Below are 55,721 nucleotides of genomic sequence, written 5' to 3'. Positions count from 1 at the left end.
GAGCCATGAAGTCATCCCGCGCGAGCGCACCACCGAGCACGCGCCCGGCTCGCTCGAGGCGATCGTCGAGGACCTGGTGAAGGTCTTCGAGATGGAGGTCTCGCACAAGGGCGATCCGGCCACCTGGCTGTCGGTGGTCGCCGAGCAATACCGCGGCCGGGTCAACGGCGGCGAATGGCAGGACGCCGAGGAATTCGCGCGGATCGGCAGCTACAACATCCTGATCGGCGACAACCCCTACTACGAGGCGGCGAACGAGACCTTCGAGTCCTCGCACCACGTCTTCCACACCGCGTTTCCCGGCGGCTTCTTCTGGGAGGTCATCGAGGTACTGTCCGGTCCCCCGACCGTGAGCTTCCGCTGGCGGCACTGGGGCAGGTACGAGGGCGAGTACAAGGGCCACCAGCCCACCGGTGAGCAGATCGAGATGTTCGGCGTCACCATCGCCCGGGTCAGCGAAGACCTGCGCATACTCGAGCTCGAGCACTTCTACGACAACAACAAGCTGCTCGGCCCGCTGGCGCACGGCTGCCCCGTGCAGCACGGCACCGCCGACTAGTCAGCTCCGGTCGCTGCCGTTCGGTCCGTCGTCCGGGCCGAACGGCAGCCCGGCTTGCAAGAAGCTCAGGGCGTGGCCGACATTCTCGGCATTGACCGGCGTGGCGGTCACGATGGCCAGCATGGTGCCGATCATCGCGCCCGCGGCCACCCGCACCTCGAAGTCGTCGGCGGGCCTGCCGGTGTATTCGGCCATCAGTTGCGCCGCCAATTCGATGCTGCGCTGGAATTCCAAACCGATCGCCGGACGCAGTTCCGGGACGTGGTACAGCAGGGCGTGCCGTTCCTGCTCGAAGGCCATATCGGCGGCCGACATAGCCGAGAACACCGCCGTGGTGGCGTTGCGGAAGGCGGTCAGCGGGTGCTGACCGCGCGGCTGCGCGGCCAGGGCCTCGATCATCAGCGCGTCCTGATCGTCGGCGATGACCAGCTGTTCCTTGGTCGGGAAGTAGCGGAAGAAGGTGCTGGGCGAGACCTCGGCGGCCGCCGCGATCTGTTCCACCGTCGTCTCGGTGTAGCCCTGCTCCCGGAACAGCCGGAACGCCTCGACCCGGAGGGTGCGACGGGTCCGCTCCTTCTTCCGCTCACGCAGCGACATCTCAACCGACATGCATCGATTCTGCCGCATCCGGCGCGGCGACCGACGCCGCCGCTCGCCCACGCAGTACCCAGGCCGCCACGACGGCCGCCCCGAGGCACAGCAGGGCGCACACCCCGAGCATGGTGTCCATCCCCGCGACGAAGGCGTGCCGCACCTGCCCGAGCATCGCCGGATCGCCCGCCCGGTGCGCGACGGCGACGCCCGCGGTGACCCCGTCGGCGATCGGCTCCCGGTTCAGCGCGCCGAGCTCGGTCCGGTACGTGGTGGCCAGCACCGTGCCGAGGACCGCGACGCCGATGGTGCCGCCCGCCTGCCGAAGTGCTTGCAGCAGGGCCGAACCCGAGCCGGAGCGGGCGGCGGTGAGCTCGCCCATCGCCAGGCCCATGGCCGCGGGCATGACCAGACCCATGCCTGCGCCGAGCACCGTCGTCCACAGCGCGGTCAGCCCGTAGCCGCTGTCCACCCTGGTCAGCGCGCCGAGCCCGATCCCGCCCGCCAGCACCAGGAAGCCCGCGGTGAGCACCACCCGCACCCCGAGGCGCGGGAGCAGTACGTCGACCAGTCTGCTGCCGAGCACCAGCCCACCGATCATCGGCAGCAGCCGCAGCCCGCTGCCCAGCGCGTCGACCTCGAGCACCGCCTGGAAGTACTGCGGAACGGTGAAGAACATGCCGAACATGGCGAAGCTGACGAGAATGGAGAACGCGGTGCCCCAGCGGAATCCGGGCGCGGCGAACAGGCCGACATCGATGAGCGGGTGGGCGCAGCGACGCTGCCACCACAGGAACGCGCCGAGCAGCGCGACGCCACCGGCCACCGCGAGCCAGCCGACGGCGTCGGCCCAGTCGCGTTCACCGATCCGGATGAAGCCGTAGGTCAGCCCGAGCATGCCCGCGGCCGAGAGCGCCGCACCGGCCGGATCGATGCGAGAACCGGTGTCGCCGCGCGATTCCGGCACCAGCGTCGCGACCGCCAACGCACCGGCGACCACCAGCGGCACATTGATCAGGAACACCGAGCCCCACCAGAAGTGCTGGAGCAGCCAGCCGCCGAGGATCGGGCCGAGCGGCAGGCCGACGGCGGTCGAGGTGACCCAGATCGTCAGCGCGCGCTGACGCTGCGCCGGCTCGGTGAACAGCACCGGCAGCACGGCCATCGACAGCGGCATCATCGCCGCGGCCGCGACACCGAGCGCGACCCTGGCGGCGATCAGCTGACCGGCCGTACCGGCGAACGCGCAGGCGAGCGAGGCCACCCCGAAGACGAGGAGCGCGCCGAGCAGCACCTTCTTGCGCCCGTAGCGGTCGCCCAGCGCACCGGCGGGCAGCATCAGCGCGGCCAGCGCGAGGGTGTAGGCGCTGCTGAACCATTGCAGCGCAGCGGTATTCGCGTCCAAGTCGACCGCGAGGGTCGGCAGGGCCACCGTCAGCACGGTGACGTCGAGTCCGATCGTGAGCATCGCCAGGGCGAGGGCGCCGAGGGCGAGCCAGCGGCGGGTGGCTTCCGTCCGCATATCTCCTCCAAAATGATAGTTACAGTCATTTGCTAGTAACTCTCATTTAGTAGATTCTGTCAAGAGTTGCGCCCGGCCGCCGCACCTCGCCTCGATCGGCTCGCTACGCTCTGTGGCGATGAAGATCCGCGAACTCGGCGTGCGCGCCGCCAGCACCCTCGGCGCCGCCGCGATCGCCGCCACCCTGGTCTGCGCCCCCGCCGCCACCGCCGTCCCCGGCTCCGACACACCGCCGGGCAACGGCGCGAGCACGACGACGACACCCCCGTTCACCACGCCGAACACCGACAGCTGCCCGCAGAAGTCGCAGCCGCCCGCCCCCATCGACACCTCCGAGGTGCCCGCGCCGGGCGAACCGACGCCGAGCGCGCTCCCGGTGCCCGACGCCCCGATCGGCGGCGACCGGATGAGCGAATGCGGCGTCGTGCTGCCCAAGGGCGCGCCGCCGCTGCCCGCCGACCTCTCGGCGACCGCGTGGATGGTCTCCGACCTCGACACCGGCCGGGTGCTCGCGGCCAAGGACCCGCACGGGCGCTACCGGCCCGCCAGCACGATCAAGGTGGCGCTGGCGATCGTCGCGCTGCGCACCCTCGACCTGGACAAGGTGGTGACCGGCACCCAGGCCGACGCCGACGTCGACGGCACCAGGGTCGGCATCGGTCCCGGCGGGCAGTACACCAACCGTCAGCTCATGCAGGCGCTGATCATGTGCTCGGGCAACGACGCCGCGCACGCGATCGCCACCCAGCTCGGCGGCGACAAGGCCACCGTCGCGAAGATGAACGACGTGGCGAAGTCGTTGCGCGCGTTGGACACTCGGGCCGCGACCCCGTCCGGCCTGGACGGGCCAGGGATGAGCACCTCGGCCTACGACCTGTCGGTGCTGTTCCGCGAGGCGATGAGCATTCCGCTGTTCGCCGAACTCATCCACACCGAGCAGGCCGATTTCCCCGGCTACCCGGCCGATCCGAAGATCCCCGACGACAAGGACCATCCCGGCTTCCCCATCGCCAACGACAACCAGCTGCTCTACAACTACGACGGCGCGATCGGCGGCAAGACCGGTTTCACCGACGACGCCAGGCAGACCTTCGTCGCCGCCGCCGAGCGCGACGGGCACCGGCTGGTCGTCACGCTGCTCAAGGCCGATGTGCGCCCGATCCGGCCGTGGGAGCAGGCCGCCCGGCTGCTCGACTACGGTTTCGCCCTCGACGCCGACGCCCGGATCGGCAAGCTACCCGAATCGGGCAGTGCGGCAGTGCATCCCAGCGTGCCGCTGGCCACCCCGCCGCCGCGCGCCGACGGGACGCAGGCCCAGCCGCAACAGCAGCCGCATCACGCCGCACGGGTGGCGACCCTGATCGGCGGGCCGATCGTGGTCATGGTGCTGCTGCTGTGGGCGCGGCGGTCCTACCGGCGCAGGCGCTGACTCAGCGGCGCCTGCCGAACAGCAACAGCGCCAGCGCCGCGACCGCGCCGGCGCCGAAGTAGGCGGCGCCGGTGCCGGTCGCGATGCTGTGGTCGACCACGCGCGGCCGGATGACGACCGCGTTCGGCGGCGCGATCTCGGCGGCGCGGTCGTTGTCGGACGAGGTCGCCGCCCAGGCGGTGGCGAACAGCAGGATGCGGTAGGTCGTGTAGCTGAACACCATCAGACCGATGATGGAGCCGAAGGTCGCGCCCGCCGGACTCCGCAGCACGATCTGCAGGTAGATGGCGGCGATCTGCTTGAAGATCTCGAAGGCGATCGCCGCCAGCGCCGCCGCGCGCGCCGCGCTGCGCAGCGAGACCGGCTCACGCGGCAGGCGGGCGATCATCCAGGCGAACACCGCCCACGTGGCGAGCAGGCCGAGCGCGATCGAGACCACGGTGAGCACCACGGTCGCACCGGGCAGGTGATCGGCCCCGAGCGCGGCGAGCACCTGGGCGCCGAGCCCGCTCGACGCGATCGCGGACAACCCGAGCGAGACCACGAACGCCAGGCCGAGGCCGACCAGCGCGCCCAGATCCGACAGCTTGCTCCGCCACCACGGACTCTCGGGGCTCTGCACCTCCCACTGCTCGGTCAGCGCCGCGCGCAGATTCGCGATCCAGCCGAGCCCGGTGTACAAGCCGACGAGCAGACCGAGCAGACCGACCGTGCCGCGCGAGCTGATCGCCTGATCGATGAGGTCGTTGATCTGGGTGCCGAAGGACCCGGGGATGTTCTCCACGACGCTGTCCTGGAGCCGGGTGAGCAGCTCGGGCTGCCCGGCCAGGATGAAACCGGCCACCGAGAACGCCACCATCAACAGCGGAAACAGCGACAGCACAGTGAAGTATGTGATGCCCGCGGCGTAGTAGTCACCGCGCTGCCGCTGGAATCGACCGCCCGCCCTGACCAGATGATCCAGCCAGGGCCTGCGCCCGATCTGCCGCTCGACCGCGGCCGAGATGTTGTCGACGAGCTGCATGGCACGCGCCCCTTCAGCCGAAAGCCGCAGGCGCACACCGGGTCAGCGAGCCAGGAAGCCCACCCGGTCGTACACCTGCGCCAGTGTGTTGCCTGCGATCTCGCGCGCCCGCTCGGCACCCGAGGCGAGGATCCGGTCCAGTTCGGCCTGATCCGACAGGTATTCCTGCACCTTCTGCTGGACGGGGGTGACGAATTCGACCAGCGCGTCGGCCACGTCGGCCTTGAGATCACCGTAGCCCTTGCCCGCGAAATTCTCTTCGAGGGTGACGATCGGGGTTTCGGTGAGCGAGCTCAGGATCACCAGCAGGTTGCTCACGCCCGCCTTGTGCTCGGGGTCGTAGCGGATCTCGCGCTCGGTGTCGGTGACCGCCGACTTGACCTTCTTCGCGGTGACCTTGGGATCGTCGAGCAGGTTGATCAAGCCGGCGTCGGTGCTGGCCGACTTGCTCATCTTCGCGGTCGGATCCTGCAGGTCGAAGATCTTCGCCGTGCCCTTGACGATGTGCGGCTCCGGCACGACGAAGGTCTTCTTGAAGCGGGTGTTGAAGCGCTGGGCCAGGTTTCGGGTCAGCTCCAGGTGCTGGCGCTGATCCTCGCCGACCGGCACCTGGTGCGGGCGGTAGAGCAGGATGTCGGCGGCCATCAGCACCGGGTAGGTGAACAGGCCGACGGTCGCGTTGTCCGCGCCCTGCTTGACCGACTTGTCCTTGAACTGGGTCATCCGGCTGGCCTCACCGAAACCGGTGATGCAGCTCAGGACCCAGGACAGCTCGGCGTGCTCGGGCACCTGGCTCTGCACGAACAGGGTCGACTTCTTCGGGTCGATGCCGAGCGCCAGCAGCTGCGCGGCCGCGGCCTTGGTGCGGGCCCGCAGCGCCTTGGGCTCCTGGCTGACGGTGATCGCGTGCATGTCCGGGATGAAGTACAGCGCGTCGTACTCGTCCTGCATGGTCACCCAGTACTGCAGCGCACCCAGGTAGTTGCCGAGGTGGAAGGAGTCGCTGGTGGGCTGGATGCCCGACAGCACCCGCTGCTTGCGTTCGGCCGTCGCGGCCGGGGCAGGACTGGACATGCCCCCGATCTTTCCATGTACCTCAAACTGTTTTGTCGGGCGGTGCGCCCCGAGGGCCCTGCGTGGTTACACTGCGCTACCGCCTCCGGGCCCGCCGGTCACACCGCGAGATTTCGCTCCACCCAGTTACGCGGATCGACCCCCGGCATGCTCGGCTTGCCCGCCTTGACCATTCGCTGTTCGCGGCGGGCCAGCAGCTGATAGGAGGGTGTGCTCGGTCCGGCCAGCGCGCCGGCCAGCACCCGGGGCGCCAGCGGCGGGGCGACGTGCGCGGTCCGCAGGCTGCGGCACAGCGCGCGGTAGGCCACCTGATCGGCGATGCCCCACTCGATGCCGTACATGGCCCGGATCCGGGCAGGCAGGCTGCCCTGCACCAGCAGGTACAGCGCCGAGCCGACCTGCTCGGCGGGCGGGCGCAGACGATAGGCCTTGCGGTGGCCCGCCAGATACGAGCCGACCAGATCGGCCTCCTCGGTGAGGAACAGGTCGGCCGAGTTCAGGTAGTCGTCGAAGTAGCGGCGGAAGGCCGGGTAGTCGGCGGGCGCGGCGTCGCGCGGCATGCCGAACAGCTCGCCCCAGCGGACGTAGTCCTGGTAGAGGTCCTCGCGCTCGGTGGCGGTGAGTTCGCGCACCAGCCGGTCGTACATCGCCTCGGCGGAGTCGAAGGTGAAGGCCATGGTCATGAACATCAGGTGCGGGTCGTGGGCCGCGTAGGCGGTGCCCGCCGGATAGTGCTCGCCCGCGTCCTCGGGCAGGGTGCCGACCACCTTCTCGTGCTTGCGCCGGGTGAAGGCCAGGGCCCGGTCGGCCTCGGTCTTGCTGCCGAGGAAGACCGCCTCGAACAGCGCCCCGGTGATGGCCAGCCGCGTGTACGGGGTCGCGCGGTGGGCGGTGTGCTCACTGGTGCCGACGAACAGCAGCGGGTGCACCGCGCCGATCACCAGTGCCCGGACACCGTAGGTCAGCCCTACCGCCCGCTTGCTCATCACCCGTCGGATCATCGAATCGTCGGCGAAATATCCGGGTTCGCCCTGCCGTGCGGCCATGCTGCGCCTCCTCGTCGAGTGCATCTGGCAATAGAATCCACCAGATTTGGTAATCTGGCAAGAGTCTCTACCAGAAAACCTCCCCGCGACGGCAGGACGCAGAATGGGAGCTGTGGCAGCACAACGCACCTACGGTGGCGTCTCGGCCGAACAACGACAGGCCCAACGCCGGACCGCCCTCCTCGACGCGGCGCTCGACATCGTCGCCGAAGACGGGCAGGCCAAGCTCACCGTCGCCGGGCTCTGCGCCCGCGCCGGACTCAACGAGCGCTACTACTACGAGAATTTCGAGCATCGCGAGAGCGTGCTGGAGGCCCTGCTCGATCGGATCGCCGAGGAGTTGACCGCCGCGATCGTGACGGCGCTGACCACCGCCGCCCCCGACAGCCGGTCCCAGTCCCGCGCCGCGATCGACGCGGGCATCTCGGTGCTCATCGACGATCCGCGCAAGGCGAAGGCCGCGCTGATCGCGGGCATGGCGACGCCGGAACTGCGCGCCCGCACGGCCCGCACGGTCCGGGCGTTCTCCCGGCTGGTCGCCGCCGAGGGCTCTGGTTTCTACGGGGTCGAGGTGCCGCAGAAGCTCGTCGACTTCCGCGCGATCTACCTCATCGGCGGCTTGACCCAGACCCTCACCACCTGGCTCGCGGGCGATCTCGATCTCACCCGCGAGGAACTGATCGACCAGGTCACCGAGGTGTTCGTCCTCCTCGGCGACGACCTGGCCGAACGCCACCGCTGACGACCTACGTCACCGCGGCGGGCAGAGACCGGCGGGCGCGGTGCAGGGTTCCGACGATCCGTTGGCCAGCCAGAGGATGGCCTGATTGATCGTCACCACCAGCTCGGGCGACAGCACCGACGACCCGCTGTCGGCGATGGGCTGGGACGCGCGGCTCGGCTGCGCGTCGGCCGTGGCCGGACCCGCCGCGGTGGTCAGGAACGCGGCGAGGATGCTCGCGCTCACCAGAACTCGCTTCATCGTGTTCTCCTCATCGGCGGCCTCGGCAGCCGCTCGGCGAGAACGCTAAGCGGACCGGCACAGTGGTGGCAGCCGCCAATTCCGGTGGCAATGGATCAGTCGGTCAGCGCCACCGCGCCGAAGGTGTCCGGTTCGCCCTGGAGGACGACGCGGAAGACGACGTCGCGGCGCGACCAGTAGGCGGCGCAGTCGCGCATGGCGCTGTCGAACCAGGCGCGCTCGGTGGGGTCGTCGGCGAGCAGGTCGGCGGCGGTGCGCACCACGACGACGTAGCCGGGCGCGTCGCCGACGAAATCGTCGAGGTCACGGAGGCATTCGTCGAAGGCGTCCTTGTTCGCGCCGAAGTAGTACGGGAACTGGAAGGCCGCGGCGAACTCGTCGAAGAGCTCGGCGGTGGTGCGCATCTTGGGGCCGCGCAGTTCGCGCACGCGGTAGTCCGCGGGCGCGTCGTAGCGCACGCCGCTGAACGCGGCGGGGTCGACGGGCAGGGCGCCGAGCACCGGTCGCGGGGCGGCGGGCGCCTCGAGGGTGGGACGAGCAAGGAACTGCGACAGCGTCATTCGCGTCGTCATCAGCGCATCCTCGTGAAGGTCTCGTAGTGGTCGCCGGTGTACCAGGCGGTGCCGTCGCTGCCGGTGACGATGCGTTCGGCGTCCCGGCCCCGGTTGCGCTGCTTGGGGTTGACGTCCCACTCCTGGTAGGTCACGGCTTTGCCCGCCGAGTCCTTCGGCGGCAGTTTGGTTCCCCGGTTCATCCACTGCTCACCGCCCTTGGTGCCGGGCGCGTTCGCCGAATCCGGCCAGCGTCCCGCGTCGATCTCCACGAGCGTGACGTAGGCCCGATCGGGCACGCCCGCCGCCTTGGTGACCGGCGCCGCATTGGCAGTGCCCGCGGGCGGGCCGGGTTTCGGCGCGGCCTTGGTGGTGGTGATCCCGGCGGCCGCGCGGGTGCTGGTGGCCGCGGTGGTGTCGTTGCCGCCGCGCCCGGTGAGCAGCGTGAAGCCCACCGCGAGCACGATGAGGACGAGCCCGCCGAGCAGGCCGAGGGTCTTGCGCGAGAGATTCACCGGTACTGCACCGTCACCGGAGCATGGTCGGACCAGCGCTGATCGTAGGCGTCGGCGCGCTCGACGACGGCCTGCTTGGCGCGCCCCGGCAGCTCGCCGAGGGCCAGCTGGTAATCGATGCGCCAGCCGGAGTCGTTGTCGAAGGCGCGGCCGCGGTAGGACCACCAGCTGTAGGGGCCCGCGACGCCGGGGTGCAGCGCGCGCACCACGTCGACGTAGCCCGCCGCCAGCAGGTCGGCGATCCAGGCGCGTTCCTCGGGCAGGAAGCCCGCCGACTTCTGGTTGCCCTTCCAGTTCTTCAGGTCGACCTCGGCGGGCGCGATGTTCCAGTCACCGCTGACGACGAAATCGCCGGTGCGCGCCTTCAGGTACGCGCCGAACTCGGCCATGAACCGGTACTTCTCGTCCTGCTTGGGGGTGTTCTCCTCCCCCGAGTGCACATACACGCTGGCCACGGTGACCTCGCCGAAGTCGGCCTCGAGATAGCGTCCCGACTCGGCGAACTCGCTGCTGCCGAAGCCGATCCGCACCGCGTCGGGCGTCCGGCGCGACAGGATGCCGACCCCGGCGCGCCCCTTCGACTCCGGTTCGGCGTGCGAGAGCACCCACCCCGCGTCGAGCGCGGGCGCCAGCGCGGCGGCGACCTGGGCATCGGTCGCCCTGGTCTCCTGCAAGCACACGATGTCGGCCTCGGTCGCGGCGAGCCAGGGCAGCATGCCCTTGGTCGCCGCGGCGCGCACGCCGTTGACGTTCACTGTTGAAAGGATGAGAGCCACCGGTCGACCGTACAATGACAGGTCAGGAATGCTCCCCCGGACACCGTCGTCCAGGAAGGGGTGATTGACGATGACGTCACGCACCGCCAAGTCCACTGCCCGGCCGTCGCCCGTCGCGGCGCTGCATCTCGGGTCCGGTGACCCGGTTCTGCTGTTGCACGGGTTCATGTTGTCGCCGCACTGCTGGGAGCAGGTGGCGCGGCGGATGTCGGCCCACTGTGAGGTGTACGCGCCCGCGTTCGCCGGGCACTGGGGCGGGCCGAAGGTCGAGGGCTGGTCCCTGGACGTGTACGCGCTGGCCGATCAGATCGAAGATCAGCTCGACGAACTGGGCTGGCGGACCTGCCATATCGCGGGGAACTCGCTGGGCGGCTGGGTCGGCCTGGAACTGGCGCGGCGCGGGCGGGCCCGCACGCTCACCGCGATCGCGCCGGCGGGCGGCTGGAGTACGCCCTCGTTCACCCAGCTGCGGGTCGGCGCGAAGTTCGCCTCGATGGTCCCGTTCGTCGAGGTCGGCAAGCGGCTCGGCGGCCTGGTGATCAACAACCCGGTGGTGCAGCAGGTCGCCGCGCTGATGCTGAGCAAGCACACCGGCGCGGTGGCCCGGCGCGACCTCGCGACGATCATCGCGGCCGTCCTGCACTGCGACGCGATCATCCCGATGCTGCTCGGCGGCCTGCGCGCGCCCGCGATGGACGACCTGAACGAGCTGTCCACCCCGGTCCGCATGCTGCTCGCCGAGTACGACCGGATCATCCCCAACCACGTCTACGCCACCCGCTACCTGCGCGAACTCCCCGAATCCGCGGACCGCATCCTGGTCAACGGCGTGGGTCATGTGCCGATGCTGGAGGCACCGGACCGGATCGCCACCCTGATCGCCGAGCACATCTACGCCAGCCGCGGTCACCTGCGCGCGGTCTGAACACGCGCGAACCCGGCCGCGCGACACGCGCGCGGCCGGGTTCGGCTTCGTCTACTTGCCGAGCAGACCCTTGGCGATGTGGGTCACCTGGATCTCGTTGCTGCCCGCGTAGATCATCAGCGACTTCGCGTCGCGCGCCAGCTGCTCCACCCGGTACTCGCTCATGTACCCGTTGCCGCCGAACAGCTGCACCGCCTCCATCGCGACCTCGGTGGCCGCCTCGGAGCAGTAGAGCTTCATCGCCGACGCCTCGGCCAGGCTCGGCGGCTTGCCCGCCTTGCCCCGCTCGAGCACGTTGAACACCATGTTCTGCACATTGATCCGGGCGACCTCCATCTTGGCCAGCTTGAGCTGGATCAGCTGGAACCTGCCGATCTCCTGTCCCCACAGCGTGCGGGTGCGCGCGTAGTCGACGCAGAGCCGGTGGCACTCCTCGATGATGCCCAGCGCCATGAAGCCGACGCCGATCCGCTCGGCGGTGAAACTGGCTCTGGCGCTGTCGCGTCCGTCGCCGCCGCGATGGTCCTCGGTCTCGCCGAGCAGCCGGTCGCGGCCGAGCCGGACATTGTCGAAGAACAGTTCCCCGGTGGGCGAGGAGTGCAGGCCCATCTTCTTGAACGGCTTGCCCTGGGTGAGTCCTTCCATGCCCTTGTCCAGCACGAAGGTCAGCACCTTGCGGTCGCGCTTGTCGGCGCCGTCGCCCTCGTCGAGCTTGGCGTAAACGATCATCACGTCGGCGCACGGGCCGTTGGTGATGAAGGTCTTCTGGCCGTTGAGGAGGTAGTCCTCGCCGTCGCGCTCGACCCGGGTCTTCATGCCGCCGAAGGCATCCGAGCCGGAATCGGGCTCGGTGATCGCCCACGACGCCACCTTGCGCAGGGTGACGATGTCGGCGAGCCAGCGCTCCTTCTGCGCCAGGGTGCCCCGCGACATGATGGTGGTGGCGCCCAGGCCGATGCTGACACCCAGCGCGGACACCAATCCCATACAGACCCCGGACAGTTCGCTGATCAGCACCGCCATCATCGACTGCTGCCCGGCGAACGGCGATCCACCGCCGCCGCCGGACTTCTCGCCGGGACCGGCCGCCTCCTTGGCCAGCATCTTGGTGACCGCGTCCTCGCCCATGGCGTCGATCCCGAACTGGCTGAACAGTTTCCGCAGGATCGGGTAGGGCAGCAGCTCACCGCTGTCGAGGGCGTCCAGATGCGGACGGACCTCCTTGTCGATGAAGGTCCGCACGGCGTCGCGGATCATCAGATCGGTTTCGGACCATTCGATCATCGTCGTCTCCCGCGCTCAGGGCAGCCGCACGGCGATGTCGTCGATCGCCCACGGCCCTTCGGTCTCGATCGTCTTCACATCGTGCCAGCCGGCCAGCTCGGAGATGGCGCCTCCTTGCACGGCGAACACCTTGCCGGTGATCGGGCACTTGTCCGAGGCCAGATAGGCGACCAGCGGCGAGATATTGGCCGGGCTGAACGCGTCGAACCCACCGGATTCCTCGGCCGCGGCGGCCTCGGCGGCGAACATCGCGCCCATGCCGGGCGTGGCCAGGGTGAGCCGGGTGCGGGCGATCGGCGCGATCGCGTTGACCCGCACGCCGTAGCGGCCCAGTTCCTCGGCGGCGACCTGGGTGAGGGCGGCGATGCCCGCCTTGGCCGCGCCGTAGTTGGCCTGGCCCGCGTTGGGCAGCGTGACACCCGAGGCCGACGCGGTGTTCACCACGGCGGCGTTGGGCTGATTGCCCGCCTTGCTCTGTGCCTTCCAGTAGGCGGCGGCGTGGTGCAGCACGGCGGCGTGACCCTTGAGGTGCACCGCGATCACCGCGTCCCACTGGGCCTCGTCCATCGCGGCGACGAAGACATCGCGCAGGATGCCCGCGTTGTTGATGACGATGTCGAGCCCGCCGAGCTCGCCGACCGCCTGGGCGATCAGGTTCCGCGCACCGTCCCAGGACGCGACGTTGTCGGTATTGGCGACGGCGACACCACCCGCCGCGACGATCTCGTCGACGACCTGCTGCGCCGGACCGGAGTCGGCGCCCTCGCCGGCATTGCTGCCGCCGAGATCGTTGACCACCACCTTCGCGCCCTCGCGCGCGAACAGCAGCGCGTGCTCGCGGCCGATGCCGCGGCCCGCGCCGGTGATCACGGCGACCTTGCCCGCCAGGGAACTCATGACTGACTCCTTATCTCGGCGAGGCCGTCACTGAGGACGACGTCCTCGCCGCGCACTGTCTCGAAGGCGTAGGTGGTGATGCCGTCGGCGCTGGTCACCGGCCAGATCCGGGTCCGCAGGTCGTCACCGGGGAAGACGAGCTTGGCGAAGCGCACCGCGAAGCGCCGCAGCCGGTGCACATCCGAGCCCGCCGTCGCGGTGAGCACGCCCCACGACGCCATCGCCATGGTGCACAGCCCGTGCGCGATGATGCCGGGCAATCCGGCGTCCTTGGCGACCTGCTCGTCCAGGTGCAGCGGCATCGGATCGCCCGAGGCGGGCGAGTACCGGAAGGTCTGGTCGTCGTCGACGTGATGCTCGACGACCGCGAACGGTTCGCTCGCGCGCAGGCTTTCGTCGAAGCGATGCGCCGGCGCCTGCTCCCCCACCGACTTGCCCGCGTCGATATTGCGGAAGAAGGCGGTGAGGTACTGCTCGTTCACCAGTTCGCCTGCCGCGTCCCGGCATTCGACCAGGATGGTGACGGTCGTGCCGGTCGACTTGCTGGTGTAGCCGACCGCCTTGGCCCGCGACACCAGCTGCTCACCGGGCCGGATCGGCCGGTGGAAGTGGAAGTCTTGCTCGCCGTGCACCACCCGGCCGAAGATGTCCATCGGCGCCACGTCGATGATCGGCATCATCATGGACTCGAACACCGGGACGATGGCGAAGACCGGCGGTGCGACGGTGCCGTCGCGGTGCGCCTGGATCGGATCGTTGGTCGCGGCCGCGTAGTCCGCGATCCGGTCCGCGGTGACCGCGAATTCCTCGGCGTCACCCCATTTTTCCAGGCCGGCGTCGTCGAACTCGACGATGCGGCCGGATGCGTGCGCTGTCATTCGAAGCCCCCTACGCCGAGGCCAGCGCGTCGAGCTGGTCGAGCGATTTGTCCAGCTGGGTGCGGCCGTCCTTCTCCACCGCCTTGCCCAGCGCGCCCTTGATCAGCGCGCCTTCGAAGTCGCCGGAGACCAGGATGGTGCTGCCCGCTCCCGATGGCTGGATGTCGAAGGTGAATTCGGTACGGACTCCGGCCATTCCGGCGCCGGTGAGGGTCAGCCGGTTCGGCACCTCGACCGCCTTGACCGTCCATTCCATCTTGTTGGCCATGCCGAGCATGACGATCTTGGCGACCAGCGCGGCGCCCTCGGCCAGCACGGCGGGGGGTTCCTCCATGAACTTCTCGTGGATGGTGAACCACTTGTCCCAGGTCTGCGGGTCGGAGACGACCGCCCACAGCGCCTCCGGGGTGGCGGTGACGGTCTTGGTGGCTTCGATGTGTCCCATTGCGGTACTCCTCGTGCTGGTCAGCGCACCGCGCGCTGGTAGGCGGTGACCACGGCGGCGCCGCCGAGGCCGATGTTGTGCTGCAGGGCGGCGGTGACGTCGCCGACCTGGCGTTTGCCCGCGGTGCCGCGCAGCTGCCAGGTGAGCTCGGAGCACTGGGCCAGGCCGGTCGCGCCGAGCGGGTGCCCCTTGGAGATCAGGCCGCCGGAGGGGTTCACCACCCACTTGCCGCCGTAGGTGGTCTGGCCCGCGTCGATCAGCTTCCCGGCCTCGCCCTCGCCGCAGAGTCCGAGGGCCTCGTAGAGCAGCAGCTCGTTGGCGGAGAAGCAGTCGTGCAGCTCGATCACCTGGAAGTCGTCGGCGCCCAGGCCCGCCTGCTCGTAGACCTTCCGCGCGGCGGCGACATTCATGTCGTAGCCGATGAGGTTCTTGGCGGTGCCGTCGAAGGTCGAGGCGTAGTCGGTGGTCATCGCCTGCCCGACGATCTCGACCGCCCGCTCCGACAGATCGTGCCGGTCGACGAACGCCTCGCTCGCCAGGATCGCCGCGCCGGATCCGTCCGAGGTCGGCGAGCACTGGAGCTTGGTGAGCGGGTCGTAGATCATCCGCGAGGCCAGGATGTCGTCGAGCGAATACTCGTCCTGGAACTGCGAATACGGGTTGTTCACCGAGTGCTTGTGGTTCTTGTGACCGATCTTGGCGAAGTGCTCGGCGGTGGTGCCGTAGCGCTTCATGTGCTCGCGCCCGGCCGCGCCGAACATCCACGGAGCCACCGGGAACAGCACCTCGGAGATCTCCGCCAGCGCCAGCACGTGCTTGGCCATCGGCTGTTCGCGGTCGTCCCAGGTGGAGCCGAGGGAACCGGGCTGCATCTTCTCGAAGCCCAGCGCCAGCGTGCACTCGGCCAGCCCGCCCCGGATCGCCTGCGCCGCCAGGTAGAGCGCGGTGGAGCCGGTCGAACAGTTGTTGTTGACATTGACCACCGGGATGCCGGTCATCCCGAGCTCGTAGACCGCGCGCTGCCCGGAGGTCGACTCGCCGTAGACATAGCCGACATAGGCCTGCTCGACCTCGCGGTAGTCGATGCCCGCGTCGGCCAGGGCCTTGGTGCCCGACTCCCGCGCCATGTCCGGATAGTCCCAGGCCCGGGTGGTTCCGTCGGCCTCCTCGACCAGCTTGCGGCCCGGCTTCTCGAACTTCGTCATCCCTACGCCGACCACATAGACCTTGTTCGTCATCGAACTCCCATCCTCAGGCTTGCGCACAAACATACAGCTCTGCATGTATCTTCACAACGGTTTCCGTGACCCCGGTCACCATCCGCCCGCGTAACAGCGGCGTAACGGTTCGGAAAATTGGTGTCTACATCCATCGAGCACCGTCGGTGAGCCGCCGAATTCGACGGCCGCGTGGATGAGGGAGAGGGAAAATGGCCGGAGCGGACACCGCTGCCAAAGAAACACTCGAGGACTACACGCTGCGTTTCGCCCCGCGGAGCTACCGCAAATGGAGCCCCGCGGTGGTCGGCATCTCCGCCCTCGGCGGCATCGCCTATCTCGCCGATTTCGCGATCGGCGCCAATATCGGAATCGCGCACGGCACCGGAAACGCGCTGATCGGCATCGGTATCTTCGCCGTCGTCGTGATGCTGACCGGATTTCCGCTCGCCTATTACGCGGCGCGCTACAACATCGATCTGGATTTGATCACGCGCGGTAGCGGATTCGGCTACTACGGCTCGGTGATCACCAATATCGTGTTCGCCTCGTTCACCTTCATCTTCTTCGCGCTGGAAGGTTCGATCATGGCCCAGGGCCTGGAATTGGGCCTCGGAATTCCGCTCTGGATGGGCTATCTGGCGTCGACGGTGATCATCTTCCCGCTGGTCATCTACGGCATGAACACCCTGGCCAAGCTGCAGGTGTGGACCACTCCGCTGTGGCTGCTGCTGATGGTGGCGCCGTTCGGCTTCCTGCTGGTGCGCCACCCCGATTCGGTGGGCTCGTTCTTCGCCTACGGCGGCGAGAACGGGGGCGGCGTGAGCGTGTCCGGCGCGCTGCTGGCCGCGGGTGTCTGCCTGTCGCTGATCGCCCAGATCGCCGAGCAGATCGACTACCTGCGGTTCATGCCGCCGCGCACGCCGGAGAACCGGGCCAAGTGGTGGGGCTGGATGCTGCTCGCGGGTCCCGGCTGGGTGCTCTTCGGCGCGGCCAAGCAGGTCGTCGGCCTGTTCCTCGCGGTCTACCTGATCGCCAATCTGCCCGCCGCGCAGGGGATCGCGAACCAGCCGGTGCACCAGTTCCTGGAGATCTACCGCGATATGGTGCCGGGCTGGCTGGCCATGACGCTGGCGGTGGTGCTGGTGGTCATCAGCCAGATCAAGATCAATGTCACCAACGCGTACTCCGGCTCGCTGGCCTGGACCAACTCCTACACCCGGGTGACCAAGACCTACCCCGGTCGCCTGGTGTTCCTGGTGGTGAACCTCGGTGTGGCGCTGGTGCTGATGGAAGCGAACATGTTCGACTTCCTCAACAACATCCTGGGCTTCTACGCCAACTGCGGCATCGCCTGGATCGTCACCGTGGCCACCGACATCGCGGTGAACAAGTACCTGCTGAAGATCTCGCCGAAGGTGCCGGAGTTCCGGCGCGGCATGCTCTACGACTTCAACCCGGTCGGCCTCGTCGGCTTCGGCCTGTCCGCGGTGCTGTCGATCATGACCTTCTTCGGCCTCTTCGGTGAGCTGCTGAAGCCGTACTCGCCGCTGGTCGCGGTGCTGGTGGCCTTCGTGGCGACCCCGCTCACCGCGATCGCCACCAAGGGCAAGTACTACCTGCGCCGCGCCGACGACGGCATCGAGCTGCCGATGTTCGACGAGCACGGCAACCCGTCGGGCGACCTGCTGCCGTGCCACGTCACCGGCATGGAGTTCGAGCGCCCGGACATGATCGCCTCGGCGATCCCCGGCCCCGAGGGCGAGATCCAGTACATCAGCTCGCTGGCCCTGTCCACCGACCGCGAGGGCAAGCACCTACTGCCCCGCCAGCACTGAGCGAACGAAGGCCGTGCTCAGAGCAGTTTGCGGACCACCGGCAGCGGCAGGGTGCGCAGGGCGAAGGCGATGGGGATCCAGGGCCAGTCGGGGACGTAGGCCTTGGCGCGGCGCTTCTCGATGGCGGCGACCATGGCGCGGACGCCGGTCGCGGTGTCCACCATGAACTTCGGCTCGTGTTTGATGCGGTCGTTCATCTCCGAGCGGATGTAGCCGGGGTAGATCACCGAGATGTCCACGCCGGGGACGGCTTCGGCGCGCAGGCCCTCGGCCAGGGCAGCGACGCCCGCCTTGGTCGCGGCGTAGGTGGTCAGGGTCTTGGGCATGCCGCGCAGGCCGGAGATCGAGGAGATCATCACCAGGTGGCCGCGGCCCTGGGCGCGGAAGATCCCCATCGCGGCCTCGGTCTGGGCCAGGGCGGCGAGGAAGTTCACCACAGCGGTCTCGCGATTGGCGGCGTGCCTGCCGGTACCCAGCGGCGCGCCCTTGCCGAGTCCCGCGTTGACGACGACGCGGTCTATCGCGCCGAATTCCGCGGCGAACTCGTCGAAGACGGTGAACACGGCGGCGTCGTCGGTGACGTCGAGCTGCTTCACCGAGACGGCGCGGTCGGGATGCGCGGCCAGGATCTCGGCGCGCAGTTCGTCGAGGCGTTCGGTGCGCCGGGCGCACAGGCCCAGGTCGTAGCCGAGGGCGGCGAACTGGCGGGCCATCTCCGCGCCGAGGCCGGAGCTGGCGCCGGTGATCACGATGGTGCCCCGGCTCACGGCGCTACCGCCGGTGCCGGTAGGGGCTCGATGTGCGATTCCATGTGCTCACGCTAGTCATCCGGTGCCCACCGACGGAACCTCTCGCCGTGCCCCGGGGTCAGCGGGACCCGGCGGCGATCACGGCGGCCGCCGCGGCGCGCAGGTCGACCATGGCGCGACGCCAGCGGCGGTGTGCGCGTTCCGGGTCGGGGACGACGAAATTGGCGACGAGGATGCCGCGCAGTGCGTCCATCGCGGTGTAGGCGAAATCGCGGGCGCCCTTGCGGCGCAGGTCGTCCGGGATCACTTCCGCGACCGCCCGCAGCACCGCGGCGTTGACCAGCGGTTCGACCTCTTCCATCGCCGCGGCCAGCACCGGATCGGTCCGGCCCGCCACCCACAGTTCCACCGTGGCGATGAACAGCGGGCCCTGATGCAGGTCCCACAGGAACTCGAGGGCGGCGCCGACCGGGTCGTCGCCCACCCTGACCTGTGCCATCTCGCTCATGGCCGCGGCCACCCGGAGCTCGGCCAGGTGCTTGATCGCGGCGACGACCAGGTCGTGCTTGGAGCCGAAGTGGTGCACCTGCGCGCCCCGGGTGACCCCGGCGCGCTCGGCGACCCGGGGCGTGGTGGTGCCCGCGTAGCCGTACTCGACCAGGCAGTCGATGGTCGCGTCGAGCAGGCGGACGCGCATCTCGGTGCTGCGCTGCTCCTGCGTCCGGCGCGGCGGCTTGTCGGCTGCGGTGCTGGTCATCGGCCGATCCTACCGCTTACATACAGACCTGTTGGTAAGCGGCAGTCCGCGGGTGCACCGGAATACCGCCGTGGCGACGCCGCGCGTGTGCGGCATCGGCACGAGCGGCACCCCGCGCGTCACCGCACAGCGACCAAGCGCGCGGTGTTCGCAGCGATGTCGTCGCCCGCCTGGTTGGCGGCCAGCTCGGCGTGCACCCGGTCGAAGTAGCGGTTGATCTCGGCATTGGCCGTCTCGTCGTCCCAGCCGAGCAGCGGTGCGATCAGCCGCGCGATCTCCGGCGCGGCCGCGAGCCCGCGATCCGGAACCTCGATGGAGATGCGGGTGCGGCGGGTGAGCAGGTCGTCGAGGTGCAGCGCGCCCTCGTGGGTCACCGCGTAGACGACCTCGGCGGCCAGGTAGTCGGGCGCGCCCGGCAGCGGCTGACGCAGCGCGGGATCGCCGGCGACGAGGTCGAAGATGTCGGTGGCGAGCGAGCCGTAGCGGCCGAGCAGGTGCTCGACGACCTCGACCGGCAGTCCGACTGTGGCCGCCAGTTCGGCTGTCTCGGTGAGCATGTCGCGGTAGCCCTGCGCGCCGACGATCGGCAGCCGCGCGGTCGCCGAGGCGGGGATGTCACCGCCGAGGCGCGCGGTGACGGCGTCGACGACGTCGGCGGCCATCACCCGGTAGGTGGTGTACTTGCCGCCCGCGATCACGAACAGGCCGGGTGCGGGCTCGGCGACGGCGTGCTCGCGCGAGAGCTTGGCCGTCTCCTTCGACGCGCCGGTCATCAGCGGCCGCAGCCCGGCGTAGGTGCCGACGATGTCGGCCCTGGTCAGCGGCTCGCGCAGCAGCGCGTTGACGTGGTCGAGGATGTACTGCACGTCGGCGGCGGTGGCGGTGGGGTGGTTCTTGTCCAGCGACCACGCGGTGTCGGTGGTGCCGATGATCCAGTGCTCGGCCCACGGGATCACGAACAGCACGGACTTCTCGGTGCGCATGATCAGACCGGTGTGCAGGTCCAGCCGGTCGCGCGGGACCAGGATGTGCACGCCCTTGGACATCCGCACGTGGAACGGGAAGTCGACGCCGGTCATCTTGATCATGTCGTCGGTCCACACGCCGGTCGCGCTGATCACGCTGCGGGCCCGGATCGTGTGGGCGACACCGGTTTCCAGGTCGACCACGTGCGCGCCGACGACCTGCTCGCCGTCGCGCACGAGGCCGGTGACCCTGGTGCGGGTCAGCACGGTCGCGCCGTGGTCGGCGGCCGTCCTGGCGATCATCATCGTGTGCCTGGCGTCGTCGACCTGGGCGTCGTAGTAGCGGATCGCGCCGGTCATCGCGTCCGGGCGCAGCGCGGGCGCGAGTTCCAGTGCGCCGGAGCGGGTCAGGTGCTTGTGCATGGGGACGGCCCGCGCGCCTCCGAGGGTGTCGTAGAGGGCGACGCCGGCGCCGATGTAGGCGCGCTCCCAGACCCGGTGCTGGAGCGGGAACAGGAACGGCACCGGACGCACCAGGTGGGGCGCGAGCGAGTTCAGCAGCAGCCCACGCTCTTTGAGTGCCTCGCGGACCAGCGCGAAGTCCAGCTGCTCCAGGTAGCGCAGGCCGCCGTGGATGAGCTTGGACGACCGGCTCGAGGTGCCCGCGGCGAAGTCGCGGGCCTCCACGAGGGTGACCGAGAGACCGCGCGAGGCGGCGTCGAGCGCGGCACCGGCACCGGTCACGCCACCGCCGATCACCAGCACGTCGACCTCGTGGTCGCCGAGTGCCGCGATCGCCTTGTCGCGGTAGAGGGAGTCCAGGGGAACGGACACGGCTTGCTCCTTGTCGAGGTGATCGTTCATCAGTCGAGTTCGGCCCAGTCGAGGGTGCGTTCGACGGCCTTGAGCCAGCGGCGGTAGCCGCGCTCGCGCTGCTCGTCGGACCAGGAGGGGAACCAGCGGACGTCTTCGTGCCAGTTCGCGAGCAGTTCGTCGGTGGAGTCCCAGACGCCGACCGCGAGACCGGCCGCGTAGGCGGCGCCGAGCGCGGTGGTCTCGGCGACGACCGGCCGCGAGACCGGGACACCGAGCAGGTCGGCCTGGATCTGCATGGCCAGCTTGTTCATGGTCACGCCGCCGTCGACGCGCAGCGTCGCCAGCCGCACGCCGGAATCGCGCTGCATCGCCTCGACCACGTCGCGGGTCTGGTAGGCGATGGATTCCAGGGTCGCCCTGGCCAGGTGGGCGTTGTTGCTGTAGCGCGAGAGGCCGACCACCGCGCCGCGGGCGTCGGGTCGCCAGTACGGCGCGAACAGCCCGGAGAACGCGGGCACGAAGTACACCCCGCCCGCGTCCTCGACCTGGCCCGCCAGGTCTTCGATCTGCGCGGCGCCCGCGATGATGCCGAGCTGGTCGCGCAGCCACTGCACGGCCGAGCCGGTGACCGCGATCGAACCCTCCAGCGCGTAGACGGGTTTGTCGTCGCCGAACCGGTAGGCGACGGTGGTGAGCAGGCCGTGCGCCGAGCGCACGATGTCGGTGCCGGTGTTGAGCATCAGGAAATTGCCGGTGCCGTAGGTGTTCTTGGCCTCGCCCGGCTGGAAACACACCTGCCCGACGCTCGCGGCCTGCTGGTCGCCGAGCACCCCGGCGATCGGGACCGCGCCCTGGAACGGTCCGTCGGGGTCGGTGGTGCCGAAGCCCGCCGGGTTCGACGACGGCGCGATGGCGGGCAGCATCCCGCGCGGGATGTCGAAGACGCGCAGCAGTTCGTCGTCCCAGGCCAGCGTCTCGAGGTCCATCAGCATGGTGCGCGAGGCGTTGGTGGGATCGGTGACGTGCACGCCACCGCGAACACCGCCGGTGAGGTTCCAGATCAGCCAGGTGTCGAGGGTGCCGAACAGGGCGTCGCCGCGTTCGGCGTCGGCGCGCACGTCCTCGACATTGTCGAGGATCCAGCGCAGCTTGCCGCCGGAGAAGTAGGGCGCGGGCGGGAGTCCGGTGCGCCGGCGGATCAGGTCGGTGTGACCGGCGGCGTCGAGCGCGGTGATGATCCGGTCGGTGCGGGTGTCCTGCCAGACGATGGCGTTGTAGTACGGGCGGCCGGTGTGGCGGTTCCACACGACGGTGGTCTCGCGCTGGTTGGTGACGCCGATCGCGGCCAGGTCGGCGGCGGTGAGGTCGGCCGCGGCGAGCGCGGTCTTGACGACGGTGCGGGTGCGTTCCCAGATCTCGTCGGGGTTGTGTTCGACCCAGCCGGGTCGCGGCATGATCTGCTCGTGTTCGAGCTGATGCCGGGCGACGACGGCGCCGCCGTGGTCGAAAACCATGAAACGCGTCGAGGTCGTGCCCTGGTCGATCGCGCCCACATACCGATTCATCGTGGTCCTTTCGCGCGGGCTCACCGTCGAGCCCGACACCACGCTAGGAACGGCCCGACCGCGCCGCCACGGCTGCCGTTCGACAATGCTGAACACTCGGGCTGATAGGTTCGGGCGGTGCCGGGTCCGATCCAGTCGATCGAGCGAGCCGCCGCTGTGCTGCGGCTGCTCGCGCGCGGATCGGGACCGATGGCGGTCGGCGAGGTCGCCGCCGCCCTCGACCTGGCCAAACCCACCGCGCACGGCATTCTGCGGACCCTGCTCGGGGTGGGGTTCGTCGACCAGGATCCGGCGACGGGGCGGTATCTGCTCGGGCCCGCGCTGGGTGAGCTCGGGACCGATCACCTCGATGTCAACGAACTGCGCTCGCGGGCGATCCACCGCGCCGACGCGCTCGCGTCGCGGACCGGCGAGTCGGTGCGGATGGCGGTGGCGCGCCCCGCCGGGGTGACGGTGGTGCACCACGTGTTCCGGCCGGACAACACCGAGCAGGTGCTCGCGGTCGGCGAGGTGCTGCCCGCGCACGCCACCGCACTGGGCAAGGTACTGCTCGCCTACGACGCCGCGACGAATCCCGGTGCGCTGCAATCATTCACGCACCGCACTATCGTCGACCCGACAGCGCTGGACCGCGCGATCGGCGAGGTCAGGCGGACCGGCTGGGCCGGCGAGGTCGAGGAATACCGCTCCGGCGAGGCGGGCATCGCCGCACCGATCCGGGCCAGAGGAGGACTGGTGGTCGCGGCCATCGGGATCTCGGGGCCGACGGATCGGTTGTGCGACAACCGGTTGCGGATCCGGCCCGCCGCCGTGGAGCTGGTGCGCGCCGCCGCTCAGGCCGTGCACCGCGATCTCGGCGCGGCGCGATGAACGGGAGGCTCCGGTGACGCAACGGTATGTGCTCGCCCTCGACCAGGGCACCACCTCCACCCGCTGCATCGTCTTCGATCGGCACGCCAGGCTGGCCGGGCTGGCCCAGCGGACCCACCGTCAGCGCTATCCGCGCTCGGGGTGGGTCGAGCAGGACGCGCTGGAGATCTGGCGGACGGTCGAGAAGATCGTGCCCGCGGCGCTGCGCGATGCCGGGATCACCGTCGAGCAGGTGGCGGCGATCGGGATCGCCAATCAGCGCGAGACCACCGTGGTGTGGGATCGCGCGACCGGGGTGCCGGTGCGGCCCGCCATCGTCTGGCAGGACATCCGCACCGAGGAACTCGTCGAGCGGTTCCGGGAAACGCCCGGCGCGCACCGGATCACGGAGCTGAGCGGGCTGCCGCTGGCCACCTACTTCGCCGCGCCCCGGCTGCGCTGGCTGCTCGACCACGTCGACGGACTGCGGGCGCGAGCCGATCGCGGCGAGGTGCTGTTCGGGACCATGGAGTCCTGGCTGATCTGGAACCTCACCGGCGCGCATGTCACCGATGTCACCAACGCCGGGCGCACGCTGCTGATGAACCTGGCGACCCGGCAGTGGGACGCGGAACTGTTGCGGTTCTTCGACATTCCGCGCGCCATGCTCCCCCGCATCGAACCATCGACCGGCGATTTCGGGACCGCCCGCACGGTCGCGCCCGGCGTCCGGATCGGCGCCGCCCTCGGCGACCAGCACGCCGCGCTGTTCGGCCAGACCTGCTTCGCGCCCGGCGAGACCGAATGCACCTACGGCACCGGCGGATTCCTGATGATGAACACCGGCGCCGAACTGATCCGTTCCCGGCACGGACTGCTCACCACCATCGGCTACCAGGTCGGACCCGACCCGGTGTACGCGCTGGAGGGCCCGATCGCGGTCACCGGATCGCTGGTGCAGTGGCTGCGAGACATCGTCGGCCTGATCGCCACCGCGCCCGAGATCGAGACCCTCGCGAGCACCGTCGACGACAACGGCGGCTGCTACCTGGTCCCCGCCTTCTCCGGGCTCTACGCACCGCACTGGCGCAGCGACGCGCGCGGGCTGCTGATCGGGCTGACCTCCTACGTCACCAAGGGCCACCTGGCGCGCGCGGTGCTCGAGGCCACGGCCTGGCAGACCCGCGATGTCGTCGAGGCGATGAACGCCGACGCCGGTCTGCGGGCGACATCGCTGCGGGTGGCGGGCGGGATGGCGGCCAACAATCTGCTCATGCAGATCATCGCCGATGTCCTTGGCGTTCCGGTGATGCGTCCGCTGGTGACCGAGACGGTCTCGCTCGGCGCGGCCTACGCGGCCGGGCTGGCCGTCGGGTACTGGCCGGATCTGCAAGGGCTGCGGCGCAATTGGCGGGTGGCGGCGCAGTGGGTGCCGCAGGCCGAGCGCGCCGTGCGCGACGAGGAGTACGAGCGGTGGCAGCGGGCGGTGCAGCTCAGCGTCGGCTGGGCCCGACCGGCGGGCGGTACGTCGGCCGAGCGATAGGCCCGCACGATTCCGACCGGTCGTTCACGAATACGGACGTGGACTCAGCCCAGGATCGAGACGGCCACCCGGCCCGCGTCACGCAGGCGGGTGGCGGAATTGGGCGCGCGCTCGAGCACCCAGACGCCTTGGAAGAAGACGACCAGGAAGCGGGCCATGGCCCTGGTGTCCGCGTCGGGCGGCAGTTCTTCCTGCGCGCGGGCGCGCGACAGCGCGGAGAACAGCGCCGTTTCGGTGCGCGCCCAGCTGGATTCGACCAGCCGGGCGACATCGGCGTCGCGGGCGGCGAGCTCGACCGCGGCGGTCGTCACCAGGCAGCCGAGGAATCTGTCCGGTGCGCAGGACTCGCGCACGACCCGGTCGACCAGCTCGCGGATCGCGGGCAGCGCCGGTCCGGGCTGGGCCAGGACCGCGGTAATCATCTCGTCGACCCGTTCCAGGTGGCGTTGCAGCGCCATCATGAACAGCTCGTGCTTGCTGCCGAACGTGGCGTAGATACAGCCCCTGGCGATCCCGAGATGCTCGATCAGATCCGCGATCGAGGTCGTCTCGTAGCCGCGCTGCCAGAACAGCTCCAGCGCGCGGTCCAGGACCACATCGGGGTCGAATTCTTTGGTACGCGCCACTTTCCGAGCATACCAACGTCTATTGCGACCGATTGGTCATGTATGCGAGACTGCGAGTCCCGCACTGCCTGTCCGCGGCGGGTTCGTGCGCGCACTCGCCGCCGGGGCGGTCGGCGAGTGCGCGACGCGCGTCAGCCCAGTGCCGCGAGGGCGTCGACCTCGAACAGCATGCCCGGCAGCGCGAGCGCGGCGACCCCGAGCAGGGTCTGCGCGGGTGGACGGTCACCCCAGATCTCGGCGATCTTGGCGCCGAGCACCTGCAACTTGTCCAGGTCGTGGTCGACGATGAACGTGCGCAGCTGCGCGACGTCGGCGTAGTCCGCGCCCGCGGACCGCAGGGCGATCCCCAGATTCGCGAACGCCCGGTCCACCTGCTCACCGAAATCGGTACTGGTGGTGTGCCCTTCGGCGTCGGAGTCGTACTGCCCCGCGATGACGACCAGATCACCGGTCACCCGCGCGACATGGCTGTACCCGAACCCCGTCGGATCGTGCAGCTCGGACGGGTTGCTGATCACTACTGACATGACACCTTCTCCTCTTGCCGAATGTTGCGCACCGAGAAGACGATGTGGCGGGGCGAAGTGTGACACCCCGCCCGTGGTGGATCAGCAGGGGGCGTCAGTCGAAGAGTTCTTCTGCCCGCGTGGCGGTTACGGCCTGCACCAACCATGCGTTGAGCTGATCGATATCGGTGCATTCGGCGAGCATGGTGCGTTGCGCCACGGACAGCTCGAGCCCGCGGGCGGTCAGCACGGTGCGAACGGCATGGGCGGCTTCCTCCGCACGCCCTTCCTCGCGGCCTTCTTCTCGGCCTTCTTCACGGCCTTCTTCACGGCCTTCTTCACGGCCTTTGGCCACATACTTGGTGGCGATGCGGCCACGGTATTCGGGAGAGCTCTTCACAAGTTCCTCCAGACGTCGGCTCGCCGCAACGGTCAACTCGTCGTCGACCAGATCAAGGTACATTTTCACACGTTCATCGTCGGTTTTCATCAGCCCGGCGAGAAAGGCCGAGAGCACCTCGTCCATGTGCGGACCGGCCCCGTGCGCGATCGCCGACAGCGTCGCGCGTTCTGGACTGCGCCGGGCTTCGTCGGGATCGGTCACGATGGGAAACCGGTCGGGTCCGAGCACCCGCGGGTGGATGACCGACCCGTTGGGATCGAGTTCGATCGGATTCGAGGCCCACCTCGCGACCTGTCGGCTGGGCGTCACCACCAGCAACACGGCTTGGCAGTGCAAGCGTGATCGCAGCGTGGTGACGTAGACGGGCCATTTCCAGCGCCGATCGTCCTTGCAACTCAGCTGGACCTCGACGCATACGCCGAGGACCGGCCGATTTCGGTCATCGCAGGTGCTGAGCGCGAAATCGCCGCGATACTCCTTGGGCCCGATGTCGGTGAAGTCGCACGGCTCCGCCCGCATCTCGGCTTGCTCGGGCAGCCGCATTCCGAATTGTTCGACCAGCAGCGACGGAGCCAGGGTGATGTCTGTGCGGAAGAGGTCAAGCAAGCCTTCGTGCAGGTAGCTCGGCATGCAGCGCACCGTATAGCCGAGGAGCGGAGGGCCGAAATCGGTACGGCGTGTTGTGCACGACGCCGGAGTGGGGCTTCGAGCCGGGCGGTCAGGCCGAGCGGCGTCCTGCCCAGACGGTGACGGTGAAGAGGGCGACGCCGAGGATTGCCAGGAGGGCGCCGACGGCGGCGGGGGCGGTGTAGCCGAGGCCGGCGGCGATGACGAGGCCGCCTAGCCAGGCGCCTGCGGCGTTGGCGATGTTGAGGGCGGCGTGGTTGAGGGCGGCGGCGAGGGTCTGGGCGTCGGCGGCGACGTCCATCAGGCGGGTCTGCAGGCCGGGGGCCAGGGCCGCGCCGGACGCGCCGACCAGGAAGGCGCCGATCGACGCGGTGATCGGGTTGTGCGCGGCCAGGACGAAGCCGGCCAGGATGACCACCATCGCGATCATCCCGACGAAGATCGAGCGGTCGACGCCGCGATCGGCCAGCACGCCGCCGGCGATGTTGCCCGCCACCATGCCGAGGCCGAACAGGGCCAGCACGATCGGGACGGTGCCGATCGCCATGCCCGCCACGTCGGTCATCGTGGTGGCGATGTAGGTGTAGACGGCGAACATGCCGCCGAAGCCGATCGCGCCGACGGCCAGGGTGAGCAGCACCTGCGGGCGGCGCAGTGCGCCGAGTTCGGTCAGCGGATTGGTGACCTTCATGCCGGTCAGGCTCGGCACGAACCGCCACAGCGCGGCCACCGTCGCCACGCCGATCACGGCGACCACGACGTAGGCATCCCGCCAGCCCAGATGCTGACCGAGCCAGGTCGCGCCCGGCACCCCGATCACGTTCGCCACGCTCAGCCCGAGCATCACCGCCGCCACCGCCTTGGCCCGCTGCCCGACCGGCGCGAGGGTGGCCGCCGCCAGTGAGGCGACACCGAAGTACGCGCCGTGCGGCAGACCGGAGACGAACCGGGCGGCCACCAGCGTGCCGAAGGTCGGGGCGAGCACCGTCGCCGCATTGCCCACGGTGAACGCGGCCATCAGCGCGATGAGCAGCTTCTTGCGCGGCACCCGGGCGCACAGCGCCGCGATCAGCGGCGCACCGACCACCACCCCCAGCGCGTAAGCCGACACCGCGTGCCCGGCCGCCGGCTCGGAGATGTCGAAGTCGGCCGCGATATTCGGCAGCAGCCCCATGGTCACGAACTCGGTCGTCCCGATCCCGAACCCACCCAGCGCGAGCGCCAGCATCGCGGGCACATGCCAGCTCGTACGCGGCGTCTCGACGAGACCGGGCGCGGAAACGGAAGAAGTCACGCCTCCATGCAACGGGCCCCACTCCCCGATCGCTACCCGAGCCGAACGTGAGTTATCCCACCCGCTTGGCTCACGCCCCGCCGAGCTCGCCCGCCCGGACCCGGTCGAGGCCGGTCTCGGTACCGAGTTCGCGGCGACGATCGGCATCGGCGCGATAGAACTGGAGCAGGTGATAGAGCAGGGCAGGGTCGATGCGGTGTGCGATCGCGTTCACCCGCATCGCGGTGGCGGCGGCACCGTTGCGCCGCACCAGCCGGGTTCGCCGCACCGTGACGAGGTCGCGCGAGTGGACGACGACCACCCGGTGGCGGTTTTCCTCCGTGGGCACGATGGCGGCGATGTCGTCCCAGCCGGTGGTCTGGTGGATGAATCCGGACTCGACGGCGAGACCCTCGGGTCCGAGGCGCACCCCGAGCCGATACCGCAGCCAGTTGGCGATCGCCCAGCCGCCGTAAGCACCCAGCAAGCTCAGCGACAAGGCGGCCAGGAGTACGCCGTAGTTCCACACATGGTCGAGTTCGCGAGCCGGTTCCCGAATCGTGAGGACGAGCACGAGCACGCAGGCCGTCCACACACTCGCGCCGAGCACGACGCCGAGCGCAGCGATCATCGTGCTCCGCCGAGCGGGGAGGTACATCGCGGGTTCCTGCGTGATGGTCATTCGAGGCACGCGACGCCGCCGCACCCGCAGGAACACGGGCAGCACGAACAACCCGGACCCACACATCAGGGCTCCCGCACCACAGAACACGGCCAGCAGCGGATCGGACTCGTCGACCGCCGAGAAGACGCCCGACAGGAACAGCAAAGTCCCCGGCACGAAGAACCCCGCGATCACGGCGGCCATCGGATAACCGGGCCGCTCGGACCCGAAGCCCGCAGGCCATGGCAGCAGATCACGATCCACGATCCCCCCTCGACAACGAACGACCCGATGAGTTGATCACGACGGAAAAGGCGCTCGCATCGGGTTCGATGCGAGCGCCTTTCTCAGCCGTGCGGGTTCCGCGGTTCGGCGCGGAGCCTCGGCTATCTCACTTCAGCGCGCGGGCCAGGTTGACGTCCAGGGCGCCGAGGAATTCCTCGGTGCTCAGGTAGCCCTGGTCGCCGCCGACGAGCAGCGCCAGGTCCTTGGTCATCTGGCCGCCTTCGACGGTCTTGATGACGACGTCCTCGAGCGCCTGCGCGAAGCCGATCACCTCGGGGGTGTTGTCCAGCTTGCCCCGGTGCTCCAGGCCACGGGTCCAGGCGAAGATCGACGCGATCGGGTTGGTCGAGGTGGGCTTGCCCTGCTGGTGCTGGCGGTAGTGCCGGGTGACGGTGCCGTGCGCGGCCTCGGCCTCACAGGTCTTGCCGTCCGGGGTGAGCAGCACCGAGGTCATCAGGCCCAGCGAGCCGAAGCCCTGGGCCACGGTGTCGGACTGCACGTCGCCGTCGTAGTTCTTGCAGGCCCAGACGTAGCCGCCCTCCCACTTCATGGAGGAGGCGACCATGTCGTCGATCAGGCGGTGCTCGTAGGTCAGGCCCGCCGCGTCGAACTCGGCCTTGAACTCGGCGTCGAAGACTTCCTGGAAGGTGTCCTTGAACATGCCGTCGTAGGCCTTGAGGATGGTGTTCTTCGTGGAGAGGTACACCGGGTAGTTCTGCTGCAGGCCGTAGTTGAACGAGGCCCGCGCGAAGTCCTCGATGGACTTCTTGAAGTTGTACATGCCCATGACGACGCCGCCGTCCTCGGGCATCTTCACGACCTCGTGCACGATCGGCTCGCTGCCGTCCTCCGGCGTGAAGGTCAGCGTGACGGTGCCCGCCTCGTAGACCTTGAAGTCGGTGGCGCGGTACTGGTCGCCGAAGGCGTGGCGGCCGATGATGATCGGCTTGGTCCAGCCGGGCACCAGGCGGGGCACGTTGGAGATGATGATCGGCGCGCGGAAGATGGTGCCACCCAGAATGTTACGGATGGTGCCGTTGGGCGAGCGCCACATCTTCTTGAGGCCGAACTCCTTCACCCGCGCTTCGTCGGGGGTGATGGTGGCGCACTTCACGCCGACGCCGTACTTCTTGATGGCGTTCGCGGCATCGACGGTGACCTGGTCGTCTGTCTTGTCGCGGTACTCGATGCCGAGGTCGTAGTACTCGAGGTTCACGTCGAGATACGGGTGGATCAGCTTGTCCTTGATGAACTGCCAGATGATCCGGGTCATCTCGTCGCCGTCGAGTTCTACGACGGTACCTTCAACCTTGATCTTGGACATGGATCTTCGTGTCCTCCTAGGATGGTGCCCTCATTGCACGGCCAGGCGAACACGCTTGTGAGCGGACCCCAGCTGTTCCAACAGACAACGTATATGCCCCGCGTTGTCTGCGGGACGTGTGGTGCAAACAAGACGAGCGTACTGCTGCCCCCTACCTCACCGCGATGGGAGGGCCCGCTGTGCGGGACTCCGCCTGCGCAGCGGACGGCAAACGGGTCGCAAGTGACCGCGGGCACTGTCGGGTGATGACCGACATACGCTCGACTCCCAACCTACTCGGCATGCGCCTGGCCCATCGCGCAATGCTCGCCGATACCGCCCGGTTCGCCGTTCTGGCCGGGGAGCTCGGCGCAAACCGGACACCTTGTCCGCCGCAGCGGGCCCGCGCGATCGCGGGCTATCTCGGGCTGCTGTGCGACTCCATCCACCATCACCATCGCATCGAGGACGAGGTGCTCTGGCCGGCGCTGACCGCCGCCGCGGGCGACGCGATCGAGCTCAGGGAGCTCACCGACGACCACGCCCAGCTGGACCCGGCGCTGGCCGAGATCAGGACGCTCTGCGCCGACCTGGTCGCCCGGCGCCCGGGGGCCGCCGCCGCGCTGGCCGAGCGGCTGACGCGGCTGCACACCGTGCTCGACGAGCACATCGCCGACGAGGAGCGGACGGTCTTCCCGGTCGTCACCGAGTACCTGACCACCGCGCAGTGGGCCGAGGTCGAGGCGGCGGCCCGCAAGGGCGCGGTGCTGAGTTTCGAGGTGCCGCGGATGGCGGCGGTCTGCACGCCCGAGGAGCTGGCCGAGGTGACCGGGGACGGCGGGTTGCCGTTGCGGGTGATGCTGAGGGTGTTCGGGGTTCGGTACCGGCGGCGCGAGCGGGTGCTGGCGGGCGAGTGAGGGCCGCTGCCACGTCCGGTGGCAGCCGTGCGCGGGCGGGTCGCCGAGGGGTGGCTACGCGGTCGCCGACGGCCCGTCGCCCGCCTGGTCTGTGGCGGCGCCCGCGTTGTCGAGTGCGGCCAGTTCTCCGGCGACGGCGGCGAGGACTTCGCCGGCCGCGACGCGGTGCCGGACGGCGGCGGCGTGGTCGCCCAGCCGGTCGGCCAGTTCGGCGAGGACGATGTCGACCGGACCGAACGCGACCGACCCGGAGTCCATGCCCGCGATGGTGCCCGCTCTCGGCAGCAGGTCCTGATAGAGCCGCCGGGCCGCCTCGACCGTGCCGATCCGGGCGACCACCCTGGCCTCGAACACCGACATCGCGCACCAGTAGTAGTCACGCGGGACCGGAGCACCCTCGCCGAGCAGCGCGGCCGCTCGCTCGGTGTCTCCCGCGTCGAGCAGGGCCAGCATGTACGCGGACCTGAGCGCGTGCGGTGCGGCCGCGTTCAGCGCGGCGTAACCGTCGAGGCCGGGTGCGAGGTCGCCGCGCGCCCAGCCGGTCATCATCTCGGCCAGCAGGACCAGTTCGGCGCCGTTGGCGTGACCCGCCGCGATCATCTGCGCGCTGAGGTCGGCATCGATGGCCCTGGCGGTCGCGAAGTCGCCGCGCAGTGCGGCGAGCACCGCCAGATGCGCGGTGGAGACGACCAGCAGCGGGCCGAGCTGGCCGCCCTCGGCGCAGTCGAGCGCCTTGGCGATCTCGGCCCGCGCGGCGACGATCCTGCCCGCACCCGAGGCGACGAGGAAGCGCACGAAATGCGCGACCGCCTGGTACTCCGGCAGACCTGCCTCGGTCGACACGCGCAGCAGTTCGTCGGCCAGGTCGCCGCGTTCCGGCCACAGGTCGGGGCCGAGCGCGACGAACGCCCTGGCATTGAGTGCGGCGCACAGCGATTCGGGATCTCCGAGCTCGCGCGCCGCGCGCAGGGCCTCGGCGGAGCAGGCGAAGGCGTGCGGGTTGTCGAAGCCGACGACTTCGAAGGCGGTGGCGACGAGCAGCCGGATTCGCAGGTCGGGCGCTGTCGTGCGGGTCAGCGCGGCGGCCAGATCGGCTCGCATGGCACGGTCGGGAGCACCGCGTTCCCGGCTGGTCCAGATCGTGGGGGCGCGCCAGCAGGTGAGCACGGCGACGACGGGATCGGTGGCGATCCGGGCATCGTCCCCGGTGACGGGCTGCGCGTCGGCGCCGGGCGCGAGGGTGCGCGCGGTCGCCAGGGCTTCGGCGCGCAGGATGCGGGCCTGTTCGTCGTTGCCGCCGTAGGCGAGGGCGTTGATCAGCGCGCAGGTGGTCGACAGGGCCGCGAGGCGATCCGCGCGCGGCGCCGTGGCGTCGACGTGTCCTGCGCGCGTGTGTAGTTCGAGGGCGGATCGCCACAGTGGCTCGGCGTCCTGGTGGGCGCGGCGGGCGGTGCGCCTGCGGGCGGCGGCGCGGACGTAGCGCAACGCACGGGTGGCGTTCGCGGTGCCGGCGCCGGCGATGGCGTGATGCGCCATGGCGTCGAGGTCGACTGTGGCGGTATCGGATTCGAGGTCGGCCGGGGTCGCGGCGGTGCGGCGTTCGAGGAGTTCCAGGGCCGACCAGTGCAGCCGGGCGCGGCGCAGGGCGGGGATGTCGCCGTAGACGGCGTCGCGGATCAGGGCGTGGGCGAAGGTGATCCGATCGGTGCCGGTGATGCGGACGAGCCCGGCGACGGTGACGGTGTCGACCAGGTCGATCAGGGTGTCCTCCGGCTCGGCGGTCAGCTCGAGCAGGGTGTCGAAGTCGATGTCGTCGCCCCAGACGGCGGCCAGGCGCAGCGCCCGGGCCGCGCCCGCGGGCAGCCGGGCGATTCGGCGGCTCAGCACATCGCGCACACCATCCGGCACGGCATGTAGGTCGCCTACCGCCGCAGCGAGTTTGGCGACCTCGCGGACGAACAGCGGGTTGCCACCGGTCCGCTCGCGCAACCGCTCGGCGGTGTCGTCATCGATGGACCCCAACCCGGCACGGGCCGCGACCGCGCGCACGGCCGCGGTATCCAGACCACCCAGCTCCAACCGGCGACCGGTCGTGGCCGCCAGCGCCGCGGCCGTAGCCCGCACCCCCGCGTCCGCCTCGGACCCACGAGCGGTGACCAGGACCAGCACCGGCCGATGTGCGAGCCAGGCCACCAGCTGCCGCAGGATCTGCAAGGTAGCGCTGTCGGCGCGATGGACATCTTCGAGAACCACCAGCACAGGCCCGCCGGCCAGTCGCTGCCCACACGCCAGGGCCACCGCCTGCGCGATGGCGAACGGCCCCGCCTGCGCGCCGAGCCCATCCGGCACCGGACCTGCCGACGCCCGCGCGCCGAGCCCATCGAGCAGATGTACCCAAGCCCAGGCGGCGGGCGCGCCGTCGACTTCGGGACACGCCGCGCTCACGACGGTCCACCCGTCGGCGGCGAGTGCCCAGGCCAGCGATTCGGCCTGGGTGGTCTTGCCCGCGCCCGCTTCCCCTTCCAGCCACACCACCCTGGCCCGACCGTGCGCCACCACCTCGGTGGCCTCGGCGAGCAAAGCCGCCCGTTCGGCGTCGTAGCCGACCGCGACGCCGCCGAACCGCGCGCGCGTGCCCGGCTGATCCGAACCGCTGCCGACCCCGGCGGCTTTCGCCGCACCCGCTCCCGCACTCGCCGAGGCCTCCGGGGCGTCGCCGACGAGTCGCGCGGGCTGTCCCGCGAGGTGATCGGTGAGCGATCCGGCCTTCGCGAGTGCACTCGTCGACGTCACCGGGTCCGCGTCGTCGGCGGGCCCCACGGCTTCGGCCGAATTGATCGCCGAGCCCCTCGAATCTCCACCATCGGTGGCCTGTGCTCGTCCAGCAGACGGTTGCACCGGATCGGGCTGGACCAGTCCGGCCGAGGGTCGCGCCGGATCGGGCTGCGCCGGTCCCGCCCAGGGCCGCACCAAATCGGCCTGCGCCAGTCCCGCCGCTGGTCGTGCTGGATCGGGCTGCGCTGATCCAGCCGATCGTCGCACCGGGTCGGCCGGGTGATCAGGGCCGGTCGACGACTTCTCCGGATCGGCGGGGTGCCTCGCGCCGGTCGAGTGGGGCGGCTCGGCGGTCGGTGGCAGGTCCAGTTCCGGGGCGTGGGTGAGGATCGCGGTTTCGAGGGCGGCGAGGGCCGGGCCGGGGCGGACGCCGAATTCGGTGTCGAGGTAGTCGCGGACCCGGCGGAGGGTGGCCAGGGCGTCGAGCTGGCGGCCGAGGCGGTAGTGGGTGAGCGCCAGGAGGCGGGCGGCGTGCTCGCGGTCGGGGTGGTCGGTGACGTGGGGATGCAGCAGGGCCAGCGCCTCGTCGGGGTGGCCGAGGGCCAGTGCCGCTTCGGCGCGGCGTTCGACGGCGACGCGGCGGAGTTCGTGCAGGCGGGCGGCTTCCGGGAGCACCCAGTGGGCCGTGGCGAAGGCGGCGTACGGCTCGCCGTGCCAGCACGACAGCGCGTCACCGAGCACCCCGTAGCGCCGCGCCGGGTCGACCCGATCGCTGTCGGCCAGCAGGCGTTCGAACTGCCACGCGTCGACCGCGGACCGGTCGAGACGCAGGGCGTAACCAGGAGCCTCGGAGATCAGCACGGTGGCCGGGGCGCGGGGCGGGCGATCGGGTTCGAGGGCGCGGCGCAGGTAGGAGATATGGGCCTGGAGGGCGCCGAGGGCCTTGGGTGGCGGGTCGCCCGCCCACAGGTCGTCGATCAGGCGATCGGTCGACACCACCTCGCCGCTGGCGAGGACCAGGCGGGCCAGGAGCGCGCGCTGACGCGGTCCACCCAGATCGGCGGGCCGCTCCCCCACCTCGACCCGCAGCGGGCCGAGTACTTCGATGCGTACGGCGGGCGTGCCGCCGTACGGTCCCTCGTGTTCGATGTGGTCAATTTACCTGGCGATACGCACCCCCGCGATGCCGATCGCCACACCCTGGGCGACGGTTCCCGGGATGATCCACCACCCTTCGGCGCCCGGCAGCACCCCGGGCAGCATCGCCGCGAGCGTCATGGCCAGCGTGCCGAGGATGATCAGCACGCCCGACCAGCGACCGAACACCGCGGCGGGCCGGATCAGCGCGTACACCGCGAGCAGTACGAACCCGAGCAGCAGCGCCAGCGACAGCGGCGCGAGCACCGCGGCCGACGCGTCGGAGATCTCGGCGGCGGTGTGGTGGTCGAGCTGGGTGCTGACGAACACCTCGTGATAGGCCCCGATCGGGATCACCACCGCCAGCCCGGCGAACAGCAAGCCGTGCGCGAGCGTGAGCATCTTGCTCGGCCACTCGTCACCCGGCCCGCGGATGGCCCGGATCAGCGCGGGTAGCCCGACCGCCATCAGCACCGCGCCGACGGCGAAGGTGAGATGCGCGGCCGCCCAGGTCGGCGCCTGCTCGGCGGACTCGACGTGTTCCAGCGGGTGCATCAGGTTGCCCACCACCCACAGGAGCGCGCCGACGGCCAGGACCAGGGCCCGGCCCCGGTCCCGACTCCCCGGCGGGACGGGGCTCGACGCGCGGTCGACCGGATGCGTGTTGTTCGCCTCAGCGGCGGTCTCGATAGTCATGAACAGAGCGTGCGCACCACCGATTGGCGCCCACTTGCGAACGAATTGCGATCGCCTCGACCGGTGGACGCACCGGAACCCCCGCGGACCGGAAAGGCCCGCGGGGCTCGGCGCGCCGGACTCAGACCGCGATCGGCACCCGGGCGGCGTGCTCGTCGCCTTCGATCAGGTTCTCCGGCTTGTCCCTGATCATCACCGCGATCACCACGGCGGCGACGAGGAAGAAGCCGGCGCCGACGTAGAACGCGACGTCGTAGCTGTAGATCGAGGCGCGCTCGACGAGGTGGTCGACGGTCGGATTGTCGGTCGCGTAGTTCTTCGCGGCCTGCACCGACAGCGTCGTCAGCAGCGCCGTGCCGACCGCGCCGCCGACCTGCTGGGCGGCGTTGAGCAGGGCGCTGGCCACCCCGGAGTCCTCGGCGTCGACCTGATGCAGGGCGACGGCCTGCATGCCGACGAACAGCGGGCCCATGCCGAGCGCGATCAGCAGCTGCGCGGGCAGCACGCTCAGCGCGTAGCCGTCGCCGTAACCGAGCTGGGCCAGCCACAGCAGGCCGACGGTGCCGAGCAGCGCGCCGACGACCATCAGCGGACGCGGGCCGAGCTTGGGCATCAGCGCGCTGGTGACGCCGGCCGAGACCGCGATGCCCACCGGGAACGGCAGGAACGCGACGCCCGCTTTCAGGGGCGAGTAGCCGAGCGTGTTCTGGTAGTAGAAGCTCAGGAACAGGAACATCGCGAACATGGCGATCGGGATGAGCAGCGCGGCCAGCAGCGCGCCACCCCGGTTGACCTCCCCCGGAATCCGCAGCGGCAGGAGCGGATTCGACGACCGCGCCTCGATGACGACGAAGGCGATCAGCAGCGCGAAGCCCACCCCGAGCAGGCCGAGCGTGCTGCCGGCGAGCCAGCCGTCCTCGGCGGCCCGGCTGAATCCGTAGACGATCGACACCAGCCCGAGCGTCACCGTGACGGCGCCGGGCAGGTCGTAACCGCCGAGGCGCGGCGCGGGCACATCGCGCACGATGACCGCCAGCGCGCCGAGCAGCGCGACGATCGCGACCGGGGTGTTCATCAGCAGCGTCCAGCGCCACGACACGTACTCGGTGAGCGCTCCGCCCACGATCAGCCCGAACGCGACCCCGCCTGCCGAGATGCCGGCGAACACCGCGAACGCGCGGGCCCGCTCCTTCACGTCGGTGAACGTCACCGACAGCAGCGACAGCGCCGAGGGCGCGAGCAGCGCGGCGAACGCGCCCTGCAGACCGCGGCCGAGGAACAGCTGCAACCCGTCCTGGGCGAGTCCGGCCAGGGCCGACGCGGCGGCGAACCCGACCAGGCCGATCAGGAAGATCCGCCTGCGCCCGAGATAGTCGGCCATCCGGCCGCCGAGCAGCAGCAGGCCGCCGAAGATCAGCGTGTAGGCGGTGAGCGCCCACTGTTTGTCGCCCTCGCTGATGCCGAGGTCTTTCTGGGCGAACGGGAGCGCGATCGTCACGACGGTGGCGTCGAGGATCACCATCAGTTGCGCGGAGGCGAGCACGGCCAGCGCCCACCAGCGTCTCGAATTCGATTGCGGATCAGTCTGTTTCGCTGCTGTCTCGATGCCGGTCACCACGGACTCCTAGTCACTCGAAGGCTCGCGCTCAATCCTGGCACCGTGGGACAATTGGCGTCAAGAGCAAAATGTCTGACTGCGCCATTTGTCGTGAAAAGACAGACGAATCGGGCGGGACGGTAGGCTGGAGAGATGCTGGACTCGACCACTCCGATCACCGGCGACCGGATGACCGAACCGGCAGGCCCGCTCGCGGCCCGCCACGCCCCGACCGGCCTGCGCGAGCGCAAGAAGCGCCAGACCAGGGCCGCCATCGTCGAGATCGGGCTGAGCCTGTGCGACGCGCAGGGATTCGACGCCACGACGGTCGAGCAGATCGCCGCGGGTGCCGACGTCTCCCCGCGCACGGTCAACCGGTACTTCCCGATGAAGGAAGACATCGTGCTCGCCCCGATCGACGATTTCGGGCTCACCGTGGCCGAGGCGCTGGGCGAGCAGCCGCGCACCGGCGACGAACTCGGCGCGCTGTGCGGCGCCTACCTGCAGGTCGTCGATTCCGAGGCCGACGCCGACGGCGTGCGGTTCCTGCGCCAGTTCCTGCAGATGCAGCGGATCATGCGGTCCAGCCAGGCCGTGAACGCGCGCGCGCTCGAGTACGCCGAGAAGAAGAACGTCGCGGTCTGCGCCCAGCTGGCCGAGCGGATGTCCACCACGCCCGACGACTTCTCGGTCCGGCTGGTGGCGGGCACCTGGCAGATGCTGTGCCACCTCTCGATCGCCGCGGTCGAGGACGGGCTGCTGAGCGCGACGCCGGAGGCCGCCGCGCAGGTCACCAAGGCCGCCATCCTGCGCGCCTACCACGAGCTCCGCCGCATCTGCGGCGCCCGGCCCGAGGCCGACACGCCAGGGCTCGGCACACCGGCGGCGGAGTGATCCAGGCGACGAAACCGGGGGAAGTTTCCGCGCGGACGCAACGGCCGGTTAACATGACGGCAAGGTCATGAGTACCAGCGCCAAGCCCCGGCTCGCTGGTCGGCAACCCTCCAGCTGCGGTGGGGTGCTCCGGGTGATGACCGGGCTCCCGAAGGCCGGGAGCAAGCGCGCATCGCAGGAGGCCCCCATGTGTTGTTGTCCGTCGATCCAACCCATCTGACGCGATACCCCGGCGAACAACCCTGGAGCTTTTCATGACCGACTCTGCCCTGCCCGAGAACTGGTCCTTCGAGACCAAGCAGATCCACGCGGGCCAGGCCCCCGACGCGGCCACCAACGCGCGGGCGCTGCCGATCTACCAGACCACCTCCTACACCTTCCGCGACACCGATCACGCCGCCGCGCTGTTCGGGCTCGCCGAGCCGGGCAACATCTACACCCGGATCATGAACCCCACCCAGGACGCGGTCGAGCAGCGCGTCGCCGCGCTCGAGGGTGGCGTCGCGGCGCTGCTGCTGGCCTCGGGCCAGGCCGCCGAGACCTTCGCGATCCTGAACCTCGCCAACGCGGGCGACCACATCGTGTCCAGCCCGCACCTCTACGGCGGCACGTACAACCTGTTCCACTACTCGCTGCCCAAGCTCGGCATCGAGGTCTCCTTCGTCGAGGATCCCGACGACCTGGCGCAGTGGCAGGCCGCCATCCGGCCCAACACCAAGGCGTTCTACGGCGAGACCATCGCCAACCCCAGCAGCGCCGTGTTCGACATCCCCGGCATCGCCGAGATCGCGCACAAGGCGGGCATCCCGCTGATCGTCGACAACACCGTCGCGACCCCGTACCTGATCCAGCCGCTGGCCCACGGCGCCGACATCGTCGTGCACTCGGCGACCAAGTACCTGGGCGGCCACGGCGCCGCGGTGGCCGGCGTGATCGTCGACGGCGGCACCTTCGATTGGACCGTGCGTGACGCCGACGGCAACGCCCGCTTCCCCGGTTTCACCGAGCCCGACCCCAGCTACCACGGCGCGGTATTCGCCGACCTGGGCGCGCCCGCGTTCGCGCTCAAGGCCCGCGTGCAGTTGCTGCGCGACCTGGGCGCTGCGGTGTCGCCGTTCAACGCGTTCCTCATCGCCCAGGGCATCGAGACGCTGAGCCTGCGGGTCGAGCGGCACGTGGCCAACGCCGAGGCCGTGGCGAAGTTCGTCGCCGAGCAGCCGGGCGTCGAGGCCGTCCACTACGCGGGTCTGGAGACCTCGCCGTGGCACGCGCGGGCCAAGCAGCTGGCGCCCAAGGGCGCGGGCGCGATCGTCGCGTTCGAGCTGCGCGGCGGTGTCGACGCGGGCAAGAAGTTCGTGGACGCGCTCAGCCTCCACAGCCATGTCGCTAACATCGGTGATGTGCGTTCTCTCGTGATTCACCCGGCGTCCACCACGCACTCGCAGCTGACGCCCGAGGAGCAGCTGGCTTCCGGCGTCACTCCGGGGCTGGTCCGGCTCGCCGTGGGCATCGAGGGAATCGACGACATCCTGGCGGATCTGCGCGCCGGTTTCGCGGCGGCGAACACGTGACTGTGAGCACCGAATCGCCGATCGCCCGTCCCGCAACCGGGGTGGCCCTGCTGCCACCGCCGGACGGGCGACTCGGCGTGGTCGCCATCGGGGAGGTGGCGCTGGAGAACGGCGCCGTCGTCCCCGATGTGCGGCTGGCGGTGCAGCGCTGGGGTGAGCTCTCGCCCACGCTCGACAACGTGGTGCTCGTCGAGCACGCCCTCACCGGCGACTCGCACGTCATCGCCAGCGCCGACAACGCCCAGCCCGGCTGGTGGGAGGGCATGGTCGGCCCCGGCGCGCCGATCGACACCGACGAGTGGTGTGTGATCGCGACGAACGTGCTCGGCGGCTGCAAGGGCAGCACCGGACCGTCCTCGCTCGCGCCCGACGGCGCGCCGTGGGGTTCCCGCTTTCCCGACCTGACCATTCGTGACCAGGTCACCGCCGAGGCGCGGCTGCTCGATCTGTTCGGGATCGAGCGGCTGGCCGCCGTCGTCGGCGGGTCGATGGGCGGCATGCGGGTGCTGGAGTGGATTGTCGGACAGCCGGGACGGGCCGCGGCCGCGCTGGTGCTGGCCGTCGGCGCCCGCGCCACCGCCGACCAGATCGGTACCCAGACCACCCAGATGGCCGTCATCAAGGCCGACCCCGACTGGCAGGACGGCGATTACCACGGCACCGGCCGCGCGCCGATGACCGGCATGGGCCTGGCCCGGCGCATCGCGCACCTGACCTACCGCACCGAGGGCGAGCTCGACCACCGCTTCACCAATCGCCCCCAGGGCGACGAGGATCCGTGGACGGGCGGGCGCTACGCGGTGCAGAGCTACCTCGAGCACCAGGCCGAGAAGCTGTGTCAGCGCTTCGATCCGGCCACCTATGTGCTGCTCAGCGAGGCCATGAACCGCCACGACATCGGCCGCGGCCGGGGCGGGGTCGCCGCGGCGCTGGCCGCGACGACGGTGCCGGTCGTGGTGGGCGGCGTCGATTCCGATCGGCTCTACCCGCTGCACACCCAGGCCGAGCTGGCCGAGGGGCTGCCGGGCTGCGCCGGGCTCGAGATCGTGCACTCGCGCGACGGGCACGACGGCTTCCTCACCGAGGCCGCCGCGGTGTCCAAGCTGCTCACCGAGACCATGCGGCTGGCCCGCGAGAACCGCTGACGCCCGGGCTTTCTCAGTCCCGCGTCGTCCCGGCCAGCAGCGTCATGATCGATCGCACGTAGTCCTGGAGCCGTTCGCGCGGATACTCCTGCGGCTCGCTGACCGCGAGCCTGCCGAGCATCTCGGCGACGGTGAGGGTCGAGTTCGCGAGGAGTCCCGCGTCCATCGACGACCAGCGCGGCGACATCGCGATACCGACGCGGACCAGCGATTCCGCGCGGGCGAGGATATCAGCGCGCGCCGTCCGCAGCGCGTCGCGGTATTCGTCCGGCGCGCTCGCCGGGGTCGCCAGGATCAGCCGCCAGCGGGTCGGATTCGCCAGTGCCACACCGACGAACGCCTCCACCGTCGCCGAGGCGGCGGCGAGCGGCTCGGTGTCGAGCAGATCCGCGGGCAGGGTGTCGGCGATCTGTTCCAGGCCGCGTTCCCGCTCCCGTTCCAGCAGCGCCTCGACGAGCTCGGCGCGGGTCTTGAACACGGTGTAGAGCACCGGCTTGCCGACGCCTGCCTCCTGCGCAACGGCCTCCATGCTCAGCTCGTGCAGTTCCATCCGCCCGAGCACGGTGAACGCGGCGTCGAGGAGCTGCGCCCGGCGCTCGTGCGGTGGCAGGCGCGGGGCATAGCGGCGCCGCGGTCGTTGTTCCTGCGTCGCGGTCACGCGCTCCTCCTGTCGTCGTCTGGACGATACCCCGCCCGCGGGCCCCCGGTATCAATCCTACGCAACCGTTGTATTCATTTCGCGTGATTGCTACGGTGGTGTTGTATTCATGCGCGAGGGACGTCCTCGGCAACTGCAAAGGAGCAGGTGCAATGGCATTCGATCCGTCGACTCTGCGGCGCGACGACTACGGCTTCTTCGGGCCGGATTCCCCCACCTGGAAGGTGTGGGCGGCGCCGACCGCGCTGATCGGCTTCCAGCGCGCGGTGACGCTCGAGCACTTCGATCCGTTCCTCACCGCCGCGGTGGCCGATTCGCACGGGATCTACGACAATCCCGCCACCCGCCTGGACCACACGTTGTCCTACTTCCTGCTGGTCGCGCTCGGCGACGGCCGCACCGCCATCCAGGCCGCCGAGCACCTGATGAAGGTGCACGCGCCGATGACGGGCATCGAACCGATCAGCGGCAAGCGCTACAGCGCCAACAATCCCGACTCGCAGCTGTGGATCCACGTCACCGGCTGGCATTCGGTCCTCAAGGCCTACGAGATGTTCGGCCCCGGCCCGCTGAGCCCCGCCGAGGAGGACCGGTACTGGGCCGAGTGCGTGATCGCCGCCGAACTCCAGACCTGCAAACCCGAGGATGTGCCGCGCAATCGCGACGAGGTGCGCGCCTACTTCGCGCGGGTCCGGCCGCAGCTGTGCGTCAGCGAACGGGCAGTGCGGGCCATGCACTTCCTGCTGTGGCCGTCGGTGGACAAGGGCATGACGTTCGCGGTCGGCGGCCGGGTGCTGTCACTGGCGACGATCGCCACGCTGCCCGCCTGGATGCGCAAGCTCGGCCGGTTCGACCTGCCCGGCATCGTCGACGCGTCGGCCCGGCTGCCCTGGAAAGCGCTCGTGTGGGCCACCGCGCTCCGTGGCAATCGCGGGCTGATCCTGGCCAGCCCGTTCGTCGCGAAGATGACCGGGCAGATCCTGGCGGCCCACACCGCCGCAGGCACGCCGCGCACCCCGGCGACGATCAGCCCGGCCGACGCCCGCGAGCGCTACAGCAGCACCGGCACCCGCAGCCTGTGGGAACACCGGGTCACCGAGTCCGCCTGAGCGACAGGCCCGGCGCCTCAGCCAGACGTCGCGCACCGGGCCCGCTCGATCCGGTTGATATTCGTCTCGACCCACTCCCGCAGCGCCGCGATCGGCTCCCGCAGGCTGTGCCCGAGTTCGGTGAGGGTGTACTCGACCCGCGGCGGCACCGTGGGATACACCGTGCGCGCGACGAATCCGTCGTGCTCGAGCTGACGCAGGGTCTGGGTGAGCATCTTCTGCGAGATGCCGTCGATGCGCCTGCGCAGGTCGGTGTAGCGCAGGGTGCCGTCGGCGAGGGCGTCGACGATCAGCACCGTCCACTTGCCCGCGATGTGGTCGAGGACCTCGCGGGTCGGGCATTTGGCCGAGTAGACGTCGGCGGGCAGGCCGGTGGCCTCGTGAATCGTGCGCACCTCGCCGAGTCTAACGCACAAAAAGGTGCCTACTTCCCAAAGGAGAGTGACTCTCCGATAGTAGGAATCATGAGCACACAGACACTTTCGGTCACCGAAGCCATCCACACCCGCCGGACTGTCCGCCACTACCGGCCCGATCCGCTCGACCCCGCGCTGCTCGACGAACTGCTCGACCTGGCGGTGCAGGCGCCGAGCGCCTGGAACATGCAGGACCGCTCGATCGTCGTCGTCACCAGCGAGGCGGGGCGCACGGCGCTGTCGGAGGCGGCGTTCGGTCAGCCGCAGCCGCTGGAGGCGCCCGCGGTACTGGTGTTCGTCGCCGATCCGGGGGCCTGGACCGGGACCAATGCCGACATCGCCGAGCAGGCGACACGGAACGGGGCGTGGAACGAGCAGTTCCTGGCGAAGTTCGACTCGCGCGCCGACTACCACTCGATGCGCGAGCGCGGTCTGCTGCGGGAGAACGCCGTGAAGAACGCGATGATCGCCGCCACCTACGTGATGCTCGCCGCGACCGGGCTCGGGCTCGATTCCGCGCCGATGAACGGCTGGGACGAAGCGCTGGTGAAGCAGGCGATCGGCATCGACGCCGACGCCGAGCCCGCGATCGCGGTGCTGGTCGCCGTCGGCTACGGCACGGGCACCCCGCCGCACCCCGGCCGCAGGCCGCGGGAGCGCGCGGTGTTCACCGAGCGCTATCTCAGCTGACGCCGAGGGTGTTGATGGTGGCGGCGAGGAAGACGATGGCGCTGCCGAGAGCGGTCAGGGTGGCCACGTCGAACGGTCGGCTGCGGACGGCGAGCAGGCCGACCTGCACCGTCGGCAGGCACAGCCGGAAGGCGGCGGCCACCAGGGCCGCGCTGCCGAAGATGATCGCCCCGCGCCGCCACCGATCCCAGGCGACGAACACGACCGCGACCAAGATCAGCGCACTCACCACGGTCATCGGCAGGTGACTGCGCAGGTACTGCTCCCCCGCGCTCAACCGCACGACCCGATGCTTCCCGGTCGTCTCCGCCTTGTTCACGGCCCCGATTGTTCCAGACGCGCTCGCCGGGCGGGCGCCCCGCGCCCGATCGGTGGGGCGAGCCGAGCGCGCGCGCCCGGCATGACAGAGTGATGCGCTGTGCTGCACCTGATCTTTCACAACCCCGTGATCCCCCCCAACACCGGCAACGCGATCCGGCTGGCCGCGGGAACCGGTTGCGCGCTGCATCTGATCGAACCGCTCGGCTTCGACCTCTCGGAGGCCAAACTGCGCCGGGCCGGGCTGGACTATCACGACCTCGCGGTGGTGACGGTGCATCCCGACCTGACGACAGCGCTGACGACCATCGAACCCGGCCGGGTGTTCGCCTTCACCACCCAGGCCACCACCCGCTTCACCGATGTCGCCTACCGCGACAACGACGCCCTGCTGTTCGGCACCGAACCCACCGGCCTCCCCGCCGAGGTCCTCGCCGACCCCCACATCACCGACCAGATCCGCATCCCGATGCTGCCCGGCCGCCGCTCGATGAACCTGTCCAACGCCGCCGCCGTCGCGGTCTACGAGGCCTGGCGCCAACTCGACTTCCCCGGCGCGGTATGAACTGTTGCCGCCGTCGTCCGCCCCGCACAATAGACACGTATCGCATGTAATACGTGTCTAGTCTGTCGTTCCCGAGGACGAGGGTGGTGCGCGGTGCGCTTGAACAGCAAGGGACAGGTCACGATTCCCGCCGAGCTCCGGCGGAAGTTCGCTTTCGAAGAAGGCGATGAGGTCGAGGTGATCGAGGTCGGCAACGCACTGCAGATCGTGCGCAGCGAGGGCGCACAGCGCCGCGGAAAGCGGCTGACCGGACACATGCGCGGCCGGGCGACAACGGGCATGAGCACGGACGAACTCATGGAGCTCTTCCGTGGCGACTAGCGACCGCGGCGCCGGTCGTCCACTGCGACTGGCCGATGAGCAGCCCATCACCCTGGTGGACTCGTGCGTCCTTCTCGATGTGCTCACCGATGACCCCGAGTGGGCGGACTGATCGGACGACGCGCTGGCCGAAGCTCGAGATGCCGGACCGACCGTCATCAATCCGATCATCTACGCCGAGGTGGCGGGCGGATTCGACACCATCGAGGACCTCGATGACGCCCTTCCGGAGACCGATCTCGAGCGAATCCCGCTGCCGTTCCAGGCCGGATTCGTGGCCAGCAAGGCGTTCGTCGCCTACCGGCGGCGAGGCGGGGAGAAGCGCAGCCCACTCCCGGATTTCTACATCGGAGCGCATGCGGCGTATTCGGGCTACCGGCTGCTCACGCGAGACGCCACCCGATTCCGCACCTACTTTCCGCGGGTGCCGCTGATCACTCCCGACGGCGAGTAGTCAAAGGTCGATCTGGCGCTGTTTCAGCGCTAAAATAGCGCTATGGCTACCATCCAGGTCAGGGACATTCCCGACGAGGTCGCCGAGGTGTTCCGCCGACGCGCCGAAGCCGAGGGCATGTCGTTGCAGGCGTACATGCGACGAGAGTTGATCGCCGCCGCCCGTCGCCGTTCGAAGACCGAGGCGATGGCGGCCATTCGCGAAGCGCTGGAGCGCGATTCGAGCGCGGGCGCCGACCGGGAGTCGATCCTGAGCGCTTTGGACGACGCCCGTGGCGAGTGACGAGTATGTGCTCGACGCGTCGGCCGCCTCGACAGCGCTGCTGCGCAAGGACGCCGTCGGGATCGCCGTCGGGCGGTTGATCGAGACCAGCACCTGTCACGCGCCGCATCTCATCGACGCGGAGGTCGGCAATGTGCTGCGCCGCCATGAGCGCAAGGGCCTGATCGACCCCGATACCGCGACGATCGGCCTGCGCATGCTGGCGACGATGGTCGATCGGCGGTATGCCCACCAGGGCTGGCTCAGCGAGCAGGCCTGGCTGCTCCGCCACACGATCACGTTCTACGACGGACTCTATGCCGCGCTGGCGGCACGGCTCGATGTGCCGCTGCTCACCAGCGACGCGCGGCTGAGCAAGGCGCCGGGGTTGCCGTGCCGGGTCGAAGTGATCGACTGAGCGTCAGCCGTCGACGTCGAAGCGTTTGAAGCGGGAGGTGGCGCCGCCGGTCAACCGCACCGCCGACTTGGCGACGCCGAAGTGGTCGGCGAGGAGTTCGATGGCGGCCCTGTTGGCCTTGCCCTCGACGGCCGGGGCTCGGACGTAGAGGGTGAGGGTGCCGTCGTCGGCGACTTCGACCAGCGGGCCTTTACGGCTGTTCGGCTTGATCGTCGCCCGGACGGTCGGCATCGGTCGGTTCCTCCTTCGGTCCGGCGGCGGGCGCGGCCGCGGTGGCCTTCGCGACGGGGCGGCGACGGCGCAGGGCGGTCCGCAGCACCAGCCAGATCGCGCCGCCGAGGACGGCGAGGAAGCCGAGCCACGGCAGGGCCTTGCCCAGGAAGACGATCGCGTCCTGGAGCCAGTCGATCAGCGAGTTCCAGCCGGCGACGATGCCGTCCCAGAAGTTGTCCGGGTCGCCGGGGGCGTCCTTGTCGTCGGCGGTGAAGGTGATGGTGAGCGTGGACAGCGCGACCTGGTCGTCGAGGGAGCGCTTCTGCGCGGTGAGGCTGTCGAGTTCACCCTGCCTGCTCGCCAGCGCCTCCTCGGCGGCGATCAGGTCGGCGGTGTTGGTCGCGCCCGCCATGAGCGCGCGCAACCGGTCGACGGAGGCGCGCAGGGCGCTGATGCGGGCGTCGAGGTCCTGCCACTGCATGGTGACGTCGTCGCGGTTGGTGCTCACCCTGGTGACGGTGCCGACCCCGTCGAGTCCGGTGATGAAGGCGTCGGTCTTGTCCGCGGGCACCCGCACACTGAGCACGGCGCGCGGCGTGCGGTCGTCGGTCCCCGGCTGTTCGGTGCGGCTGTCGATCCGCCCGCCGAGCACCCGCACCTGCTCGGTGACCTCCGCTGCCGCCCCGATCGGATCACCCGAGGTCACGTCGACCGACCCGGTGATCACCTCTTTCCGGTCCGAATCCGGCGGCGCCGGACTCTCTTTCGCCGGCGCCCCCTCCCGAAACCCGGGCGCCACCGCCGCGGCGGGCCCCGAAACCGTCGGCGAGGACGCCTGATCAGCCGGACTCCCGCTCCCGTCGTCCCCACACCCGGCCAGGAACAGCAGCCCGAGCACCCCGATCATCACCACGGCAAGCTTGCGCATGATCGCAGCGTAATCCGCCGACCGCCCGTGCGGGCGCACCCGCGGATCTCTAGGTCAGCGGGGGCGGGTGGTGTAGCGGTCGAGTTCGGCGAGGCGGGCGTCGAGGTGGGGGTGGGTGGAGAGGAGGGTGGGGACCTCGCCGGAGCGGGTGGGGTTGTTCGGGTGGTGGTGCAGGGTGTGCAGGACGACGCGGAACTCGGCGAGATAGCCGAGGTCGGCGACGACGCGGTCGGCGAGGTATTCGCCGCGCTGCCACAGCTGGGGGCGGATCAGCAACTGGAGGGCGGCGACGCTCAGGGCGATGGCGGCGGTCCAGGGGCCGAGGAGCAGGGCGAAGGCCACGAAGACCAGGCAGGCCGCGCAGCCGTAGGCCAGCACGGCGGGGGCGGCGAGGAGTGTGGTCGCGGTGACCAGGCCCAGGTACGACCAGCGCAGGGACGCGATCACCCGGTCCGAGGTGACCGTCAGGCGCGGGAGCGCCCGTCCCATGAGCAGGTCGGCGGGCGCGAAGAGGGCACGGACCAGCCATTCGAACGGCCTTCGGTACCACCAGATCACGTATCGCCAGGTCGCGGTGCCCTGGAGCCGGTGCCCGAGTTCGTGGGCGAGCAGCGCTTCGAGCTGGTGCTGGGTGAACGTGTCGACGGCCTGCCGGGTGACGGACAACTGCCCGCCGGAGTGCAGGGCGCCGTTCACCGCACCGGAATTCATCACCCACACCCTGGCGGTGTCGACGGGCAGACCCGCGGTGGCGGTGACGTTCACCCACGCGCGACGCACCCGGTCGTGTTCGTCCGGCAGGTGCTGCGCCGACCACTGCGCCATCGCCGCCAGCACGAGCCGGCGCCACCACAGCACCAGCGGACCCGACCCCAGCCACAGTCCAAGGACCAGCACCGCGACCCAGTTCGCCAGCAGCGCGGCGGTTCCCACCAGCAGCCAGCCGCTGAGCACCAGCGACGGCAGCGAGGCGAGCAGCTCCGCCACGGCCCAGCGGTAGCCCTGCCGGTACGTCACCGACAGGCTGTTCGGTTCGGAGTTCGACATGTGGCCCCCACGCTCGATGGCCTCACTTCCTTGATACCGCAGCGACTCCCGGATGTCCGGCATCGATTCGGCTGCTGATCAACGGAAGTCGCGGGAGCGGGCGGCGATCGTGAGGTCGAGGTGTTCGAGGTGGTCGGCGAGGACACTGGCCGCGCCCTCGGCGTTCTGGACGCGGCCACGGATCAGCAGGGCGGTGGCGTTCTGGGCCAGGCGGCGGTAGCGGGCCCAGAGGCCGACCGAGCAGACGACATTGACCATGCCGGTCTCGTCTTCCAGATTGAGGAAGGTGACGCCCGCCGCGGTGGCGGGACGCTGACGATGGGTGACCGCGCCCGCGACCAGGATGCGGGTGCCGTCCTCGACCAGCAGCAGGTCGCACGCCGGGACGACGCCGAGCGAGTTCAGGTGCGCGCGCAGGAATTCGGTGGGATAGCTGCCGGGTGAGATGCCGCTGGCCCACACGTCGGCGGCGGCGAGCTCGAGTGCGCTCATGCCGGGCAGCGCCGGGGCGACGGTCGCCGGGCCGGTGCCGGGCAGCAGGTGTGGACGCTCCCCCGCCGCGGCCCCGGCGGCCCACAGCGCGGCCCGGCGCACGCTGCTACCGCGGTCGGTGACCGGTGGCTCCTCCGGTCGGGTGGCACCCTCGGCGCTACGCCGGGACCGCGCGTCGACCAGAGTGTCCAGCGCACCCGCGGTGGCGAGCGATTCCGCCTGCGCGACAGTCAGTTCCACACGACCGGTCAGATCGAGCATCGACGTGTACGGACCCGACGCGCCACGTTCGGCGACGATGCGATCGGCGAGATCGGCGCCGATGTGCCGGACCCCGGCCAGCCCGAGCCGGATCTCGGTGCCCGCGTTCTCCAGGGTGGCCTCGGCCAGGCTGGCGTTGATGTCGGGCCCGTGCACGCGCACACCGTGGCGCCGGGCGTCGGCGACCAGTGACTGCGGGGAGTAGAAGCCCATCGGCTGGGCGCGCAGCAGTCCGGCGCAGAACGCCGCCGGGTGGTGCAGCTTGAACCAGGACGAATAGAACACGATCGAGGCGAAGCTCTGCGAATGGCTCTCCGGGAAGCCGAAATTGGCGAAGGCGTAGAGCTTCTCGTAGATCCGGTCGGCGACCGCGCCGGTGATGCCGTGCAGGTCGCGCATGCCCTGGTAGAGGCGGTCCTTGAGCCGTTCCATCTTCTCCGGCGAGCGCTTGGAGCCCATGGCGCGGCGCAGCTGATCGGCTTCGGCGGGGGTGAAACCGGCCACGTCGATGGCCATCTGCATCAGCTGTTCCTGGAACAGCGGCACCCCGAGCGTGCGGGCGAGCGAATTCTCCAGCGCCGGATGATCGCAGCGGGGCTCCTCCAGCCCGTTCCGCCTGCGGATGTACGGGTGCACCGACCCGCCCTGGATGGGGCCGGGCCGGATCAGCGCCACCTCCACCACCAGGTCGTAGAAGGTGCGCGGCTTCAGCCGGGGCAGCGTCGCCATCTGCGCGCGCGACTCCACCTGGAACACCCCGATCGAATCGGCGCGCTGCAACATCTCGTAGACGGCGGGTTCGGCGAGATCGAGCGCGTGCAGTTCGACCGTCTCGCCCTTGTGCTCGCGCACCAGGTCGATCATGTAGTGCAGCGCCGAGAGCATGCCGAGACCGAGCAGGTCGAACTTCACCAGGCCGACGGCGGCGCAATCGTCCTTGTCCCACTGCAGCACGCTGCGCCCCGCCATCCGCGCCCACTCCACCGGGCAGACGTCGGCGATCGGCCGATCGCAGATCACCATGCCGCCGGAGTGGATGCCCAGATGCCGTGGCAGGCCGTCGAGTTCGCCCGCGAGTTCGAGTACCGGCGCCGGGATATCGGTGCCCTGCTCCGCCGACACCCCCGACCAGCGGCTCACCTGCTTGCTCCAGGCGTCCTGCTGCCCCGGCGAGAACCCGAGCGCCCGTGCGGCATCGCGCACCGAGGACTTGCCGCGATAGGTGATGACGTTCGCCACCTGGGCGGCGTAGTCGCGGCCGTACTTGGCGTAGACGTGCTGGATGGCCTCCTCGCGCCGATCGGATTCGATGTCGACGTCGATGTCGGGCGGCCCGTCGCGCTCGGTGGACAGGAACCGCTCGAACAGCAGGTTGTTGCGCACCGGATCGACATTGGTGATGCCGATGGCGTAGCAGACCGCGGAGTTGGCGGCCGAGCCCCGGCCCTGGCACAGGATGTCGTTCTTCTTGCAGAAGGCGACGATGTCGTGCACCACCAGGAAGTACCCGGGGAAGGTCATCTTCTGGATCACCGCGAGCTCGTGCTCGATCTGCGCGTACGCCTTCGGATTCCGCTCCGGTGGACCGTAGCGCTCCGCCGCGCCGCGATAGCTCAGCTCGCGCAGCCAGGAGTCTTCGTCGTGCCCGGCGGGGACGTCGAACGGCGGCAGCTTCGGGGCGATCAGGCGCAGGTCGAAGGCGCACTCGCGGGCCAGTTCCACCGCGTTGGTCACCGCGTGCGGATGCTCGGCGAACAGCGCGGCCATCTCCGCGCCGGACCGCAGATGCGCGCCGCCGGTGGACGGGAGCCAGCCCGCCATCGCGTCGAGACTGCTCCTGGCCCGGATCGCGGCCAGCGCCATGGCCCGGCGGCGCTGGGCGGGCGCGGCGAAATGCGCGCCGGTGGACGCCAGGACCGGCAGCCCGACGCGATCGGCGAGCGCGACCAGGTAGTCGTTGCGCTCGTCGTCGGTGGCGATGCCGTGGTGGGTGAGCTCGACGCTCACCCGGTCGGCGCCGAAGCGCTCGATCAGCTCCCGCAGGGCCGCTTCGGCTTTCGGGAGCGCGGTATCGCCCGCGTGGAGGTCCTGTGCCACGGCCAGGCGCAGCTGCCCCTTCCGGCACCCGGTCAGGATGTGCCAGTGCCCGGCCGCGGCCGCGGTGAGCGTGTCGAGGTCGTAGCGCAGGACACCCTTCTCCCCCGCCGCCATGTGCGCCGCCGACATCTGTCGCGACAGCGTGCGATAGCCCTCCTGCCCGCGCGCCAGCACCAGCAGATGCGGCCCGTGCGGGTCGGGAGTTCCCGTGCGCGGCAGTGTGTCCGGGGCGTTCTCGTGTCCGCCCGCCGCGCCCTCCGGGTCGCCGATCGGCCGTAGACCGCCCCGGGGAACAGAACGGCGCCTGACCGCATCCCCTCGGCCAGGCGCCGCCTCCGCATCGGTTCCCAGTGACAGTTCGGCACCGAAAACCGTTGGCATTCCCCATTCTCTGGCCGCCTCGGCGAACCGGACCGTCCCGTAGAACCCGTTGTGGTCGGTGAGCGCGAGGGCCTCCAGCCCCAACCGCACCGCCTCCTCCACCAGTTCCTCCGGCTGACTCGCGCCGTCGAGGAAGCTGTAGGCGGAGTGGGCGTGCAGCTCGGCGAAGGGCACCGTCGGCGTGGCGGGCCGGTCGACCGAATGCGCTTCGTACGCACCGCGTTTGCGCGACCAGGCCGGGCTGTCACCGCCGTCGCCGGGATGCATCTCCTCGGCGGGACGGCGAGACGGCTTGCCCGAGAGCACCCGCTCCAGTTCCGACCAGGTCGGCGGTCCGTTGCTCCAGCCCACCAGCCCACTCCTCTCCCGGCCCCCGCGTCACCTCCCCTGTCGATCGCGGTTGCCCGACCCCTCAACTCGCGGGCAAACGCTCCATCGACCTGGACTCCAGCGCGGCCTCCACATGACCGAGACCCGACCGGATCACCGCGCCGTAGGCATCGTTGGCGAGCACGTCCAGGTGCCCGCGCGCGATGGCCAGCTGCATCCGCGCCATGTCGAAATCGCCGACGCGGCGGTGACTGTCGGCCAGGTTCAGATACAGCGAGGGCAGGAACCCGCGCAGCCCCTCGTCCAGCGGGATGCCCGGCCCGAACACCGCGGCCAGCGCCCGCTGATCCCAGAGCAGCGCACCCTCCGGCAACTCCTGCACATCCGCCAGGTGATGCGCGATCACGCAGCGATGCAACGGGTCGCCGCCTTCCCCTACCTCGTCCCAGAGCCTGGTCAGCGCCGCGCGCGCCGCATCCGGGTCGCCACCGCCGAGCCGCACCGCGGCATAGATATCCGCCATCCGATCGTCCGCCATGCGGCCAAGTATCGCACATACGTTCGAACATTGGCGAGAGGCGTTCGAACATATTTTCGAGTTTTTCGCCAGGCCTGGTCCCGGAACTTACTTTGGAGTAAGTTCGAGGGAACGAGCTGCAAAGGAGCAGTGATGTCACAGGTTTCTCCCGGTGCGCAGGGTCGTCGCGGTCGGCGGCGGCGCGATCTGGCCGGCAGTCATGTCGTGATCACGGGCGCGTCGTCCGGGATCGGGCGGGCCGCCGCGCTGGCGGTCGCCGACAAGGGCGCCGTCGTCTTCCTCCTCGCCCGCCGCGGTGACGAACTGGGCGCCGTGGTCGCCGAGATCGTCGACGCGGGCGGCCGGGCCCACGGCTATCAGTGCGATGTCACCGACGCCGAGTCCGTCGAGTCGACCGTCGCGGCGATCCTCGACCAGCACGGCCACGTCGACATGCTGGTGAACAACGCGGGCCGCTCCATCCGGCGCGCCATCCACCGCTCCACCGACCGCATGCACGACTTCGAACGCACCATGGCGGTCAACTACTTCGGCGCGCTGCGGATGACCCTGGCCCTGCTGCCCCAGATGCGCGAACGCGGCTTCGGCCACATCGTCAACATCTCCAGCGCCGGCGTGCAGGTCGCCACCCCGCGCTTCTCCGCCTACCTCGCCAGCAAGGCCGCGCTGGACAAGTTCACCGAGGTCGCCGCCGTCGAAACCCTCGCCGACGGCGTCACTTTCACCACCATCCACATGCCGCTGGTGCGCACCCCGATGATCACCCCGAGCGGCGACCAGGGCCCCTCCGAATCACCGGAGTGGGCCGCCGCCACGATCGTGCGAGCGCTCACCGAGCGCCCCAAGCGCATCGATGTCCCGCTCGGCACCTTCGCCGAATACGGCGCCCTGCTCACCCCCAGGCTCCGCGACCGCATCCTGCACCGCTACTACCGCGCGCTGCCCGACTCACCCGCCGCCAAGGGCGAATCGGTCGAGTCCGCCGCACCGGCCGACGAGCCGACGGCGCCGGATCCCGCGCCGAAACCGAAGTCGCCCGCGCGCAAGGCCACCGGCAGCGCCCTCCGACGCGCCGCGCGGTGGGTACCCGGTACACACTGGTGAGTCGCGCCAAAAGTACTGTGTATCAATAGGATTCGATCATGCGTTCGGTTTCGCGGCGGCGCGGGCGGCGTAGCCTGGGATCATGGCGGCGAATCACTCGGGCCCTACGACGGTCGAGACCATCGGCAGCGATTTCTACGACGATCCGCATTCCTACTATCGACGCTGGCGCGAGCGGGGAATCGCGCATCGGGTCCGGTTCCCGGACAACATCGTGCGCTGGGTGGTGGTCGACTACGCGATCGGGCGGGGGCTGCTGGCGGACTCACGGCTGCACAAGGGCATCGCGGAACTCGCCGCGACCATGGCGAGCCGGACGGGCACGCTGGTCGACAGCCGGGCGCTGGTGCTCTCGGATCACATGCTCAACACCGACGAGCCCGGCCACACCCGGCTGCGCAAGCTGGTGAACAAGGCCTTCACCACCCGGCAGGTGGCGGTGCTGCGACCGCGCGTCCAGGAGATCACCGACGCGCTGCTCGACGGGTTCGCCGACGCGCACGAGGTGGACCTGATGGCCGCCTTCGCCAATCCGCTGCCGGTGGCGGTGATCTGCGAGCTGCTCGGGGTGCCGTTCGCCGACCGCGACCGCTTCCAGGCCTGGACCCGGCTGCTCGTCGGCGTGCACCGGCTCACCCAGGACGGCGCCACCGCCGCGATCGCGATGCACACCTACCTCTCGGAACTGGTGCGCGCCAAGCAGGAGCGGCCCGCCGACGACCTGCTCTCCCGGCTGGTCCTGGCCGACGACGACGGCGACCGGCTCACCGATCAGGAACTGGTGGCGATGGCGTTCCTGCTGCTCGTCGCCGGGCACGAGACCACGGTCAACCTGATCGGCAACGGCACCCTCGCGCTGCTGCGGGCGCCCACGCAGTGGCGGGCGCTGCTCGGCGATCCGGCCGGTGTGCCCGCGGCGATCGAGGAGTTCCTGCGGTTCGACGGCCCGGTGAACATGTCGACCGAGCGGGTGACGGCCGAGCCGATCACGGTGGGCGACATCGAGATTCCCGCGGGGGAGTTCGTCCACGTCGCGCTCGTCGGTGCCAATCGGGACCCGCTGCGTTTCCCCGATCCTGACGAATTGCGGGTCGACGGCGCGGCGGGCGGCCACCTGGCCTTCGGCCACGGCATCCATTTCTGCGTCGGCGCGCCGCTGGCCCGCCTGGAGGCCGAGATCGCCTTCACCACGCTGCTGGCCCGCTTCCCCGGGCTGACCCTGGCCCCCGGCGCGCACGATCCGCGCTATCAGACGAGCACGCTCATCCGCGGGCTGACCGAGCTACCGGTGCGCCTGCACTGACAGTTCTTCCACCGCCACGGTTTCCAGGTAGGTGGCCGGTTTCGGCGCGCCGCCGCAGCTGGCCTGCCGGGGCGGGGCGGGAACCGTCCGGGCGGTGACCCGCCAGCGGCGGCCGTCGCGGTGGGTGACGATAGCGGCGCCCGCGAGGGTGGGGTCGTCGGTGTGGCTCGGCTCGGGCTCGACGACGAGCGCGTCGGCGGGCAGTGCCGGGAACTGTTCGCGGACGGCGACTTCGGCGAGCTGACCGATCGGGTCGTAGCAGCTGCGGCCGCGCAGTCCGGCGAGGGAGACGACGCCGGTGTCGGCGGCGGCGAGCGCGGCCTCGGCGGCGGCGGTGTCGACCCGGCCGTAGGTGAGGCCGGACGGGAGCAGGACGACGGCGGGCGCGAAGCGGTGACCGCCGGTGTGCGAGGCCTCCCAGACGCGGCCGGGATGGGCGGCGGCCATGGTGGCGGCGATCGGGCGGCCGAGCCGGGCGCAGCACTGGTCGCGTTTGCCGTGCGCGCAGACCAGGACCAGCGGATCGTCCACGCGCACACCGATTCCCGGCGGCGGCCCGTCGACCAGGTGCAGGTCGATGTCGAAGAGCTGACGCAGGTCG

Annotated in this window: 57 protein-coding genes and 1 riboswitch (2 of these 58 only partly in view); of the genes, 21 read left to right on the top strand and 36 right to left on the bottom strand. The window is 70.1% G+C overall.

The window, feature by feature from the left end; genetic code table 11:
• Positions 1-559: the 3' portion of a SnoaL-like polyketide cyclase gene (locus tag ACFVW6_RS23780; RefSeq protein WP_357349684.1), read on the top strand. Its footprint begins 125 nt before the window's first position; only the last 559 of its 684 coding nucleotides appear in the window; its start codon lies off the left edge, out of view; its stop codon occupies positions 557-559.
• Here ACFVW6_RS23780 and ACFVW6_RS23775 read toward each other — a convergent pair whose 3' ends face one another.
• A complete protein-coding gene (locus ACFVW6_RS23775) occupies positions 560-1,168 on the bottom strand; it encodes a TetR family transcriptional regulator (RefSeq protein ID WP_378829888.1) in 609 nt (202 codons plus the stop codon).
• Positions 1,158-2,672 (bottom strand): MFS transporter, encoded by a 1,515-nt coding sequence (locus tag ACFVW6_RS23770; protein ID WP_378829884.1) that lies wholly within the window; start codon positions 2,670-2,672, stop codon positions 1,158-1,160. The genes ACFVW6_RS23775 and ACFVW6_RS23770 overlap by 11 nt, the downstream gene beginning before the upstream one ends.
• A gap of 118 nt (positions 2,673-2,790) precedes the next feature.
• On the opposite strand from ACFVW6_RS23770, the gene ACFVW6_RS23765 reads away from it, so the two are divergent.
• A complete protein-coding gene (locus ACFVW6_RS23765; RefSeq protein WP_378829882.1) occupies positions 2,791-4,101 on the top strand; it encodes a serine hydrolase in 1,311 nt (436 codons plus the stop codon).
• A gap of 1 nt (position 4,102) precedes the next feature.
• On the opposite strand, the gene yhjD is transcribed toward ACFVW6_RS23765, so the two are convergent.
• The 3 genes from yhjD to ACFVW6_RS23750 form a co-directional block, all read right to left on the bottom strand.
• Positions 4,103-5,125 carry an inner membrane protein YhjD gene (gene yhjD / locus ACFVW6_RS23760; protein WP_378829880.1) on the bottom strand — a complete coding sequence of 341 codons (1,023 nt, stop codon included), beginning with the start codon at positions 5,123-5,125 and terminating at the stop codon, positions 4,103-4,105.
• Between the two features lie 42 nt (positions 5,126-5,167).
• Positions 5,168-6,199, bottom strand: coding sequence for a tryptophan--tRNA ligase (gene trpS / locus ACFVW6_RS23755; protein WP_357349693.1), 1,032 nt, complete (start codon positions 6,197-6,199; stop codon positions 5,168-5,170).
• Positions 6,200-6,297: 98 nt separating this feature from the next.
• Positions 6,298-7,245, bottom strand: a complete 948-nt coding sequence (locus ACFVW6_RS23750; protein ID WP_378829877.1) for an oxygenase MpaB family protein — start codon at positions 7,243-7,245, stop codon at positions 6,298-6,300.
• Positions 7,246-7,348: 103 nt separating this feature from the next.
• Between ACFVW6_RS23750 and ACFVW6_RS23745 the strand changes: the two genes are divergently transcribed.
• Entirely contained in the window at positions 7,349-7,987 is a 639-nt protein-coding gene (locus ACFVW6_RS23745) for a TetR/AcrR family transcriptional regulator (protein ID WP_355271584.1), read from the top strand.
• A gap of 9 nt (positions 7,988-7,996) precedes the next feature.
• On the opposite strand, the gene ACFVW6_RS23740 is transcribed toward ACFVW6_RS23745, so the two are convergent.
• From ACFVW6_RS23740 to ACFVW6_RS23725, 4 genes are all read right to left on the bottom strand, one after another.
• A complete protein-coding gene (locus ACFVW6_RS23740; RefSeq protein WP_378829874.1) occupies positions 7,997-8,227 on the bottom strand; it encodes a hypothetical protein in 231 nt (76 codons plus the stop codon).
• Positions 8,228-8,322: 95 nt separating this feature from the next.
• A complete protein-coding gene (locus tag ACFVW6_RS23735; protein WP_355271581.1) occupies positions 8,323-8,799 on the bottom strand; it encodes a barstar family protein in 477 nt (158 codons plus the stop codon).
• Entirely contained in the window at positions 8,799-9,293 is a 495-nt protein-coding gene (locus ACFVW6_RS23730) for a ribonuclease domain-containing protein (RefSeq protein ID WP_378829871.1), read from the bottom strand. Before ACFVW6_RS23730 ends, ACFVW6_RS23735 begins: the two co-directional genes overlap by 1 nt.
• Positions 9,290-10,069, bottom strand: coding sequence for an exodeoxyribonuclease III (locus ACFVW6_RS23725; protein ID WP_355271578.1), 780 nt, complete (start codon positions 10,067-10,069; stop codon positions 9,290-9,292). The genes ACFVW6_RS23730 and ACFVW6_RS23725 overlap by 4 nt, the downstream gene beginning before the upstream one ends.
• Positions 10,070-10,139: 70 nt before the next feature.
• On the opposite strand from ACFVW6_RS23725, the gene ACFVW6_RS23720 reads away from it, so the two are divergent.
• Positions 10,140-10,994, top strand: coding sequence for an alpha/beta hydrolase (locus tag ACFVW6_RS23720; protein ID WP_355271577.1), 855 nt, complete (start codon positions 10,140-10,142; stop codon positions 10,992-10,994).
• A 51-nt stretch (positions 10,995-11,045) separates the two neighbouring features.
• Here ACFVW6_RS23720 and ACFVW6_RS23715 read toward each other — a convergent pair whose 3' ends face one another.
• From ACFVW6_RS23715 to ACFVW6_RS23695, 5 genes are read right to left on the bottom strand one after another with little or no spacing between them, the layout of a single operon-like run.
• Positions 11,046-12,278, bottom strand: coding sequence for an acyl-CoA dehydrogenase family protein (locus ACFVW6_RS23715; protein ID WP_378829868.1), 1,233 nt, complete (start codon positions 12,276-12,278; stop codon positions 11,046-11,048).
• 15 nt (positions 12,279-12,293) lie between these two features.
• On the bottom strand, positions 12,294-13,175 hold the full coding sequence (locus tag ACFVW6_RS23710; RefSeq protein ID WP_378829866.1) for an SDR family oxidoreductase: 882 nt from the start codon (positions 13,173-13,175) through the stop codon (positions 12,294-12,296).
• Complete coding sequence (locus ACFVW6_RS23705) at positions 13,172-14,053, bottom strand: MaoC/PaaZ C-terminal domain-containing protein (RefSeq protein WP_378829864.1); 882 nt, start codon at positions 14,051-14,053, stop codon at positions 13,172-13,174. Before ACFVW6_RS23705 ends, ACFVW6_RS23710 begins: the two co-directional genes overlap by 4 nt.
• Before the next feature lie 10 nt (positions 14,054-14,063).
• The gene (locus ACFVW6_RS23700; RefSeq protein WP_355271572.1) at positions 14,064-14,498 is read right to left on the bottom strand and encodes an SRPBCC family protein; all 435 of its coding nucleotides are present in this window, start codon (positions 14,496-14,498) and stop codon (positions 14,064-14,066) included.
• A 20-nt stretch (positions 14,499-14,518) separates the two neighbouring features.
• Positions 14,519-15,736 carry a lipid-transfer protein gene (locus ACFVW6_RS23695; RefSeq protein ID WP_357349711.1) on the bottom strand — a complete coding sequence of 406 codons (1,218 nt, stop codon included), beginning with the start codon at positions 15,734-15,736 and terminating at the stop codon, positions 14,519-14,521.
• Positions 15,737-15,927: 191 nt separating this feature from the next.
• Here ACFVW6_RS23695 and ACFVW6_RS23690 point away from each other — a divergent pair, with 191 nt between their 5' ends.
• On the top strand, positions 15,928-17,553 hold the full coding sequence (locus ACFVW6_RS23690) for a hypothetical protein (protein ID WP_355271570.1): 1,626 nt from the start codon (positions 15,928-15,930) through the stop codon (positions 17,551-17,553).
• A gap of 17 nt (positions 17,554-17,570) precedes the next feature.
• Here ACFVW6_RS23690 and ACFVW6_RS23685 read toward each other — a convergent pair whose 3' ends face one another.
• From ACFVW6_RS23685 to glpK (ACFVW6_RS23670), 4 genes are all read right to left on the bottom strand, one after another.
• The gene (locus ACFVW6_RS23685; RefSeq protein ID WP_378829860.1) at positions 17,571-18,320 is read right to left on the bottom strand and encodes an SDR family oxidoreductase; all 750 of its coding nucleotides are present in this window, start codon (positions 18,318-18,320) and stop codon (positions 17,571-17,573) included.
• A 100-nt stretch (positions 18,321-18,420) separates the two neighbouring features.
• Positions 18,421-19,059 (bottom strand): TetR/AcrR family transcriptional regulator, encoded by a 639-nt coding sequence (locus ACFVW6_RS23680; RefSeq protein ID WP_378829858.1) that lies wholly within the window; start codon positions 19,057-19,059, stop codon positions 18,421-18,423.
• A 119-nt stretch (positions 19,060-19,178) separates the two neighbouring features.
• Positions 19,179-20,888, bottom strand: a complete 1,710-nt coding sequence (gene glpD, locus ACFVW6_RS23675) for a glycerol-3-phosphate dehydrogenase (protein ID WP_378829856.1) — start codon at positions 20,886-20,888, stop codon at positions 19,179-19,181.
• Complete coding sequence (gene glpK, locus ACFVW6_RS23670) at positions 20,888-22,405, bottom strand: glycerol kinase GlpK (RefSeq protein ID WP_378829854.1); 1,518 nt, start codon at positions 22,403-22,405, stop codon at positions 20,888-20,890. Before glpK (ACFVW6_RS23670) ends, glpD begins: the two co-directional genes overlap by 1 nt.
• A gap of 117 nt (positions 22,406-22,522) precedes the next feature.
• Between glpK (ACFVW6_RS23670) and ACFVW6_RS23665 the strand changes: the two genes are divergently transcribed.
• Positions 22,523-23,275, top strand: coding sequence for an IclR family transcriptional regulator (locus ACFVW6_RS23665; RefSeq protein ID WP_378829852.1), 753 nt, complete (start codon positions 22,523-22,525; stop codon positions 23,273-23,275).
• Positions 23,276-23,288: 13 nt separating this feature from the next.
• Complete coding sequence (gene glpK, locus ACFVW6_RS23660; protein WP_378829849.1) at positions 23,289-24,797, top strand: glycerol kinase GlpK; 1,509 nt, start codon at positions 23,289-23,291, stop codon at positions 24,795-24,797.
• A 44-nt stretch (positions 24,798-24,841) separates the two neighbouring features.
• On the opposite strand, the gene ACFVW6_RS23655 is transcribed toward glpK (ACFVW6_RS23660), so the two are convergent.
• From ACFVW6_RS23655 to ACFVW6_RS23630, 6 genes are all read right to left on the bottom strand, one after another.
• On the bottom strand, positions 24,842-25,423 hold the full coding sequence (locus tag ACFVW6_RS23655) for a TetR/AcrR family transcriptional regulator (protein WP_378829847.1): 582 nt from the start codon (positions 25,421-25,423) through the stop codon (positions 24,842-24,844).
• A 131-nt stretch (positions 25,424-25,554) separates the two neighbouring features.
• Positions 25,555-25,950: a RidA family protein gene (locus tag ACFVW6_RS23650; RefSeq protein ID WP_378829845.1), complete on the bottom strand. Its 396-nt coding sequence runs from the start codon at positions 25,948-25,950 to the stop codon at positions 25,555-25,557.
• Positions 25,951-26,044: 94 nt separating this feature from the next.
• On the bottom strand, positions 26,045-26,962 hold the full coding sequence (locus ACFVW6_RS23645; protein WP_378829843.1) for a hypothetical protein: 918 nt from the start codon (positions 26,960-26,962) through the stop codon (positions 26,045-26,047).
• Between the two features lie 88 nt (positions 26,963-27,050).
• The gene (locus ACFVW6_RS23640; protein ID WP_378829840.1) at positions 27,051-28,253 is read right to left on the bottom strand and encodes an MFS transporter; all 1,203 of its coding nucleotides are present in this window, start codon (positions 28,251-28,253) and stop codon (positions 27,051-27,053) included.
• A gap of 70 nt (positions 28,254-28,323) precedes the next feature.
• A complete protein-coding gene (locus ACFVW6_RS23635; RefSeq protein WP_378829838.1) occupies positions 28,324-29,160 on the bottom strand; it encodes a hypothetical protein in 837 nt (278 codons plus the stop codon).
• Positions 29,161-29,287: 127 nt separating this feature from the next.
• Entirely contained in the window at positions 29,288-30,505 is a 1,218-nt protein-coding gene (locus tag ACFVW6_RS23630; RefSeq protein WP_218717647.1) for an NADP-dependent isocitrate dehydrogenase, read from the bottom strand.
• A gap of 245 nt (positions 30,506-30,750) precedes the next feature.
• On the opposite strand from ACFVW6_RS23630, the gene ACFVW6_RS23625 reads away from it, so the two are divergent.
• Complete coding sequence (locus ACFVW6_RS23625) at positions 30,751-31,401, top strand: hemerythrin domain-containing protein (protein WP_378829836.1); 651 nt, start codon at positions 30,751-30,753, stop codon at positions 31,399-31,401.
• 54 nt (positions 31,402-31,455) lie between these two features.
• On the opposite strand, the gene ACFVW6_RS23620 is transcribed toward ACFVW6_RS23625, so the two are convergent.
• The 3 genes from ACFVW6_RS23620 to ACFVW6_RS23610 all read right to left on the bottom strand — a co-directional run bounded on the left by ACFVW6_RS23620 (position 31,456) and on the right by ACFVW6_RS23610 (position 37,624).
• Positions 31,456-35,253: a BTAD domain-containing putative transcriptional regulator gene (locus ACFVW6_RS23620; protein ID WP_378829834.1), complete on the bottom strand. Its 3,798-nt coding sequence runs from the start codon at positions 35,251-35,253 to the stop codon at positions 31,456-31,458.
• Between the two features lie 81 nt (positions 35,254-35,334).
• Positions 35,335-36,009, bottom strand: coding sequence for a hypothetical protein (locus ACFVW6_RS23615; protein WP_378829832.1), 675 nt, complete (start codon positions 36,007-36,009; stop codon positions 35,335-35,337).
• Between the two features lie 121 nt (positions 36,010-36,130).
• A complete protein-coding gene (locus ACFVW6_RS23610) occupies positions 36,131-37,624 on the bottom strand; it encodes an MFS transporter (RefSeq protein WP_357346588.1) in 1,494 nt (497 codons plus the stop codon).
• A 135-nt stretch (positions 37,625-37,759) separates the two neighbouring features.
• Between ACFVW6_RS23610 and ACFVW6_RS23605 the strand changes: the two genes are divergently transcribed.
• The 3 genes from ACFVW6_RS23605 (at position 37,760) to ACFVW6_RS23595 (ending at position 41,216) form a co-directional block, all read left to right on the top strand.
• A complete protein-coding gene (locus ACFVW6_RS23605) occupies positions 37,760-38,500 on the top strand; it encodes a TetR family transcriptional regulator (protein WP_355271542.1) in 741 nt (246 codons plus the stop codon).
• 63 nt (positions 38,501-38,563) lie between these two features.
• A riboswitch (SAM riboswitch) is annotated at positions 38,564-38,674 on the top strand.
• Between the two features lie 80 nt (positions 38,675-38,754).
• On the top strand, positions 38,755-40,071 hold the full coding sequence (locus tag ACFVW6_RS23600; RefSeq protein WP_355271540.1) for a bifunctional o-acetylhomoserine/o-acetylserine sulfhydrylase: 1,317 nt from the start codon (positions 38,755-38,757) through the stop codon (positions 40,069-40,071).
• On the top strand, positions 40,068-41,216 hold the full coding sequence (locus tag ACFVW6_RS23595; protein ID WP_378829827.1) for a homoserine O-acetyltransferase: 1,149 nt from the start codon (positions 40,068-40,070) through the stop codon (positions 41,214-41,216). Before ACFVW6_RS23600 ends, ACFVW6_RS23595 begins: the two co-directional genes overlap by 4 nt.
• A gap of 13 nt (positions 41,217-41,229) precedes the next feature.
• On the opposite strand, the gene ACFVW6_RS23590 is transcribed toward ACFVW6_RS23595, so the two are convergent.
• A complete protein-coding gene (locus ACFVW6_RS23590) occupies positions 41,230-41,874 on the bottom strand; it encodes a TetR/AcrR family transcriptional regulator (protein WP_378829824.1) in 645 nt (214 codons plus the stop codon).
• Between the two features lie 152 nt (positions 41,875-42,026).
• Between ACFVW6_RS23590 and ACFVW6_RS23585 the strand changes: the two genes are divergently transcribed.
• Positions 42,027-42,983: an oxygenase MpaB family protein gene (locus tag ACFVW6_RS23585; protein ID WP_378829822.1), complete on the top strand. Its 957-nt coding sequence runs from the start codon at positions 42,027-42,029 to the stop codon at positions 42,981-42,983.
• Positions 42,984-43,000: 17 nt separating this feature from the next.
• Here the strand turns inward: ACFVW6_RS23585 and ACFVW6_RS23580 are convergent, their stop codons facing one another.
• The gene (locus ACFVW6_RS23580) at positions 43,001-43,378 is read right to left on the bottom strand and encodes a winged helix-turn-helix transcriptional regulator (protein WP_378829820.1); all 378 of its coding nucleotides are present in this window, start codon (positions 43,376-43,378) and stop codon (positions 43,001-43,003) included.
• Between the two features lie 69 nt (positions 43,379-43,447).
• Between ACFVW6_RS23580 and ACFVW6_RS23575 the strand changes: the two genes are divergently transcribed.
• The gene (locus ACFVW6_RS23575) at positions 43,448-44,089 is read left to right on the top strand and encodes a nitroreductase family protein (protein WP_378829818.1); all 642 of its coding nucleotides are present in this window, start codon (positions 43,448-43,450) and stop codon (positions 44,087-44,089) included.
• Here ACFVW6_RS23575 and ACFVW6_RS23570 read toward each other — a convergent pair.
• Positions 44,082-44,408, bottom strand: a complete 327-nt coding sequence (locus ACFVW6_RS23570; protein WP_019045205.1) for a DUF3017 domain-containing protein — start codon at positions 44,406-44,408, stop codon at positions 44,082-44,084. The genes ACFVW6_RS23575 and ACFVW6_RS23570 overlap by 8 nt on opposite strands.
• 99 nt (positions 44,409-44,507) lie before the next feature.
• On the opposite strand from ACFVW6_RS23570, the gene ACFVW6_RS23565 reads away from it, so the two are divergent.
• The 6 genes from ACFVW6_RS23565 (at position 44,508) to ACFVW6_RS23540 (ending at position 46,426) form a co-directional block, all read left to right on the top strand.
• Positions 44,508-44,972 carry a tRNA (cytidine(34)-2'-O)-methyltransferase gene (locus ACFVW6_RS23565; protein ID WP_355271530.1) on the top strand — a complete coding sequence of 155 codons (465 nt, stop codon included), beginning with the start codon at positions 44,508-44,510 and terminating at the stop codon, positions 44,970-44,972.
• A 93-nt stretch (positions 44,973-45,065) separates the two neighbouring features.
• Positions 45,066-45,293, top strand: a complete 228-nt coding sequence (locus tag ACFVW6_RS23560; protein ID WP_378829815.1) for an AbrB/MazE/SpoVT family DNA-binding domain-containing protein — start codon at positions 45,066-45,068, stop codon at positions 45,291-45,293.
• Positions 45,283-45,405 (top strand): hypothetical protein, encoded by a 123-nt coding sequence (locus ACFVW6_RS23555; protein WP_378829813.1) that lies wholly within the window; start codon positions 45,283-45,285, stop codon positions 45,403-45,405. The genes ACFVW6_RS23560 and ACFVW6_RS23555 overlap by 11 nt, the downstream gene beginning before the upstream one ends.
• Before the next feature lie 69 nt (positions 45,406-45,474).
• A complete protein-coding gene (locus tag ACFVW6_RS23550; protein WP_378829811.1) occupies positions 45,475-45,747 on the top strand; it encodes a type II toxin-antitoxin system VapC family toxin in 273 nt (90 codons plus the stop codon).
• A 42-nt stretch (positions 45,748-45,789) separates the two neighbouring features.
• Positions 45,790-46,029: an antitoxin gene (locus tag ACFVW6_RS23545; protein ID WP_365010866.1), complete on the top strand. Its 240-nt coding sequence runs from the start codon at positions 45,790-45,792 to the stop codon at positions 46,027-46,029.
• On the top strand, positions 46,019-46,426 hold the full coding sequence (locus ACFVW6_RS23540; protein ID WP_357346581.1) for a type II toxin-antitoxin system VapC family toxin: 408 nt from the start codon (positions 46,019-46,021) through the stop codon (positions 46,424-46,426). Before ACFVW6_RS23545 ends, ACFVW6_RS23540 begins: the two co-directional genes overlap by 11 nt.
• Before the next feature lie 3 nt (positions 46,427-46,429).
• Here ACFVW6_RS23540 and ACFVW6_RS23535 read toward each other — a convergent pair whose 3' ends face one another.
• The 5 genes from ACFVW6_RS23535 to ACFVW6_RS23515 form a co-directional block, all read right to left on the bottom strand.
• Positions 46,430-46,657, bottom strand: coding sequence for a DUF167 domain-containing protein (locus ACFVW6_RS23535; protein ID WP_378829807.1), 228 nt, complete (start codon positions 46,655-46,657; stop codon positions 46,430-46,432).
• Entirely contained in the window at positions 46,617-47,567 is a 951-nt protein-coding gene (locus ACFVW6_RS23530) for a DUF4349 domain-containing protein (protein WP_378829805.1), read from the bottom strand. The genes ACFVW6_RS23535 and ACFVW6_RS23530 overlap by 41 nt, the downstream gene beginning before the upstream one ends.
• A 54-nt stretch (positions 47,568-47,621) precedes the next feature.
• Entirely contained in the window at positions 47,622-48,614 is a 993-nt protein-coding gene (locus ACFVW6_RS23525) for a M48 family metalloprotease (protein ID WP_378829803.1), read from the bottom strand.
• A gap of 78 nt (positions 48,615-48,692) precedes the next feature.
• Positions 48,693-52,196, bottom strand: coding sequence for an error-prone DNA polymerase (locus ACFVW6_RS23520; RefSeq protein WP_378829801.1), 3,504 nt, complete (start codon positions 52,194-52,196; stop codon positions 48,693-48,695).
• A 61-nt stretch (positions 52,197-52,257) separates the two neighbouring features.
• A complete protein-coding gene (locus ACFVW6_RS23515) occupies positions 52,258-52,713 on the bottom strand; it encodes a hypothetical protein (RefSeq protein WP_355271522.1) in 456 nt (151 codons plus the stop codon).
• Between the two features lie 132 nt (positions 52,714-52,845).
• Here ACFVW6_RS23515 and ACFVW6_RS23510 point away from each other — a divergent pair, with 132 nt between their 5' ends.
• Positions 52,846-53,817 (top strand): SDR family NAD(P)-dependent oxidoreductase, encoded by a 972-nt coding sequence (locus ACFVW6_RS23510; protein ID WP_378829799.1) that lies wholly within the window; start codon positions 52,846-52,848, stop codon positions 53,815-53,817.
• Positions 53,818-53,899: 82 nt separating this feature from the next.
• Positions 53,900-55,120, top strand: coding sequence for a cytochrome P450 (locus ACFVW6_RS23505; RefSeq protein ID WP_378829796.1), 1,221 nt, complete (start codon positions 53,900-53,902; stop codon positions 55,118-55,120).
• On the opposite strand, the gene ACFVW6_RS23500 is transcribed toward ACFVW6_RS23505, so the two are convergent.
• Positions 55,100-55,721, bottom strand: partial view of a sucrase ferredoxin gene (locus ACFVW6_RS23500; RefSeq protein ID WP_378829794.1) — the 3' portion only. 302 nt of this gene lie beyond the right edge of the window; only the last 622 of its 924 coding nucleotides appear in the window; its start codon lies off the right edge, out of view; it ends in the stop codon at positions 55,100-55,102. The genes ACFVW6_RS23505 and ACFVW6_RS23500 overlap by 21 nt on opposite strands.

The sequence above is a fragment of the Nocardia sp. NPDC058244 genome (genome assembly GCF_042882065.1).
In the GTDB taxonomy this organism is placed as follows: Bacteria; Actinomycetota; Actinomycetes; order Mycobacteriales; family Mycobacteriaceae; genus Nocardia.
This window is presented reverse-complemented; position numbering and strand designations above follow the sequence as displayed.

Coding starts and splice junctions, on each gene's coding strand:
- ACFVW6_RS23720 (WP_355271577.1), top strand. CDS start 10,140: ATGACGTCACGCACCGCCAAGTCCACTGCCCGGCCGTCGCCCGTCGCG.
- glpD (WP_378829856.1), bottom strand. CDS start 20,888: ATGAACGATCACCTCGACAAGGAGCAAGCCGTGTCCGTTCCCCTGGAC.
- ACFVW6_RS23740 (WP_378829874.1), bottom strand. CDS start 8,227: ATGAAGCGAGTTCTGGTGAGCGCGAGCATCCTCGCCGCGTTCCTGACC.
- ACFVW6_RS23600 (WP_355271540.1), top strand. CDS start 38,755: ATGACCGACTCTGCCCTGCCCGAGAACTGGTCCTTCGAGACCAAGCAG.
- ACFVW6_RS23585 (WP_378829822.1), top strand. CDS start 42,027: ATGGCATTCGATCCGTCGACTCTGCGGCGCGACGACTACGGCTTCTTC.
- ACFVW6_RS23650 (WP_378829845.1), bottom strand. CDS start 25,950: ATGTCAGTAGTGATCAGCAACCCGTCCGAGCTGCACGATCCGACGGGG.
- ACFVW6_RS23700 (WP_355271572.1), bottom strand. CDS start 14,498: ATGGGACACATCGAAGCCACCAAGACCGTCACCGCCACCCCGGAGGCG.
- trpS (WP_357349693.1), bottom strand. CDS start 6,199: ATGTCCAGTCCTGCCCCGGCCGCGACGGCCGAACGCAAGCAGCGGGTG.
- ACFVW6_RS23605 (WP_355271542.1), top strand. CDS start 37,760: ATGCTGGACTCGACCACTCCGATCACCGGCGACCGGATGACCGAACCG.
- ACFVW6_RS23765 (WP_378829882.1), top strand. CDS start 2,791: ATGAAGATCCGCGAACTCGGCGTGCGCGCCGCCAGCACCCTCGGCGCC.
- ACFVW6_RS23505 (WP_378829796.1), top strand. CDS start 53,900: ATGGCGGCGAATCACTCGGGCCCTACGACGGTCGAGACCATCGGCAGC.
- ACFVW6_RS23545 (WP_365010866.1), top strand. CDS start 45,790: ATGGCTACCATCCAGGTCAGGGACATTCCCGACGAGGTCGCCGAGGTG.
- ACFVW6_RS23615 (WP_378829832.1), bottom strand. CDS start 36,009: ATGACTATCGAGACCGCCGCTGAGGCGAACAACACGCATCCGGTCGAC.
- ACFVW6_RS23690 (WP_355271570.1), top strand. CDS start 15,928: ATGGCCGGAGCGGACACCGCTGCCAAAGAAACACTCGAGGACTACACG.
- ACFVW6_RS23625 (WP_378829836.1), top strand. CDS start 30,751: ATGACCGACATACGCTCGACTCCCAACCTACTCGGCATGCGCCTGGCC.
- ACFVW6_RS23745 (WP_355271584.1), top strand. CDS start 7,349: ATGGGAGCTGTGGCAGCACAACGCACCTACGGTGGCGTCTCGGCCGAA.
- ACFVW6_RS23695 (WP_357349711.1), bottom strand. CDS start 15,736: ATGACGAACAAGGTCTATGTGGTCGGCGTAGGGATGACGAAGTTCGAG.
- ACFVW6_RS23775 (WP_378829888.1), bottom strand. CDS start 1,168: ATGTCGGTTGAGATGTCGCTGCGTGAGCGGAAGAAGGAGCGGACCCGT.
- ACFVW6_RS23770 (WP_378829884.1), bottom strand. CDS start 2,672: ATGCGGACGGAAGCCACCCGCCGCTGGCTCGCCCTCGGCGCCCTCGCC.
- ACFVW6_RS23710 (WP_378829866.1), bottom strand. CDS start 13,175: ATGAGTTCCCTGGCGGGCAAGGTCGCCGTGATCACCGGCGCGGGCCGC.
- ACFVW6_RS23630 (WP_218717647.1), bottom strand. CDS start 30,505: ATGTCCAAGATCAAGGTTGAAGGTACCGTCGTAGAACTCGACGGCGAC.
- glpK (WP_378829854.1), bottom strand. CDS start 22,405: ATGAATCGGTATGTGGGCGCGATCGACCAGGGCACGACCTCGACGCGT.
- ACFVW6_RS23750 (WP_378829877.1), bottom strand. CDS start 7,245: ATGGCCGCACGGCAGGGCGAACCCGGATATTTCGCCGACGATTCGATG.
- ACFVW6_RS23530 (WP_378829805.1), bottom strand. CDS start 47,567: ATGCGCAAGCTTGCCGTGGTGATGATCGGGGTGCTCGGGCTGCTGTTC.
- ACFVW6_RS23645 (WP_378829843.1), bottom strand. CDS start 26,962: ATGCCGAGCTACCTGCACGAAGGCTTGCTTGACCTCTTCCGCACAGAC.
- ACFVW6_RS23680 (WP_378829858.1), bottom strand. CDS start 19,059: ATGACCAGCACCGCAGCCGACAAGCCGCCGCGCCGGACGCAGGAGCAG.
- ACFVW6_RS23535 (WP_378829807.1), bottom strand. CDS start 46,657: ATGCCGACCGTCCGGGCGACGATCAAGCCGAACAGCCGTAAAGGCCCG.
- ACFVW6_RS23735 (WP_355271581.1), bottom strand. CDS start 8,799: ATGACGACGCGAATGACGCTGTCGCAGTTCCTTGCTCGTCCCACCCTC.
- ACFVW6_RS23525 (WP_378829803.1), bottom strand. CDS start 48,614: ATGTCGAACTCCGAACCGAACAGCCTGTCGGTGACGTACCGGCAGGGC.
- ACFVW6_RS23510 (WP_378829799.1), top strand. CDS start 52,846: ATGTCACAGGTTTCTCCCGGTGCGCAGGGTCGTCGCGGTCGGCGGCGG.
- ACFVW6_RS23705 (WP_378829864.1), bottom strand. CDS start 14,053: ATGACAGCGCACGCATCCGGCCGCATCGTCGAGTTCGACGACGCCGGC.
- ACFVW6_RS23575 (WP_378829818.1), top strand. CDS start 43,448: ATGAGCACACAGACACTTTCGGTCACCGAAGCCATCCACACCCGCCGG.
- ACFVW6_RS23515 (WP_355271522.1), bottom strand. CDS start 52,713: ATGGCGGACGATCGGATGGCGGATATCTATGCCGCGGTGCGGCTCGGC.
- ACFVW6_RS23715 (WP_378829868.1), bottom strand. CDS start 12,278: ATGATCGAATGGTCCGAAACCGATCTGATGATCCGCGACGCCGTGCGG.
- yhjD (WP_378829880.1), bottom strand. CDS start 5,125: ATGCAGCTCGTCGACAACATCTCGGCCGCGGTCGAGCGGCAGATCGGG.